At 69.9% G+C, this 57671-nt stretch carries 52 protein-coding genes and 1 pseudogene (2 of these 53 cut by a window edge); 21 read left to right on the top strand and 32 right to left on the bottom strand.

Going from position 1 to position 57671, the window contains the following annotated elements; all coding sequences use genetic code 11:
* On the bottom strand, window positions 1-928 hold the 5' portion of the coding sequence (locus tag QF027_RS25785) for an NAD-dependent malic enzyme (RefSeq protein ID WP_307077336.1). It extends 767 nt beyond the left edge of the window; the window shows 928 of its 1695 coding nt (coding positions 1-928); its start codon is at window positions 926-928; its stop codon lies beyond the left edge, outside the window.
* A gap of 267 nt (window positions 929-1195) precedes the next feature.
* Here QF027_RS25785 and QF027_RS25780 point away from each other — a divergent pair, with 267 nt between their 5' ends.
* From QF027_RS25780 to QF027_RS25765, 4 genes are all read left to right on the top strand, one after another.
* Window positions 1196-2038 carry an SDR family oxidoreductase gene (locus QF027_RS25780; protein ID WP_307077334.1) on the top strand — a complete coding sequence of 281 codons (843 nt, stop codon included), beginning with the start codon at window positions 1196-1198 and terminating at the stop codon, window positions 2036-2038.
* Window positions 2039-2081: 43 nt separating this feature from the next.
* Window positions 2082-3191: a class I mannose-6-phosphate isomerase gene (locus QF027_RS25775; RefSeq protein ID WP_307077332.1), complete on the top strand. Its 1110-nt coding sequence runs from the start codon at window positions 2082-2084 to the stop codon at window positions 3189-3191.
* A gap of 70 nt (window positions 3192-3261) precedes the next feature.
* A complete protein-coding gene (locus QF027_RS25770) occupies window positions 3262-4134 on the top strand; it encodes an alpha/beta fold hydrolase (protein WP_307077330.1) in 873 nt (290 codons plus the stop codon).
* Complete coding sequence (locus QF027_RS25765) at window positions 4131-4997, top strand: sugar phosphate isomerase/epimerase family protein (protein WP_307077328.1); 867 nt, start codon at window positions 4131-4133, stop codon at window positions 4995-4997. Before QF027_RS25770 ends, QF027_RS25765 begins: the two co-directional genes overlap by 4 nt.
* A gap of 264 nt (window positions 4998-5261) precedes the next feature.
* Here QF027_RS25765 and QF027_RS25760 read toward each other — a convergent pair.
* A pseudogene (locus tag QF027_RS25760) lies at window positions 5262-5834 on the bottom strand (hypothetical protein); the annotation flags it as partial.
* 313 nt (window positions 5835-6147) lie between these two features.
* On the opposite strand from QF027_RS25760, the gene QF027_RS25755 reads away from it, so the two are divergent.
* The 3 genes from QF027_RS25755 to QF027_RS25745 are packed head-to-tail and all read left to right on the top strand — an operon-like array spanning window position 6148 to window position 7958.
* Entirely contained in the window at window positions 6148-6852 is a 705-nt protein-coding gene (locus tag QF027_RS25755; RefSeq protein ID WP_307077326.1) for a hypothetical protein, read from the top strand.
* A gap of 54 nt (window positions 6853-6906) precedes the next feature.
* A complete protein-coding gene (locus QF027_RS25750) occupies window positions 6907-7272 on the top strand; it encodes a phage holin family protein (RefSeq protein WP_306978628.1) in 366 nt (121 codons plus the stop codon).
* The gene (locus QF027_RS25745; protein ID WP_307077325.1) at window positions 7248-7958 is read left to right on the top strand and encodes a DUF3618 domain-containing protein; all 711 of its coding nucleotides are present in this window, start codon (window positions 7248-7250) and stop codon (window positions 7956-7958) included. Before QF027_RS25750 ends, QF027_RS25745 begins: the two co-directional genes overlap by 25 nt.
* A gap of 60 nt (window positions 7959-8018) precedes the next feature.
* Here QF027_RS25745 and QF027_RS25740 read toward each other — a convergent pair whose 3' ends face one another.
* The 3 genes from QF027_RS25740 to QF027_RS25730 form a co-directional block, all read right to left on the bottom strand.
* A complete protein-coding gene (locus QF027_RS25740) occupies window positions 8019-8711 on the bottom strand; it encodes a TetR/AcrR family transcriptional regulator (protein ID WP_307077323.1) in 693 nt (230 codons plus the stop codon).
* A 40-nt stretch (window positions 8712-8751) separates the two neighbouring features.
* On the bottom strand, window positions 8752-9513 hold the full coding sequence (locus QF027_RS25735) for an SDR family oxidoreductase (RefSeq protein ID WP_306978631.1): 762 nt from the start codon (window positions 9511-9513) through the stop codon (window positions 8752-8754).
* A 71-nt stretch (window positions 9514-9584) separates the two neighbouring features.
* Window positions 9585-9707, bottom strand: a complete 123-nt coding sequence (locus tag QF027_RS25730; RefSeq protein ID WP_307077321.1) for a hypothetical protein — start codon at window positions 9705-9707, stop codon at window positions 9585-9587.
* A 147-nt stretch (window positions 9708-9854) separates the two neighbouring features.
* On the opposite strand from QF027_RS25730, the gene QF027_RS25725 reads away from it, so the two are divergent.
* A complete protein-coding gene (locus QF027_RS25725) occupies window positions 9855-10700 on the top strand; it encodes a helix-turn-helix domain-containing protein (RefSeq protein WP_306978632.1) in 846 nt (281 codons plus the stop codon).
* Window positions 10701-10726: 26 nt separating this feature from the next.
* Here QF027_RS25725 and QF027_RS49665 read toward each other — a convergent pair whose 3' ends face one another.
* The 5 genes from QF027_RS49665 to QF027_RS25705 form a co-directional block, all read right to left on the bottom strand.
* On the bottom strand, window positions 10727-10888 hold the full coding sequence (locus QF027_RS49665) for a cyclophilin-like fold protein (RefSeq protein WP_373432507.1): 162 nt from the start codon (window positions 10886-10888) through the stop codon (window positions 10727-10729).
* A 44-nt stretch (window positions 10889-10932) separates the two neighbouring features.
* Window positions 10933-12369 (bottom strand): carboxylesterase family protein, encoded by a 1437-nt coding sequence (locus QF027_RS25720; protein WP_307077319.1) that lies wholly within the window; start codon window positions 12367-12369, stop codon window positions 10933-10935.
* 639 nt (window positions 12370-13008) lie between these two features.
* Window positions 13009-14076 (bottom strand): HTTM domain-containing protein, encoded by a 1068-nt coding sequence (locus QF027_RS25715; RefSeq protein ID WP_307077317.1) that lies wholly within the window; start codon window positions 14074-14076, stop codon window positions 13009-13011.
* Window positions 14066-14776 (bottom strand): DUF5819 family protein, encoded by a 711-nt coding sequence (locus QF027_RS25710; RefSeq protein WP_307077315.1) that lies wholly within the window; start codon window positions 14774-14776, stop codon window positions 14066-14068. Before QF027_RS25710 ends, QF027_RS25715 begins: the two co-directional genes overlap by 11 nt.
* A gap of 86 nt (window positions 14777-14862) precedes the next feature.
* A complete protein-coding gene (locus tag QF027_RS25705; RefSeq protein WP_307077313.1) occupies window positions 14863-16191 on the bottom strand; it encodes an ice-binding family protein in 1329 nt (442 codons plus the stop codon).
* 957 nt (window positions 16192-17148) lie between these two features.
* Between QF027_RS25705 and QF027_RS25700 the strand changes: the two genes are divergently transcribed.
* Window positions 17149-17985 (top strand): class II glutamine amidotransferase, encoded by an 837-nt coding sequence (locus QF027_RS25700; RefSeq protein ID WP_306978638.1) that lies wholly within the window; start codon window positions 17149-17151, stop codon window positions 17983-17985.
* A 12-nt stretch (window positions 17986-17997) separates the two neighbouring features.
* Here the strand turns inward: QF027_RS25700 and QF027_RS25695 are convergent, their stop codons facing one another.
* Complete coding sequence (locus tag QF027_RS25695) at window positions 17998-18381, bottom strand: amphi-Trp domain-containing protein (RefSeq protein WP_307077311.1); 384 nt, start codon at window positions 18379-18381, stop codon at window positions 17998-18000.
* 506 nt (window positions 18382-18887) lie between these two features.
* Between QF027_RS25695 and QF027_RS25690 the strand changes: the two genes are divergently transcribed.
* Both QF027_RS25690 and QF027_RS25685 read left to right on the top strand, forming a co-directional pair.
* Entirely contained in the window at window positions 18888-19358 is a 471-nt protein-coding gene (locus tag QF027_RS25690) for an SHOCT domain-containing protein (RefSeq protein ID WP_307077309.1), read from the top strand.
* A 30-nt stretch (window positions 19359-19388) separates the two neighbouring features.
* Window positions 19389-19880, top strand: coding sequence for a DUF7144 family membrane protein (locus QF027_RS25685; RefSeq protein ID WP_307077307.1), 492 nt, complete (start codon window positions 19389-19391; stop codon window positions 19878-19880).
* An 11-nt stretch (window positions 19881-19891) separates the two neighbouring features.
* Here QF027_RS25685 and QF027_RS25680 read toward each other — a convergent pair whose 3' ends face one another.
* Window positions 19892-21229 carry a hypothetical protein gene (locus QF027_RS25680; protein WP_307077305.1) on the bottom strand — a complete coding sequence of 446 codons (1338 nt, stop codon included), beginning with the start codon at window positions 21227-21229 and terminating at the stop codon, window positions 19892-19894.
* Window positions 21230-21594: 365 nt separating this feature from the next.
* Between QF027_RS25680 and QF027_RS25675 the strand changes: the two genes are divergently transcribed.
* Window positions 21595-24255 carry an RICIN domain-containing protein gene (locus QF027_RS25675; protein WP_307077304.1) on the top strand — a complete coding sequence of 887 codons (2661 nt, stop codon included), beginning with the start codon at window positions 21595-21597 and terminating at the stop codon, window positions 24253-24255.
* A 147-nt stretch (window positions 24256-24402) separates the two neighbouring features.
* Here QF027_RS25675 and QF027_RS25670 read toward each other — a convergent pair whose 3' ends face one another.
* The 20 genes from QF027_RS25670 to QF027_RS25575 form a co-directional block, all read right to left on the bottom strand.
* A complete protein-coding gene (locus tag QF027_RS25670; RefSeq protein ID WP_307077302.1) occupies window positions 24403-25029 on the bottom strand; it encodes a hypothetical protein in 627 nt (208 codons plus the stop codon).
* Window positions 25026-25745: a hypothetical protein gene (locus QF027_RS25665; RefSeq protein WP_307077300.1), complete on the bottom strand. Its 720-nt coding sequence runs from the start codon at window positions 25743-25745 to the stop codon at window positions 25026-25028. The genes QF027_RS25670 and QF027_RS25665 overlap by 4 nt, the downstream gene beginning before the upstream one ends.
* A complete protein-coding gene (locus tag QF027_RS25660) occupies window positions 25742-27028 on the bottom strand; it encodes a WXG100 family type VII secretion target (protein ID WP_307077299.1) in 1287 nt (428 codons plus the stop codon). The genes QF027_RS25665 and QF027_RS25660 overlap by 4 nt, the downstream gene beginning before the upstream one ends.
* Before the next feature lie 3 nt (window positions 27029-27031).
* Window positions 27032-27355 carry a hypothetical protein gene (locus QF027_RS25655; RefSeq protein WP_306978647.1) on the bottom strand — a complete coding sequence of 108 codons (324 nt, stop codon included), beginning with the start codon at window positions 27353-27355 and terminating at the stop codon, window positions 27032-27034.
* Between the two features lie 364 nt (window positions 27356-27719).
* Window positions 27720-27896 (bottom strand): hypothetical protein, encoded by a 177-nt coding sequence (locus QF027_RS25650; protein WP_306978648.1) that lies wholly within the window; start codon window positions 27894-27896, stop codon window positions 27720-27722.
* Window positions 27897-28005: 109 nt separating this feature from the next.
* The gene (locus QF027_RS25645; RefSeq protein WP_306986607.1) at window positions 28006-28581 is read right to left on the bottom strand and encodes an IS607 family transposase; all 576 of its coding nucleotides are present in this window, start codon (window positions 28579-28581) and stop codon (window positions 28006-28008) included.
* 81 nt (window positions 28582-28662) lie between these two features.
* Window positions 28663-29445 (bottom strand): 4'-phosphopantetheinyl transferase family protein, encoded by a 783-nt coding sequence (locus QF027_RS25640; protein WP_307077296.1) that lies wholly within the window; start codon window positions 29443-29445, stop codon window positions 28663-28665.
* On the bottom strand, window positions 29438-30598 hold the full coding sequence (locus QF027_RS25635) for an acyl-CoA dehydrogenase family protein (RefSeq protein WP_307077294.1): 1161 nt from the start codon (window positions 30596-30598) through the stop codon (window positions 29438-29440). The genes QF027_RS25640 and QF027_RS25635 overlap by 8 nt, the downstream gene beginning before the upstream one ends.
* A complete protein-coding gene (locus QF027_RS25630) occupies window positions 30595-31254 on the bottom strand; it encodes a hypothetical protein (protein WP_307077292.1) in 660 nt (219 codons plus the stop codon). Before QF027_RS25630 ends, QF027_RS25635 begins: the two co-directional genes overlap by 4 nt.
* Window positions 31251-32153, bottom strand: a complete 903-nt coding sequence (locus QF027_RS25625; RefSeq protein WP_307077290.1) for a hypothetical protein — start codon at window positions 32151-32153, stop codon at window positions 31251-31253. The genes QF027_RS25630 and QF027_RS25625 overlap by 4 nt, the downstream gene beginning before the upstream one ends.
* A gap of 6 nt (window positions 32154-32159) precedes the next feature.
* Window positions 32160-32468, bottom strand: coding sequence for an acyl carrier protein (locus tag QF027_RS25620; protein ID WP_307077288.1), 309 nt, complete (start codon window positions 32466-32468; stop codon window positions 32160-32162).
* Window positions 32469-32502: 34 nt separating this feature from the next.
* Window positions 32503-33798 carry a type III PLP-dependent enzyme gene (locus tag QF027_RS25615; RefSeq protein WP_307077286.1) on the bottom strand — a complete coding sequence of 432 codons (1296 nt, stop codon included), beginning with the start codon at window positions 33796-33798 and terminating at the stop codon, window positions 32503-32505.
* On the bottom strand, window positions 33795-35192 hold the full coding sequence (locus tag QF027_RS25610) for a preATP grasp domain-containing protein (protein ID WP_307077283.1): 1398 nt from the start codon (window positions 35190-35192) through the stop codon (window positions 33795-33797). The genes QF027_RS25615 and QF027_RS25610 overlap by 4 nt, the downstream gene beginning before the upstream one ends.
* A 17-nt stretch (window positions 35193-35209) precedes the next feature.
* Entirely contained in the window at window positions 35210-36142 is a 933-nt protein-coding gene (locus tag QF027_RS25605) for a 3-oxoacyl-[acyl-carrier-protein] synthase III C-terminal domain-containing protein (RefSeq protein ID WP_307077281.1), read from the bottom strand.
* Window positions 36139-36444, bottom strand: a complete 306-nt coding sequence (locus QF027_RS25600) for an acyl carrier protein (RefSeq protein ID WP_307077279.1) — start codon at window positions 36442-36444, stop codon at window positions 36139-36141. Before QF027_RS25600 ends, QF027_RS25605 begins: the two co-directional genes overlap by 4 nt.
* Window positions 36445-36491: 47 nt before the next feature.
* Window positions 36492-38246 carry an acyl-CoA dehydrogenase gene (locus QF027_RS25595; RefSeq protein WP_307077277.1) on the bottom strand — a complete coding sequence of 585 codons (1755 nt, stop codon included), beginning with the start codon at window positions 38244-38246 and terminating at the stop codon, window positions 36492-36494.
* Window positions 38243-39958 (bottom strand): acyl-CoA dehydrogenase family protein, encoded by a 1716-nt coding sequence (locus QF027_RS25590; RefSeq protein ID WP_307077275.1) that lies wholly within the window; start codon window positions 39956-39958, stop codon window positions 38243-38245. The genes QF027_RS25595 and QF027_RS25590 overlap by 4 nt, the downstream gene beginning before the upstream one ends.
* Before the next feature lie 286 nt (window positions 39959-40244).
* On the bottom strand, window positions 40245-42032 hold the full coding sequence (locus QF027_RS25585; RefSeq protein WP_307077273.1) for a fatty acyl-AMP ligase: 1788 nt from the start codon (window positions 42030-42032) through the stop codon (window positions 40245-40247).
* 129 nt (window positions 42033-42161) lie between these two features.
* Entirely contained in the window at window positions 42162-43454 is a 1293-nt protein-coding gene (locus QF027_RS25580) for an alpha/beta hydrolase (RefSeq protein WP_307077271.1), read from the bottom strand.
* A gap of 106 nt (window positions 43455-43560) precedes the next feature.
* Complete coding sequence (locus tag QF027_RS25575; RefSeq protein ID WP_307077269.1) at window positions 43561-44601, bottom strand: LacI family DNA-binding transcriptional regulator; 1041 nt, start codon at window positions 44599-44601, stop codon at window positions 43561-43563.
* A gap of 483 nt (window positions 44602-45084) precedes the next feature.
* Here QF027_RS25575 and QF027_RS25570 point away from each other — a divergent pair, with 483 nt between their 5' ends.
* From QF027_RS25570 to QF027_RS25530, 9 genes are all read left to right on the top strand, one after another.
* Window positions 45085-46440 carry an ABC transporter substrate-binding protein gene (locus tag QF027_RS25570; RefSeq protein ID WP_306978663.1) on the top strand — a complete coding sequence of 452 codons (1356 nt, stop codon included), beginning with the start codon at window positions 45085-45087 and terminating at the stop codon, window positions 46438-46440.
* 94 nt (window positions 46441-46534) lie between these two features.
* Window positions 46535-47530 carry a carbohydrate ABC transporter permease gene (locus QF027_RS25565; RefSeq protein WP_306978664.1) on the top strand — a complete coding sequence of 332 codons (996 nt, stop codon included), beginning with the start codon at window positions 46535-46537 and terminating at the stop codon, window positions 47528-47530.
* Window positions 47527-48429, top strand: coding sequence for a carbohydrate ABC transporter permease (locus QF027_RS25560; protein WP_306978665.1), 903 nt, complete (start codon window positions 47527-47529; stop codon window positions 48427-48429). The genes QF027_RS25565 and QF027_RS25560 overlap by 4 nt, the downstream gene beginning before the upstream one ends.
* A 51-nt stretch (window positions 48430-48480) precedes the next feature.
* Window positions 48481-49986 (top strand): arabinosylfuranosidase ArfA, encoded by a 1506-nt coding sequence (arfA, locus tag QF027_RS25555; protein WP_307077267.1) that lies wholly within the window; start codon window positions 48481-48483, stop codon window positions 49984-49986.
* Window positions 49987-50090: 104 nt separating this feature from the next.
* Window positions 50091-52136, top strand: coding sequence for an RICIN domain-containing protein (locus QF027_RS25550; RefSeq protein WP_307077265.1), 2046 nt, complete (start codon window positions 50091-50093; stop codon window positions 52134-52136).
* 93 nt (window positions 52137-52229) lie between these two features.
* Entirely contained in the window at window positions 52230-53891 is a 1662-nt protein-coding gene (gene araB, locus QF027_RS25545) for a ribulokinase (RefSeq protein WP_306978668.1), read from the top strand.
* A 13-nt stretch (window positions 53892-53904) separates the two neighbouring features.
* The gene (araA, locus tag QF027_RS25540) at window positions 53905-55422 is read left to right on the top strand and encodes an L-arabinose isomerase (protein WP_307077263.1); all 1518 of its coding nucleotides are present in this window, start codon (window positions 53905-53907) and stop codon (window positions 55420-55422) included.
* Window positions 55423-55447: 25 nt separating this feature from the next.
* Window positions 55448-56176, top strand: coding sequence for an L-ribulose-5-phosphate 4-epimerase AraD (gene araD / locus QF027_RS25535; RefSeq protein ID WP_306978670.1), 729 nt, complete (start codon window positions 55448-55450; stop codon window positions 56174-56176).
* 202 nt (window positions 56177-56378) lie between these two features.
* Window positions 56379-57671, top strand: partial view of an FAD-dependent oxidoreductase gene (locus QF027_RS25530; RefSeq protein ID WP_307077261.1) — the 5' portion only. The gene runs 369 nt beyond the window's last position; the window shows 1293 of its 1662 coding nt (coding positions 1-1293); its start codon is at window positions 56379-56381; the stop codon falls past the right edge of the window.

Raw genomic sequence — 57671 nt, 5'->3', positions numbered from 1 at the left:
TCCGCTGGTCTCGCATGGGCGTGCCGGTGACCCGTACCGCGTTCATGACGCAGGCCAGTGTGATCGCGCCGGTGCCCTGCATGTCGTCGTTGAACGTGCAGATCTTCTCGCCGTACCGCTGGAGGATGCGGCGGCCGTTGCCCGGGCCGAAGTCCTCCCAGTGCAGCAGCGCGTGCGGGAACAGCTCGCCCACCGCCTCCACGAAGGCGGCGACGAACGAGTCGTACGCCTCGCCGCGCACCCTGTTGTGCCGGTTGCCTGCGTACAGCGGGTCGTTGAGCAGCTCCTGGTTCCCGGTGCCGACGTCGAGCATCACCGGAACGGCCCGCCCCGGGTGGATGCCCGCGGCGGCGGTGTAGACCGCCAGCTTGCCGACCGAGAGCTGCATGCCGCCGACGCCCCAGTCGCCGATGCCGAGGAGCTGCTCCGCATCGGTGGCCACCAGCAGGTCGACGTCGTCGGGGCCGAGGCCGAGCGCCTCGAACGCGGGGCGGATGTCCTGGGGGCGGTCGATGGAGAGGTAGACGCCGCGCGGGCGCCGGTATTCGTGGCTGTAGCGCTTGACCGCCTCGCCCACGGTGGGGTCGTACACGATCGGCAGCAGCTCGGTGAGGTGGTCGGTGAGCAACCGGAAGTAGAGGACCTCATTGCGGTCGTGGAGCTGCTCCAGGTACACGTTCTTCGCCAAGTCGTCCGGCTGCGAGCGCAGTTGCTCCCAGGCGCGGCGCGCCTGGAGCTCCAGCGAAAGCACGGCGGTCGGCAGCATCCCGACCAGGCCGTGGCGTTCCCGCTCCTCCTGGGTGAAGGCGATGCCCTTGTTGCTCAGCGGGTCCGCGAGCAGCGCGCGGCCGCTCGGTCCCTCACGGTCGGTGCGGCCTTTTCCCTCTCCCTTGTCGACGTGTTGTGCGCGGTTGCGGGGCGGGGTCATCGGGTCTCCTCATGTCGGGTGCGTGCCGTCGGGGCTTGTTTGTCCCCGCGCAGCCGGGTAACCCGCTCGCCGGGACAGGGGCACCGCCGCCCGTCCCTTTTTGCCGCTCCTTTGACGTGGCCGTCCCCTCAGGTCCGACGGCACCACCACCTCCGTCCCAGGGGGTTCGCTTCCCCGCTCGCTCGGGGTGCTCCGGCCAGGAGCGGGCAGGCACGAGCCCTGCCACACGACCGGACAACGCAAGGAAAGAGAACGAGGTAGGTCCCCATGAACAAGCCCGCACAGCAGCAACAGCCTCCGGGTACCGAAGCGGACCTGCGGCCCAAGGCCGACCACGGTGAGCACAGTTACCGCGGATCAGGCCGACTGGCAGGGAAGAAAGCCCTGATCACCGGTGGCGACAGCGGCATCGGCAAGGCCGTCGCGATCGCCTACGCCCGCGAGGGCGCCGATGTCCTCCTCTCGCACCTGAACGAGGAGGAGGACGACGCCCGCGACACGGCGCGCTGGGTGGAGGAGGCCGGCCGCGAGGCGGTCCTGGTGCCGGGCGACCTGTCCGATCCGGCCCACTGCCGGGAGGTGGTGGCCCGGGCCGTCGAGGCGTTCGGCCGCATCGACGTCCTGGTCAGCAACGCGGCGTTCCAGATGTTCCGTGACTCGATCGAGGAGATCCCCGACGAGGAGTGGGACCACACGCTGGCGACCAACCTCAGCGCCATGTTCCACCTCTGCAAGGCGGCGGTGCCGCACATGAAGTCGGGTGCGTCGATCATCGCGTCCACCTCGGTGAACTCCGACTCGCCGCCGCCTGGCCTGCTGGCGTACAACGCGACGAAGGCGGGCATCGCGAACATGGTCGGCTCCCTGTCCCAGTCGCTCGCCGAGCGGGGCATCCGGGTCAACAGCGTCGCCCCCGGCCCCATCTGGACGCCGCTGATCCCCGCCACGATGCCGCCCGAGCAGGTCGAGGACTTCGGCGGCCAGACACCGCTGGGACGGGCCGGGCAGCCGGCCGAACTCGCCCCGGTGTACGTCATGCTCGCCTCGGACGAGGCCGCGTACGTCTCGGGCGCGCGCATCGCCGTCACCGGCGGCCAGCCCATCCTCTGACGTTCACGTTCCCTGACAAGGCATCAGGAGCCAGGAGGGTTTTGTGGACTGGTACCCCTTGCGGCTGACCACCCCGGTCAAGCAGCACGTCTTCGGCGGCCGGGCCCTCAGCGAACGGCTGGGCCGCACCGGCCTGCCCGACGGCCCGGTCGCCGAGACCTGGGAGGTCAGCGATGTGGACGGCGAGGGAGCGCGGGTCACGGACGGCTCGCTGGCCGGACAGACGCTGCGCCGGCTGGTCGAGGATCATCCCGACGAACTCGTGGGGCGCGGGTGGCGCGGTCCGTGGTTCCCCGTGCTGACCAAGTTCATCGACGGCACGGGTGCCCTCCCGGTCCATCTGCACGCCGACGACGACACCGCACGCCGGCTGGAGGGCGAGCCCCACGGCAAGACCGAGGCGTGGCACATCCTCGACGCGGCCCCGGGAGCCACCGCCCTGGTGGGGACGAAGGCCGGTGTGGACCGGGAGACGCTGCACCGGGCCCTGCTCGCACAGGACTTCGACGCGGTCATGCGCCGGCTTCCGGTGCGGGCCGGGCAGACCGTCTACGTACCCGGCGGCACCCTGCACAGTTTCGGCCCCGGCACCCTGGTCTACGAGATCGAGCAGACCTCCGACATCCAGCAGCACGCCATGCGCCGGCACATGGAGGACGGCTCGGAACTGGACGACGGGGAGTGGCACACCAACCTCGGGCGGCTCCTCGACGAGTGGCGCCCCGGTCCACGCCCCGAGTTCCACTCCGGCCTGAGCGTCCGGGTCGACGACGCGGTGGAGCGCACCGTGCTGTGCGCCGGGCCGTACTTCGCCCTGGAGCAGTGGCGGGCGGGCACCGCGGCCCCCCTGGTGCACGACTTCTCCACCGCGCTGGTGGTCAGCAACGCCGGCGCCCCGGTCACCGTGGAGTCCGGTGGCCGCTCCGAGCGGCTCGGGCGCGCCCGCAGCCTGCTGCTGCCGGCCGCGCTGGGCCGCGTACGGATCCAGGGGCCCGCCGACGTCCTCCTCGGCTACCTGCCCGACCTGGAGCAGGACGTCCGCACGCCGCTGCTCGCGGCCGGGCACGGGGCCGCCGCCGTGGCCGCGCTCTGCGAGGGTCTGGCCCCGGGGCCGCCCGGGCCAGGCGCCGGGCGGCACGGGGACGGGCGCTGAGGGAACACCCCGGCACGCCACCGCTGACGCGGACACCGCATGGCGGAACACACCGCGTCGAAGGAGATCCATGGGCGACATCACCACCAGCGACGGCGTCACGATCCACTACGAGGAACAGGGCTCCGGCCCCCCTCTCGTCCTGATCCACGGCTGGGGCTTCAGTGGCCGCTTCTTCACCCGCAACGTGGACGCACTCGCCGAACACGCCCGCGTCGTCACCGTCGATCTGCGCGGTCACGGCGACTCCGGCAAACCCCGCCACGGCTACCGGGTGCCGAGGCTGGCCAAGGACCTGTTCGACCTCCTCGAAGCACTCGACCTGCGCGAGGTCACCGTCCTGGGCTGGTCACTGGGCTGCCCGGTCATCTGGAGCTATCTGGAACTGTTCGGCAGCCACCGCGTGGCCCGCGCGGTGTACGTCGAGCAGGCGCCCCGCCAGTACTACGCACCGGACTGGAAGCACGCCCACGCCACCTGTTACGACGAACCCTCCCTGGCCGCCCTGCGGACACAGCTCACCTGCGACACCCCGGCCTTCGACGAGGACCAGATCCGCACCGTCTTCGCCACCGAACCCACCCCGCCGGAAAGGGAGTTGCTCCTGGCCGAGATGGCCAAGTCGCCCCCGTACGCGCGCAACGCCCTGATGGCCGACCACACCCGCCACGACTGGCGCGACCTGTTGCCCACGATCCGGCTGCCCAGCCTGGTCCTGGTGGCACGTCAGGACCAGGTGTTCCCCTGGCAGGGCCCCGCCTGGGTCGGCGAGGCGCTCCCGGACGCCCGGACGGTCTTCTTCGAGCACAGCGGCCACGCGCTCTTCTTCGACGAGCCGGAGAAGTTCCACAGGACGGTCACCGGCTTCCTGACCGACAGCGGGAACGACGGCGCGAACGACAGCAGGAACGACGACAGCAACGACACGGACGTACTCGTATGAACAGCCCCACGCCTCCGTTCCCCTTCCCCTACGGCGTCAACCAGTTCACCACCATGCCCTGGTCCTTCGAGGAGGACCTGAAGCACTACGCCGACCTCGGTGTCGAAGCGATCGAGCTGTGCGAGGCCAAGCTCGACCACGACCGTGACCGCGCCAAGGCGCAACTCGCCTCGGTCGCCGGGGCGGGACTGCCGATCAGCTCGGTCCAGCCCCTCGTACGGACCGTGTTCCCCAGCGAGACCCAGCCCGAGCCCGCCGACCGGCGCGACCGTCTGGACCGCTTTCGCCGCAGCCTGGAGCTGATCGCACCGTTCGCCCCGGGCGCGGTCTTCGTCACCAACACCGGGCCGGCGCCCGACGGGAACCTGCACGAGGCGATCCGCCAGGTCGTCACCCATCACCGCGAACTGGCGGACATCGCCGCCGACCACGGTGCACGGATCGCGCTGGAGCCCCTCAACCCCGTCCTGCTCAACGCGGAGACCGCCATCTGGACCTACCGGCAGGCGCTCGACATCGTCCAGGAGGTCGACCGGGAGAACGTGGGCGTCTGCCTCGACCTGTGGAACCTGTGGCAGGACCCGGACCTCGTCCCCCGCCTCGCGGACGCTCCCGACCGCCTGTTCCTGCTCCAGGTCAGCGACTGGCGCACACCCCGCTCGCGGATGGACCGACGTGGCGTCGGCACCGGCGACATCCCGGTCGGCCAACTGCTGCACGCCGCCTACGACGTCGGCTACCGCGGCCCTTGCGTCCTGGAGATCTTCTCCGACAACGTGCCGGACTCGCTCTACGAGACGGACCTGGAGGATCTTCTGCGTACCAACCGGACGGCCCTCGAGTCGGCCTGGCGAACCGGCTGAGCGCGGGCGGGAGAGGGCCTGCGCGATGGCGATGTTGCGCCAGGAAGACGCGCGGGATCGCCAGGGCGACGTCGAACGTGTTCATGAGCACATAGGAGCTGTGCCGCACCTCATGGTCGGCCGTGGTCACGCCGACGACAGACAGGGCGAGCGCGGTAAGGGAGACGCCCAGCCGGCCGACACCGACGCCGATGTGCAGCGTCAGCCACACCTTGCGCGACATCCGGCCGAGCTGCCGGAAACGCGGCTTCAGCCCGACCGTGATCACCGTCGACAGCAGCATGCCGAGCCACGGCATCTGGTGGGCGAGCAGGAACAAAAACCGCGCGGGCGAAGAGCAGGTGGAAGACGATCAGGAGCCGCCGGGCACGGGCGGCGCTCGCGTGCCAGATTCGTGCCGGCCCGTTGATCGTCGGGATCCATGGTCTTCGGTTCTGGCACGGCCGCAGCTTCCTGCGCTTGCGCCGCCTTCTCAGAAGACTGCCCGGCCCGGACCGTGTCCTTCAGCGTGGCACCGGAGGGCGGGACAGTGTGTGCCCAGTGTGCCGGAGATCGTAGAACCGGAGGCCCTCGGGCATGCCGACGATCTCACCCACCTCTCGCCACTTCCGCCCGAAGGTGCTACGCCGGAGGGAGCACCCTTCTCACCGACGAAGAGCGACCCATCGGAGCCCGGCTCGGCGTAGCTCTCCAGGTGCCAGCGGAGCTCGCGGCGGAGGAAGGCGGGAAGAATCACCGTCCGGTGCCGGCCTCGGACTTGGTGTCTCCTTGGACGCGTCGCCGGTTCATCCGCTCCGGCTCGGCGAGACGGACCCGAACGCGCAGGTTGTCGGCATCTCGCGGTACGGCCGTCGTCCGCGTCACCTTGACGTCGAGCACGCCGGTGCAGGTGTCGTTGACGACGTTGCCCATGAGCATGTCGACGGACTGTGCGCTACTCGGCCGGCGGGGACCAGGGGCATCAGGCCGACCCCGTCGTGGAGGCGGTCGGGACGACCTCCCACTCGCTCTCGAGGAACGGTTCGACAGGACCACGTAGTGGGCCTTTTCGCGGTAATTTTCGCGTATATGTGTGAATGCCCCCAAAACAGTCACTCGCCAATAAACCCAACTTGCCGACGCTTGAGCGTGTGTCGAGGAGGAGTGGCTGATGAGTGAGGCGATACAAGGCAACGCGGCGAGGTTGCAGCAGACCGGCGAGACGGCCAGAGCGGAGATGTCGGTCACGGCCGGTCAGGCGAAGCAGGCCGCGGGCGAGGTCGCGGGTACCGCCGCCGATCAGGCCAAGGCCGTGGCGGGGGAGGCGCGGCAGCAGGCCGGCCTGGTCGTCCAGGACCTGCGGAGTCGCGCGAGAGACGAGGTCGAGGACCAGACCAGGCGGGTGGCCGGGGCGCTGCGCCACTGGGCGGACGACTTGGCGGGACTGGCGGAGAACGCCCAGAGCGACTCCCCCGCCCGTAGCCTCGCGGCCCAGGCGGCCGACGGCGGGCACCGGGCGGCCGAATACGTGGAGAAGCAGGGAGTCGAGGGCGTTCTCTCCGATGTGCAGGGCTTCGCCCGCCGTCGCCCCGGAGCGTTCCTGGGTGGCGCGCTACTGGCAGGGCTGGCCGTCGGGCGACTGGTGAAGGTGGCGGCCAAGGCGAACCAGTCTTCTGGAAACGGACAGCAGAGGTCCCCCGGAACCTCGCAGCAGGCGCCGCTGAACGAGCAGGGATCCGCGGCACTCCCGGCCGGTCCTCCGCCGGGCACCGCGCAGGAGCCGCCGCCGGTGGTGCCGCCCGCTCCGCCACAGGTCCCGCCGTCCGTCGGTATGCCCCCGGGCGGTGCTCCGGGTCGTCCGTATCCGGAGGTGTGAGAGATGTCCTCGATCCCGTCCCACTCGGCGGAGTCGCACGGTGGGGACAGCTCGGTGGGTGAACTGCTGTCCGCCGTGACCTCGGACGTCCAGACCCTGTTCCGCCAGGAGGTCGAACTGGCCAAGCACGAGGTCAAGCAGGAGGCGACCAAGGCGGGCAAGGCCGCCGGCATGTACGGCGGCGCCGGATTCGCCGGCTACATGGTGCTCCTGTTCCTGTCATTGGCCGCGGTGTTGGGCCTGGCCAACGTGATGGACGGGGGCTGGGCCGCCCTGATCGTCACCGCGGTGTGGGCCGTGATCGCAGCCGTGCTGTACCAGCGGGGCCGCACACGGATGCGCGCCGTGGCGCCGAAGCCTGAGCAGACTGTCGAAACGATGAAGGAGAATGCGCAATGGGCACGTCATCCGACCAGGTGAGAGCCGAGATCGACGCCACTCGGGACCGGCTGTCCGCGGACGTGGACCGGCTCGCGGACCGTGCCAGCCCTCGACGTGTGGTCCGTCGCCGCACCCGAAGGATGCGGGGCGCTGTCTCGGGCATACGGGAACGGGTCATGGGGTCCGCCTCGGACACCGCCCACGGGGTCAGAAGCAGTGCTCGGTCGGCGGCTGGTTCGGTGCAGGAGAGCACTCAGCAGGCAGCTGGCTCGCTGCAGGAGAGCACCCAGCAGGCGGCCGACACGGCGCGTGAGGCGGCCGGCCAGGCCGGGGAAGCGGTACGGCAGGCGCCCAACCAGGCGATGCGTCAGACCCAGGGCAATCCGCTGGCCGCCGGTCTGATCGCCTTCGGCTTCGGCATGCTGGTTTCCTCGATGCTGCCCGCGTCCCAGGCTGAGCAGGAGAAGGCCACCGACCTGATGCAACGCGGAGGCGAGGCGCTGGAGCCGGCGAAGCAGGCCGCCCTCGACTCCGCGCAAGACCTGATGGAGGGCGCCAAGGAGGCTACGCAGAGCGCGGCGCAGGAGGTGAAGGACACCGCCGCGGAAGGTGCCCGCACCACTCAGGACGAGGCCCGCGACCAGGCCACCCGGGTGACCGACCAGGCACGCGACTCGGGCAGGCAGGTCGCCGACGAGGCTCGGCAACAGCCTGGACCCGCCTGAGCTCCGTGCCTCGGTGGGGCGACGTCGGGGCCCTGGCAGCGTGAACCGGTAGTACGGGGTTCAGGATCCGGCGCGATAGCGGGTGAGCATGAGGGCGACGGCTTCGTCCACGATCGTGGTGTCGGTGGGGTCGGGCGGGACGAAGTCGGTCCGCACGAGTTGAGGCCACAGGAGCTGGCCGCAGATCATGCCGAGGAACTGTTCGGCCACTGCGGATGCCGGCTGTGTCTGTCCGTCGGCCGAACGGAAGTCGAGTGTGCCGGCCTGTACTTCGGCGTCCAGGTAGTCGCGGAGCCGGTCGAAGAAGGGTCCGCGGTCGATGGCGAAGCCGGTGCCGACGATGTCGGCGAGTTCCGGCATCTGGGGAAGTTCGGTGATGATGAGGCGGCACAGGGCCGCCGTGCCGGGCCGGGAGACCAGGCAGGCGTAGTCGCGGCCGATGTGGTCCAGCCCGTACCGGGGATCACCGGGCGGGGGCGGTTCGGCGTACTGCACGTCCAGCTGCCACTGCTCGGAGGCGACGGCCGCGAACAGCGCGGCCTTGGAGGGGTACCGCTTGAAGAGGGTGCCGGTGGAGACGCGGGCCTCCCTGGCGATCTGGGCCAGGGAGGTCTTGTCGTATCCCCGCTCGAGGAAGAGGTCGCGGGCGGCGCGGATGATGCGCGCGCGGTTCTCCGCTTTGATCTGCGCGTGATACCCGGCCTGGCACGTATCGCCGCCGGTTTGCGCTCGGTCACGGTCCGCCACCGACATATCCACGCCCCTCGTCCGTCTCCCAGCCGCGTCCTCGCTGTCAGAGGACGGTCTGGCCGCCGTCCAGGATAAGGTCCAGGCCCACAGCGAAGGCGGAGACATCGGAGGCCAGGTACACGACGGCTTCCGCGACCTCCTCGGGCATACCCATGCGACCCAGCGGGATGCCGGAGCTGATCGCCTCCACAACCGCCGTCTGGTGCGCGGGGTCCTCGATCCCGAGCTTGGAGGCTGAGTACAGCGGGGTGTCCACCGGGCCGGGACTGACCGCGTTGAACCGGATGCCGTGCGATCTGAGCAGGTCCGCGTTCCACGACCGCATCAGGGAGCCGACAGCCGCCTTCGTCGCGGCGTAGGCGTTCGACTGGCCATAGCCGCCGTGCGCACTGTTGGACGCGTTGAGGATGACCGAGGACGGGTTGGCCAGCACGGGCACCAGGGCCTGCGTGAGAAAGAAGACGCTCTTGACGTTGATGTCGAAGAGCCGGTCGAAACTGTCCTCCGTGTGGTCCTCGAACGGCCGCCAGTCCGAGACGCCGGCGTTCAGGAACACCACGTCCAGCTCCCCGAAGTGCTCACGCACCCGCTCCGCCAGGCCGCGCTGCGCATCGAGATCGCGGGCATCGGCCTGCACCACCGGCACCTTGTCCCCGAGGATCTGTCGCGCCCTGTCGATGCTGGCCGGGGTGACGCCGGTGACCAGCACGTCGGCCCCCTCCGCGACAAAACGCCGCGCGGTCTCCAGACCGATCCCACTTGTGCCGCCGGTGATGAGGGCGCGCTTGCCCGCCAGACGATTCATGGTGATTGTTCCTTGCCGAGTCGAAGGTAAGTCAATGGACTCACCTCGTGAAGGTAACTCCCGCGCCACCCTTAAGGCAAGTCGATCCACTTACCATCGGGGGCCTGGAGCGGTTCGGCCACGCCGGAGAAGGTGGCCGGCATCGGCTCGAAGGCCATGTCGCTGCCGTCGGCGAGGAGCCGGCTGACGGGCACACCTCGGCACCGCCGACCAGAAGGGCGGTAGGCTGCGGACACGTGATGGTCGACAAGCGACACTCCGGGCCGATCAGGCAGGCCGGACCAGCTGCGGTTCCGCTCTACGGTTTCCAGCCCCCGGTCGGTACTCCGTACGGCCTCGAGGTGAGTACCGTCGAGGACTTCTTCGCCGAGCACGACGACTGGCCGTGGAACCCGCCCCGTCCGGGCCGCGCCACCTTCCACTACCTCATCGCGGTCACCGAGGGTGAGCTACGGCACGACGTCGACCACGTCACGTGGACCGTCGCCCCCGGTCAGTGGCTGTGGGTGCGTCCCGGGCACGTGCAGTGCTGGCATCCGCCCGGCGCGGCCCGCGGCCCGTTCATCCTGTTCGAACCGGACGTACTGCGGCCCGACCTCGCCCGTCTCCTGGCCCCGCTCACCGCGCATGAAGCCCCTGCCGTGCTCAGCCCGCACCCCGAAGACACCGCCTGGCTCCGGCAGACGGCACTCCAGCTCCTGGACGAACACCGCGCACTGGGGCGCCGCCCCCTCGACACCCACCACGCCCTGCGGCGCAGCCTGCTCGAATCGCTGCTGCTGCGCCTGGCCAACTCCCCGGGCATCGCCCCCATCGGCACGGCCACGGCCGGCACCGACCGCGCCGACAGGTACGGACGCTTCCTGGACGCCTTGGAGCTGCACTTTCGCGAACTGCACCAAGCCGCGGACTACGCCGAGTTGCTCGGCTGCTCCGTCCGCACCCTCAGCCGTGCCGCCCGGGACGCCACCGGCAAGGGAGTACGTGAACTCATCGACGAGCGGCGCCTCCTCGAAGCCCGGCGCCTGCTGGGAGGCGCCCGGTGGGATGCCCGGGCTGTGGCCGCCCACCTCGGGTTCACCGACCCCGCGAACTTCGGCCGCTTCTTCCGCGACCGCACCGGTCTCACCCCGGCCGCCTTCGCGGCCGACGAGGCCACGACCGCCACCCCTCCTCTCCTTGGTTGACGATCTCGGTGGTTTCCGGCCGGGTATCAGTCGACGGCCTCGATGGTGACGTCGACCGTGCCGTCGTACTTCTTGAAGGCATCGGCCCCCGAGTCGATTTCGCCGTGGATGACGATGCCGGGGACGGGGATGGACTGGCCGTCGTGGTCATAGAAGATGGCGATGTCGGGACCGGGAACCCAGGTGATCAGCCCGTGGTGGCCCTGCGCTGTTCCCTGTCGTCCGACGGCCGTCAGGGGCGGGCGATGTTCTCGAACAGGTCGAGTACCGCCTGGTAGTGGGCGCTGGGCTCGAAGGGAGGGTTGCCGACACTTCCCGAGGTGGGCCGGTCCGTGACGGCGGGCCGCAGGCGGGTCTGCTCGCCGGTGACGAAGTCGAGCACGATGTCGCGGATACGCGTGTCACGGTCGGCCTGTTCGGGACTGCGGCCCGGCTGTTCCTGGCCGACCAGGGCGTACATCTCGGTGCCGTGCACGGCGGGCGCGCCCTCGGCGGGCCCGATCGCGAGAAGATGGGCGTTGCCGCCTGCGGCGGCGTGGGCCAGAGCGCCGCGGGCTGCGGGGAGCGTGAAAATGTAGTCCGCCAGGAGCGCGGCGCGGACCTCGGCAGGGGTGCGGCCGCCCTGGTCGTAGCTGTCGACGATCTTCTTGGCGCGGGAGCGGGGAATGCGCCACCTGGCGACTTCGTCGGTGACGCGGTCGACGGTGTGCGGGTCGAACCGGTCGAGGTCGTTCGCCACCCACCACCCCATCTCGTCGCCGGCCGTGCTCAGGAGTACGTCGATGTCCCGGTGCGAGCCCGAGGCCAGGACGTCCAGGGGGTGGGCGCGCAGCACCCCGCCGGGCTGTTCGGCGTCCAGGACGACGCCGAGGCTCTGGTTGTCCATCCCGCCACGGACTCCGAGATCCGTCGGGCAGACCTTGTGCAGGGCGGCCACCAGGGAGGCCGCGTCGAGATCGATCAGCTTGTCGGGGTTGGCCGCGACACCGAGTTCGGTGACGAACCGCTCCGCGAGCTCCTCGGCCCACCAGGCCGGGACGAGACGCGAGGGCGCGCCGGAGAACCCGGCCAGTCGCCGGTACAGGCCGTCCGCGGAGGCGGCCCCGAGCAGCCCGAGGGCCAAGTAGGCGCCGGCGCTGTGGCCGAAGACGGTGACGTCGTCGGGGTCGCCGCCGAAGGAGGCGATGTTCTGCTTGACCCAGGCAAGCGCGGCGATGACGTCCTGGAGACCCAGGTTGCTGACCTCGGCGAGCCGTCCGCCGTACTGCGAGAGCGAGAGCGCGCCCAGTGCGCCGAGCCGGTAGTTGACCGACACGCTCACCACGCGTCCCGTCGCGGCGAGACCGGCGGCGTTCGAGGTGGTCTGCGTGTTCGCGCCGTACTCGAATCCGCCGCCGTGGATGTACACGGCCACCGGAAGTGCCTTCCCGGCCGGCTGCTCGGGAGCCCACACGTTCAGGTTCAGGCAGTCCTCGCCCATCCCGCTGTCCGCTTCGAGCCAGTCGCCGCTGCCGGGCTGAACAGAGACGACACCCTTGCGGTCATAGGGGCGGTCCGGATCGAAATCCGCGACCACGGGGCGGCGGTACCGCTCGGCGGTGGCGAACGGGATTCCCCACCAGGACCGCACCCCTGGTGCAGTCGGAGCCTTGGGCGCGGTCGCGGTCATGGCGTGAGATTCCTTCCGGGGCGGTTCGGGTGTTTCGCGCGGCGGGTCGGCGGCTGATCGCTCGCGGGACGCTCCCCCCATCATTTCCTGTGACCCCACACATCACCTGACAGACAGCGGTCACCTGATGGTCTCCAGGCGACACATGTCTGCTCCTCCACTTCTTCTCGTGACCCGTCGCCACCGGGCAGGCGAGGGCGACCTGAGGCCTCCACGTCTGCCAGTCCCGGTGTACGAGCTCCGCCAGGAGAGCACCGGGATCGGCCTGGTCGGCCAGGTAGAGATACCGGAGGACGCGGATCACCAGAGAGCGGAACCGCTCCGGCTCGCTGCTCGGGACATCGGCCTCACGCAGATGGCCGAGCAGCGTCCGCACCCCAGGCCCCGCGTTACCGCAGGCCAACGCGGTACTCGGCGAGCAAGCGCCATCACGTACCAGACTGAGAGCGCGAGTTCGATCGTCATCACCCGCTCTTCATGAAGCCCCAGGCCAGCGGTCTGGGGCGAGGGCACGAGTGCCACGCACCCACGACTCACGCTGCGCTTTGCTCGTTGCCGCGGCGAGAGCCGTCCAAGGACCGCCCGGGAATGCCGACCGGCCCTGAGTGCCTGTGCGGCACACACTCGACCACCAGGCCTTCAGTTGCTCGACGGTACGGACTGCGACGGCACGAGTGCCGGCCCTCCGCCCGGCGGAACCCCCGTGCTCCAGGCGTCTGGCCGCCTGCAAGTGCGCCGCCACAGTCGTCCCAGTGATCGGTAGAAGCGGTCCGGCAGGAACACGGCATCCGCGATGATCATCGCGCCGGAGAAGAGGGGCAGTCCCATGAGGACGGCGATGCCCAGGTGCATGCCCAGCAGCATGGTCAGGACCGGGTACTTGAGCCGTCCGAACAGGACGAACGGGAACGCGACCTGCAGCAGCACCGTCAGGTAGCAGGCGATGCTGATCATTACGTCGTGCTCGTCCACCATGAGTGAGAGCTCGGGCCAGGGGCGGAACAGGTCAAGGTTCAGGACGTAGTGGAGGGCGGTGCCGTTGCCCCACGAGCCGCCCTGCACCTTGTACAGACCCGCGGATCCGTAGAGGAAGCAGACCTGGGCCGCGATGACGAACATGCCGCAGTTGTGGAGTACCGCCGTCAACGTCCGACGAAATCGACAGAGTTCCTCTGCGCCCAGAGCCATCGGTGTGCGCGGCGTTGTGCCCGCGGAGGCCCGAAGGGAGGTTCTGCGCGCATCCAGCGACCAGCGTCTGCCGCACGCGGTGAAGACGAGGTACAGGGCCATGAGGAGGATCAGGTTGTCTCCTCCGTCGGTCATGAAGATCGCTCTGGCGTGGAACGAGCCCACCACGACAGCGAACAGCACGGACACCGCTCTGGTCCGCCAGCCCAGCATGAACAGCGCGGACGTGACGAGGGCCAACGCGTAACAGACCTCGAAGTACGCTCGGCTGTCCGAGAGGGTGAGGATGCTGGCCCACCCCGTCTGGTCGAACAGCTGCCTGGCCAGTTCCGGCGTCCACGGTGACCCGGGACCCCAGATCTCGTCGCGGTGCGGAAACTCGCGCAGCAGGAAGACGAGGTAGAGAAGGCCGTATCCGATGCGCAGGACCGCCGCGGCGTGGAGGGAGACCGGCCTCTCGGTGAGAACGGCGAGAAACTCACCGATCCGGTGCGGTGCGCGCGTCTGCTCAGTTTCCATGGGAGGTCACCTTCCACCAGGGCAGATACCGCGTTTCGGCAGGCTTCGGCACGGCGGCGGCCGAGCCTGGGCCACCGACCGCGGCAGGCAGGGCGATGGGCACCGTGATCACCCGCAGCTGCACGGACTCGAAGGTTCCGCCCCCGTGGCCGGTGATGCGATCCGCCGCGATGTTGGTCAGGTACCGCTGGATCATCAGCGCCCGCTGCGAGCGAGGCTGATCGTCACCACCGTGGGTGTCGAGGTACGAACTCCAAGCCCGCCGCAGCGTGTTCTGTGCCGTGTGGCTCGGGAAGGGGTTGTGCTCCACCGCCGAGTTGTCGACGGCGGTCAGGTCGAACCAGCCGCTCACCCGCACACTGCCGTCCGGGGCGGTGTGCATGGTCCTCGCCGAAATCTGCCGGTTGACCGACTCGGGATCCGGCGCGAAGAGCCGCCAGTTCTGCTCGAACAGCGGGAACACCCAGGCATTGACCTGCCGACTGTATTGCCGGGAGAGCGGGTTCGGTGGCGCCACGTGCAAAAACACGAGGAGAACATGGACCAGGGCCGTCGCCAGACACAGGAACACGACAGCACTCGTTCCCGCCTTCTGGAGGATGTGGGAAGGCTTCTCATCCAGTTCTTGGCACTCAGGGAATTCCCGACCCCCGCCCCTCTGCTCTGTTGTCGGCTCAGCGCTGATCCTGGCTTCTCTCATCACTTCTCCTGAGAATTCGCCAACGGCGCGCGACGGAATCGAAAATGATCCGCCGCGCGCCGCTCTTTCTGCTCGCTCAGACAGAGTCAGGCAGACTTCTTGTCGTTGCCTTCATGATCACTGTCATAGCCCTCGTCCTTGCCGGGCTTCCCACCCTGGTGGTGGTCATCCGGCTTCCCACCCTGGTGGTGGTCATCCGGGTTGCCACCCTGGTGGTGGTCATCCGGGTTGCCACTCTGGTGGTGGTCATCGGGCTTACCGCCGGGGCCTTGGTCATCGGGCTTCCCGCCGTGGTCATGGTCATCGGGCTTCCCGCCGTGGTCATGGCCGTTGCCATCGATCGGACCACCGACCGAGCCGCCCGGGGGGGTGCTCGGAGTGCCGCCCGATGTGGTGCCCGCGACGGAACCGTCCAGGACACCACCAATGATTCCGCCCGACGGCAGGACGCCGCCGATGACACCACCCTGGTCGCCACCGGTTCCGCCACCCGTCGGCACGCCACCGGTTCCACCACCCGTCGGCACGCCACCGATAACGCCACCCGTCGGCACGCCACCGATAACGCCACCCGTCGGCACGCCACCGATGACGGCGCCCGTGGTAGCGCCCGTGATGCCGCCTGACGTGGGACCGCCGGTGGTGCCACCGGTGCCGCCGGCCGGACAGCCACTGCGGTTGATCGTATTGCTTTGCAGCGTCACCGCACCGCTGCCGGCCAACGCCCGGCCGCGAATGGTCGCTCCCGTGGTGACGGTGATCGATGTGTCGGCCAGGATGGTGCCCACGAAGGCGGAGTTGGTACCGAGGGTGGCCGAGCTGCCGATCTGCCAGTACACGTTGCACGGCGAGGCACCGTTGACAAGAGACACTTTGCTGCCGGAAGCCGTCGTCAGAGTCGAACCGACCTGGAACACCCATACGGCACTGGAGTCGCCGTGCGCGTCGAGAGTCAGCGTGCCGGTGATACCCGCGGAGCTGGGTGCCTTGTAGACGCCCGGGTTCAGCCTCTTACCACCGAGCTCCACGGGGGCGGGAGCGCTGGGGTACGTAACGTCCGCCGACTGGCCGGCGGCATAGTTGTATGCCTGGATCAGGTCGAGCTTGGCTTGGAGCGCCACAGCGTCCGCGGAGTGCTTCTCCCCGTACACGAGGCCGGGCGGGAATCCGGTGATGGCCGTTTTCGGACTCACCCCGAGATCACCGTAGATCCGCGAGGGGCCGGTGTTGGTGACTGCCGCACCGGCCAGTACCGCGAAGCTTCCCGCCGTGCCCAAGGGAACGGGTCTGGCAAGGGCGTTTGCGCGTGTCGGCGTCAGAGCGAGGACGGCGGCGGCGATCACTACGGCCATCACCGCCGCGAACCACACCGCCATGGGGCGCCGTAGCGGCGCATCAGGAATGTTCAGCGTCATCGAGGGGCCAACTCCTTGTACGGATGAAGTCTTGGCAGATCCCGGTCGCACAGAATCGCCTGTTTCCGGCGTTGGCATATTACTGAGGAGCGTGCCGGTCGATGATTTATGTGAGTGAGTTATCCGGAATCACTGAATGAACCTCGGAATACATAGGAATACTTAATGGGCTGGATGGCTCTGAAAAAATCTGAACTATCGCCAGAGACGGCCATCCGGCACGATCGACGGAACGGGAGACCACCGCCAGAAGATCCGCCGTGCCGCACTGTCCGCAGTATTATTGGCTGTGGGTCGGTTCACTCTCACGTGAACCACCCGGAAGGGCGACTCCGGCGTGTTACGCCGGAGTCGTTGCAGACTGCGCGTCAGGCGCGCGGGTCGGAATGAGAAGGCATCCAGGCAATGGATATCGAGTGGCGCGATCGCCGGGTCATCGATCCGACGGGCCACAACAGCGACGTGCTCAACGCGGTCTACGTGGACACATTGGTCTTCGTCCCCCTCGACGACACCACCCGGGCTTGCAGGGCCCCCTCGCTGGGCCCACGCGATGCGGCGATCGAAGTGAGTCGGCGCCGGCGGATCACGTCGCGGAGCCGTCCGTAAAGGCAGGGCCGGGCATCCGTGTGCAGCCGCGACGGCACTGCTCGGGCCAACCGGGAGTCGAGAAGGACTCATCACCTCCGCCATCGGCCGGCGGGCGACCTTCGCTTCCAGGCCCTGGTGATCGCGTTGATCATCATCCTGAGCCGCCGGATCGAGGACCCCCTCCTGCCAACGGATCCCACGAGCCCGTTCGACACCGCCGGAGCGATGGACCGGCCGGTCCGTGTCCGCATGGCGATGCCCGGCGAGGGGGGCGAAAATGGGATGGGTGGGGTGCAGCAGCCAGATGACCGGCGGACTCATCGGCGGACTCATCGAAGGTGCCGCCAGGAACACAGGTGATCGCTCATGTGCCGATGGCTCGCTTACTCGGGAACACCCCTGCTGCTCGACACCATTCTCTACAGACCGACCCACTCCCTGATCGATCAGAGCCTCCACTCCCGACTGGGAGTCGAGACGACGAACGGCGACGGTTTCGGCGTCGGGTGGTACGCGCAGGAAGACATCAACACCCCAGCCCTGCTCAAGGACATCGGCCCCGCCTGGAACAACCGCAACCTGAGGGAGATCGCGGATCATGTCCGCTCTCCGTTGTTCTTCGCCCACATTCGGGCGTCGACCGGTACGGCCGTGCAGCAGACGAATTGCCACCCGTTCCGGCACGGCCGCTGGATGTGGATGCACAACGGTGCCATCACAGGTTTCCACCTCATGCGTCGCGAGCTGTCCCTGCTCGTCGACCCCGGGCTGTACTCCGACATCGAGGGCACCACGGACTCGGAGATGATGTTCTACCTGGCGGTCACCTTCGGCCTGGATGAGGATCCGCCGGGCGCCGTGGCCCGGATGGTGGGACTGGTGGAACGCAGCGGCCGTGCCCACGGTGTGGAGTTCCCGGTCCAGATGACCATCGCCGTGACGGACGGCGAACGCCTGTGGGCCTTCCGCTACTCGAGCCAGGGCGCTTCCCGGTCGTTGTTCTACAGCACCCGCGTGGACACGCTGAGAGAGCTGCACCCCGACCTGGCGTTCCTGCGGGAAGTGTCCGACGAGACCCGTCTCATCGTGTCCGAGCCCCTCGGTGATCTGCCGGGTGCCTGGAACGAGGTGCCGGAGAGCAGCTACGGCGTCGTACATGCCGGAGCCGACGAGTTGCACCGCTTCGTCCCGGAACCGGCGTGACGCGTCAGCGGATCACGGGCCCTTCGTGCCTTTGCTTCTGCTGGTGCTCGTACCGCTGCGCTCCGACTTTGCGGGCGTGCGCCTGCGCGTGGTGGCTTTCTCCGTGCCTGCTTTCTCCGTGCCTGCTTTATCCGTGCCTGTGTCCGTCCGCGACGGCGCTGTCCGGGTCGGTGCAGTCGGCCACTTGAACTCGATCTCCAGCTCGATCTCCCCCTCACCGATTTCGACCTCCATCTCGCTGCGAAGGTCGTCGGGTATCCGCAGGCTCAGCGTTCCCGGGCCGAGTTCCAGTTCGGCATCCCCGCCTTCCCTCAGCGCGGCCGCGAGTGCCGTGAGCTGGTCAGCCGCCTCAAGGCGGGACAGGGAGCGCTTCTGTTCGAACTTGAGGTCCTTCATGGATGTCTCCGATCCGGATACGGCACGCTCGGCCGGTCGGGCCACCTCCCATCTCGTCCTCTTGGGTTCGCTGCGCATGTCGGGGTGCCCGACAGGCGCGTTCCCGGTGAGCAGTTCGCTGCATAAGGGCTGGTGAACGGCCAGTGGCCCGGTGTGACGCGCGTCGTGGCGGAGAGGCTGGGATGCTGGTGGAGGAAGCGCCGCCCGTGACCTGACCCCGGCAGACAGGGGTGGTGAGCGACCGGGCAGTGCTCGGATCGCTCATCTCGTGTCTCTTCGTGGCGTCCGGCCGCGAGGGTCTGACACCGCGTCCGCCACTCCGGCGCGCGCACCCGGACCGTGCGGTCACCTCCGCGACGGGCACGGGGCAGCCGCCGCCCCCGCCGTACGCGGGCCGAACCCCCGCAAGGTCACCCGCGTCGGGTGAGGCCAACCGGCCCCGGCCGTGCCCACGCTGAGACTGCACGCAACGGCAGCCGGGCGAGCGCCCGGGACGGAGGAGAGACATGAGCACGCAGACGTACCTCGCATACGACTATCCCCTGCTGAGCGTCTTCTGGAGCATGCTCTTGTTCTTCCTGTGGATCATGTGGTTCGTCCTGCTCTTCCGCGTCGTCGTCGACATCTTCCGTGACGACGACATGAGCGGCTGGGCGAAGGCCGGCTGGCTGGCGTTCACCATCCTGCTGCCCTTCCTGGGCGTCTTCGTCTACGTGATCGCACGCGGCAAGAACATGGGCCGCCGGGAAATGTCCCAGGCCCGAGCACAGCAGGAAGCCCTCGACGCCCGCATCAGGGAGGCCGCGGGCACCCAAGGCCGGCCCAGCAGCATCGACGAGCTCGCCAAGCTGTCCGACCTCCGCGCCCGCGGCGACGTCACGGACGAGGAGTTCCGCAGGGCCAAGGAACTGGTCCTGGCCGGCCACGGCCCGGCGGAGCACGCCGGCTCCACCACGCACACCACCAACGGTCGCTGAGCGTACGTACACCACGAATCGAGGCACAAGATGACTGAGACACACACTCAGCAGGCACACACCGCGAAGCAGGAATGGGCAACGGGCCTGACCGCCTTCGGTGCCGTGATGCTCTTCCTCGTCGGTCTGCTCGACATCTTCCGGGGCATCATGGCCATCGCCGAGGACGACATCTTCGTCACGACGCGCAACTACGCGTTCGAGTTCGACCTGACCGGCTGGGGCTGGATCCACCTCGCGCTGGGCGCGGTCGCCGTGCTCGTCAGCATCGGGCTGCTCCGGACCTCGACGTGGGCGCGCATCCTCGGCGTGGCCATCGCCGGGCTCGTCATCATCGCCAACTTCCTCTCCCTGCCGTACTACCCGGTGTGGTCGGTCGTGATGATCGCGATCTCGGGCTTCATCATCTGGGCCCTGTGCGTGGTCCAGCGCGACAACCTCTTCGCCGCGTCCGACCAGCGTCCGATGTCCGAGGAGCGTCAGTCGCACCGGATGTCGTCTCCGCCGCACGGGCCCGCATGAGCCCAGCGGTCTCAGGAAGCCGCGGTGGTCCGGGACCCGGTGGCGGCCGGGGCGGAGCCGGTGTCCAGGAACTCACGGATCGCGAAGCCCACCAGCACGACGACCGTGGTCCACACCACGACCATCGTGGTCGGGTAGGTCCAGGTGAACAGGACGATCGCGGCGACCACCAGGATCGCGCCCCCGATCCAGCGCTTGAAGCGGTGCACGAACCGCCCGACCGCCCCCAGCCGAAGCCCTCCGGAGACCGCCACGTCGCGCAGGGCGCCGATACTCCCGCGGCAGCCGATGCGGACGAGGACGGCGATCCGGGACGGGCCACTGAGGAAAGCGCCGACGGCGACGATGAGGGCGACGGCACCGAGCGCCCGTACACCGGCGCGCAGGAACTTGATCAGCGCGTCGTACACCGCTCCGGCGGCGGCCGGGGACGCGCCGGAGGGCAGATGGTCGAGGTAGACGTCCCGGAAGACGGTGAGGGTGATGCCGAGGACCAGCATGGCCACGAACACCGCCGACCCGGCCCCGATCAGCGCGTGCCGGCGGTTGAACGCGGTGTACACCCCCGCCGCGGCCACCAGCAGGGCGATGAGGGGCAGCCAGCTGCCCATGATCTCCAGGACCCGCATATAGGTCCTGATCTTGCCGATGTCCTTCGACTGGACCACCACGAAGTCCGTGTGGACGTCCGGGATCTTCGCGGCGACTCCGAGACCTGCGCCGACCAAGCGCTCCTTGACCTGGGCCACGATCGGTGCCACGTCGATGGCCACCTCGTCGTTCTTCAGCGAGACCGCGCCGCCGCTCTCGCCCGTCAGGGCCTTGTCGACGGACGAGTGCACCCTGCGGTTGGCCTCCACCCAGACCGTCTCGAAGGCACTGCTGCTGACCACCCGCTCCACGATGCCGCTGACCAGCTGCTTCAGACCGCTCGTGATCGGCCCGTCCAGGTCGCCGACCAGCTGGGCCGCCTTCGGCGGCACGCCCTTCTCCGACACGGCGTCCTGCAACTGTTTGACCAACGCGTCCACGTCGATCTGTGCCAGCACCACGTCGGTGACCCGGTTGGTGACGGCCTTCTGCACATCCTGATCGGAGGCCAGCGGTCCCACCGTGGCGACGTAGCGGTCGGTGTCCCGCACAATGCTGTTCGCCCAGACCGCGATGACGGACAGCAGCGACAGCAGGGCCGCGAAGAGGATCAGCAGGACGGAGCCCGTGGACCGGACATAGTGATGCCGTGCCGCCCGCGGGTGCGCCGCACTCTCCAGGGCGCCCACGCGGTGCCGCAGTTCATCCAGTTCGCTGCGTTCCCCGTTTGAGAGCGGCTCGTCGCCTGTGTGGGCCATGGACACCAGAAGATCCATGCGACGCAGAACGCGCGACCCGTGTGCGCCCTACGAGTGAACCGCGCACGCCGTGCGGCCGCCCCGGAGCGGACGGCTCGGCAGGAGGCGCCGACTGCGGCGCCGGCTCCCGGTACCCCTGCTGGGCCGCAACCGAGTTGAGCCGTCGTCGTGCGCAACCGGGTTCCCGATCGAGCTCAGGACCGCGTGCCCACGCCCGGCTCGGCGTCCTTACGAGGTGGCCGGTAAAAAGTTTCCGGCTCAAAGCAACCCTTTGTGTCGCCTGTGACCACAAGGAGTCGGATCCGGCCGTTACGGATCTTGGATCCGCCTTCTCTGGTGACCGGTACGCAAGGAGAGCACGTCCCATGAACAACCCCCCGAACGGCGGGCGCCGCGGGCGTCACCGCCGTCGCTGGACCGCGACCGGTCTTCTGCTCGGTGTGCCCGCCATCGTCGTGCCGTACTTCCTGTTCACGCAGGAGGACTCGCAGGCCGCGACGGTCGACGGCGACGCCTATTACCGGCTGGCCTCCGTGCGCAGCGGCAAGGTGCTGGACGTCAACAGCTTCTCCACCGCCGACGGCACCCGTATCCAGCAGTGGACCGACCAGAACACCGCCAACCAGCAGTGGAGGCTGAGGCCCACCGGGGACGGCTACTACGAGCTGGTGAACCGCAACAGCGGCAAGGTGCTGGGCATAGCGGGCGACTCGACCGCCGGGAAGGCGGCCGCCGAGCAGCAGACCGACAGCTCCTCCACCTCCCAGCAGTGGCGGATCGACGAGGTGAGCGGTTCCGACGCCGTCACCTTCACCTCCCGCAGAAGCGGCCTGGTCCTGGACGTCTCCGGAGGCTCCACGGCCCAGGGTGCGGCGGTCGTGCAGTATCCCGAGAGACACAGCACCAACCAGCAGTGGAAGCTGGTGAAAACGGCCCAGCCCCAGGCGGCGGGGGCCGGCGGTGCGCGAACCACGGCCGCGACCGGGCCGTACGTGTGGAACAACGCCCAGGTGGTGGGCGGCGGTTACGTCACCGGTCTGGTGTTCAACCCGGTCGAGAAGGGTCTGCTGTACGCGCGCACCGACATGGGCGGCGCCTACCGCTGGGACACCGCGGCCGAGCAGTGGATCCCGCTGACCGACCGGTTCGGTGAGAAGGACTGGAACCTGCTGGGCATCGATTCGCTGGCCACCGACCCCGTCGCCCCCGACCGGCTCTACGTCGCGGCGGGCACCTACACCAACAGTTGGGCGGGCAACGGTGCGATCCTGCGCTCCACGGACCGGGGCCGCACCTTCCAGCGCACCGATCTGCCCTTCAAGCTGGGCTCCAACGAGGACGGCCGCGGGGCGGGCGAACGGCTCGCGATCGACCCGGGGAACCACGGCACCCTGCTGCTGGGCACCCGCAAGAACGGCCTGTGGCGCAGCACCGACAGCGGCGTGACATGGGGTCAGGTCGCCTCGTTCCCCGTCAAGGACGGGGCGGGCAGCGGCGCGGGCATCTCCTTCGTGACGTACGGCCCGGCCGGAAGCAGGACGGTCTACGTCGGCGTCGCCGACAAGTCCCACCCGCTCTACCGCTCCACCGACGGGGGCAGCACCTGGCAGGCCGTCTCCGGGCAGCCCACTGGCCAGTTGCCGCAGCACGGCGTGCTCTCCGGTGACGGCTCGCTGTTCCTGACGTACACCGACGCCCTCGGGCCCAACGGCGTGACCGCGGGCTCGGTGTGGAAGTACACGCCGGCCGGCGGGGGCGGGACGTGGAAGAACGTCTCCCCGTCCACGGGCAGCTACGGATTCTCCGGTCTGGCCGTCGACCCGCAGAAGCCGTCCACGGTGATGGTCACCACCCTCGACCGCTGGTGGCCCGAGGACGAGCTCTACCGGAGCACCGACGGCGGTACGACCTGGAAGGCGCTGGCCGCCAAGTCGGTGCGGGATGCCTCCGCCGCTCCTTACGTCGGTACCGGCATCGGGCACTGGATGACCGCCCTGACCATCGATCCCTTCGACTCCGGGCACGTGCTGTACGGCACCGGCAGCGGCATCTGGGGCAGCAAGGACGTCACCGCCACCGACAGCGGCGGCACCAGTCACTGGACGGTGGGGGCCCGAGGACTGGAGGAGACCGCGCTTTCGGACGTGATCGCCCCACCCGGTGGCGCCACCGCCATCACCGCCATGGGTGACCTGGGCGGTTTCCGGTACGGCAGCTCCCTGACCAAGGTGCCCGCCGGGCGGCTCGACAGCCCGAAGATGACCACCAGCACCGACATCGATTTCGCCCAGTCCAACCCCTCGGTGATGGTCCGCGTCGGCCGTGGCGGCGCACAGGACGGCGCCTACTCCACCGACGGCGGCAGCAGCTGGAGCGGCTTCAGGTCGGAGCCGGTGGGCAGCGCCGACAGCGGCCGGGTCGCGCTCTCGGCGGACGGCTCCGTCATCGTCTGGACCGAGGCCGGTCAGGCCCCGTACCGCTCGACCGACAAGGGGGCGAGCTGGTCGAAGGCCGGCGGCCTGGGCAGCGGCGCCGTGGTTGTCGCCGACCGCTCATCGGCCAGGACCTTCTACTCACTGGCCGACGGCAAGCTCTACGCCAGCACCGACGGCGGCGCGACCTTCACCGCCCGCGCCACCGGCCTGCCCGTCGGCCGGCTCACGGCCGTCCCCGGCATCGCCGGGGACCTGTGGATCTCCGGCGGCGACAAGGGGCTGCTGCACTCCACCGACGGCGGCCGGACCTTCACCGCGCTCACCACGGTGCGGTCCGCCTCCGCTCTCGGCTTCGGCAAGGCCGCGCCGGGCGCCTCCTACCAGGCCCTGTACCTGATCGGTACGGTCAAGGACGTCACCGGAGTCTTCCGCTCCACCGACAAGGGCGCCACCTGGCTCCGCATCAACGACGACGCCCACCAGTGGGGCAGCATCGGCGCTGTCGGCGTCGTCACCGGCGACCCCGACACCTTCGGGCGCGTCTACGTCGGCACCAACGGACGCGGCCTCCAGTACGGCGACGCGTCCTGACCCAACGCCCGGGCGGGGCCGCGGCCACAACGACCCGCTGCCCCGCCATGCTGGACCCCACTTCGTCCTGCCCGAGCTTCTGACGCCGGGCAGGACGCCGTCGCTTTCCGAGCTGCGCTCCGAGTGGACTGCGCTCCGAGTGGACTACTAACGACGAGCGGGACGCTTGATGCCTGCGCGCCCCGCCTTCTCGGTTCGCTCAGGTCCGGCGCTGTCGCGGTCCTCGTCCCTCGCGGCCCAGTCCCTGGGCTGGAGGAAGAGCAGCTCACCGCTGCCCGGCACGATGACCGCGCCGCCGAAGGGCTCGTCGCCCGCGAACCAGACACCGTCCGTGATGCCGGCAGGCCACCGACCACGCCCCAACGCGTGCTTCGCACGCAGGGTGAAGGGGGTGCCACCCTGATCTCCGAAGCGCAGGAAGAGCGTGTGGGTCGACTCCATGCCGTACTTCTCGACCGGGGTGCGGAATTCGAGCGGATAGGTCCGGAACACCTTCGAGCACTTCCGGGTCAAACTCAGACGGTCGGCAAGAAGGAACAGCGTCCAGACCGTGCCGAACATTCCGACAATGGCCACCGGCAGCAAATAGTCGAGGTGGAGCACGAACAGCTGGACCCACAGCAGCAGGAACACCGGGAAGAACTTGAGGAATTTCTTCAGTGCGACACCGTAGTGGTAGCGCACCGCGCCCCCGAAGTCCGTTCCGTCGGTCGCGTACGGCGCGGGCGGGGTGTCCGACACCAGATCATCTCTCCGCCGATCTCGCTCCGTCATCCGAACGGGCTCCTTTCTTCTGCCCCTTGGCCGGAATCCGAGAACGGCCCGGGCGCGTTGTCCACTTCGGCCGGGTCCGGTGCCGCCGGGTCGTCGAACGTCACCGTACGCGCGACGCCGAGCAGCACGCCGCGGTAGTCGTCGGCGAGCTCCACCGCCGGGCTGACCAGCTGCACGGTGATGATCGACGAGGTGCGAAGAACCGGGATGGCCACCGTGCCCTGCCAGACGGTCCCCTGAGCGGGCTCGTCCTGCCCCTCGGGGGGAGCGGTCGGCGCGAGCGTGGTCCGCTCCGTCTCCAGCACGTATCCGGTGCCCGTCGGCAGTTCTACGGGCACGATGCCGTTTTCCGAACCGGTCCCCGTCCCGCTGTCCCCCAGCATCTGGAGAAGGACGGCTTCAGGGTGTGCTCCCGAAGTCGGGACAGTGGAGACCGTGAGGACGGACAGCGTGGGCTCGCCGCGCTCGTCCGGGTGCATGCCGAGCGCGCACCCCATCACCGCCTGGCTCCGCAGCATCGTCAGGACGATGGCGTACAGCCGGAACACCTGGTCGGCGCGGTCCCGGACGTCATCGGGAAGTGCCTCGATCTGCCGGGCCACCTCCTGGATGCCGTCGGGTGACGGCTGAAGGTCCAGCTGGAGGTATCCGTAGGGCAGCCCGTACCAGAATTCGGGCTTCGGCTCGGCATCCACCGTGTCGAGCAATCCGTTCACAGGTGGACACCCCTCATCATTTCGGCGACGTCCGTCATGATGTCGGTCACGCCGCCCTTCAGACCTGTCGAGGCAGCCACACCCTTCGTGATCTCGGACGCGTCATGTCCGGGACCGTTCTTCGGGAACACGCCCAGGCTTTCCAGGGACGACGCCATGTTCGCCGCCACGTTGACGCCGTTGATGCCGTACTGGAGCGCTCCGGTCGCGGGTTCGGTCGCCACGTCGAGAGCCTTGAAGTTGAACGCGGGCACGATTTCCCTGCCGAACGCACCCAGCTTCGAGCCCACCGACAGGGCCTCGCCGCCCTCTCGTGCGACCGCCGCCGCGAGACCCGCCTCGCTGCCGGCCCTGGCGAGGGCGCCGACGCCGGGCACCATGCCGAGGCTGTCACCGGCCATGGCGGCCCAGGCGAACGCCCCTTCCTTGAAGCCGTACTCGCCCATCAGCGAGTCTCTGAAGTCCTCGCTCGCAAGGTTCTTGGCCATGGAGACCGCGCTCGCCGCGACCGCGATACCGGCGAAGACCGGGGCCAGCGGTGTGGGGAGCAGGGCCAGCAGTCCTGCGATGGCTCCGATGGTTCCGGCGTGCTCCACGAGGAATTCGCCGACTGCCTTGAGACCCTCACCGATGGCACTGAGGGCCTTGCTGAACCACCCCGGTTCCTTGGGGGCCAGCTTGTCGTCGGCCTCGTCGAGGCTGCGGGCGACGGCCTCGGCCGCGTCGGCGTGGGTGCCCTCCAGCTCCTTCGCCTTCGCGATGACGTCGTTGTAGGCGGTGTTGGCGTTGTTGAGGTGGGTGGTGGCCGCGTTCAGTTCGCGCTCGGCGGTCCGCAGGCGCTCCGTCGCGGCATCCGCCTCCGCCTGGCTGGGGTATTCCTTGCCGGCGAGCTTGAGGTCCGGGTTCCCCTTGGCCTGGTCGTAGCGGGTCCGGGCCTTTTCGACATCACCCTTGTTCTCGCGCGCGGCATCGTCGTACTTCTTGGCCAGGTCGCGGTGGGAGGTCAGATCGCCTTCCCATGTGCCCAGCGCCGCAGCGGCTTTGTCGAGCGAATGACCGGCGTTCATCATGGCGGTCTTGAGGTCGCCGTCCAGCGTGTCCCGGAACGCGCTCGCCGCGTCTCCCTGCCAGCTGGAGCTCGCCCCGAGCAGATATTCGATCTGCCGGTGGCAGTTGTTGAGTGTGTCGGCCGCGGACTTCACCTTGCGGTAGAGGGAGGTGACCTGCTCGGGAATTCCGGGTACCGGGTTCCAACCGAGGCTCGGATACGGATTGTTGCCCACAGACTACTTCCCCCCGGTATTCGCGGCGTGAGTCTCCTCCATCTTTTTGAGGGCCTTCGAGAGGTTCTCCTCAAACTGCCGGTAGCTCAACGCGGTTTTCTCCACGCCCTCGTCAACCGCTTTGATCATGTCCTTCAGCTGGCCCGTTCCGTACTTCCATCTGTTCTGGAAGGTCTCACACGCCTCGTCCAGCCGCGGAGTTCCGATCTGCTCGGCACTGACAGCGGAGAGCGCGGTGCGCGCTTCCTCCAGATCCGTGACGGACTGCTTCAACACCCGGCCAAAAGAGTCCAATTGACTCAGGTCGACCTTAAATTCCTCCGCCATGCGGCGACCCCCTTCTTCGACTGCGAGCCGGGCCCATGCCGCCGGCGCGCGTCATCAGACTAAAATACTGGCAAAGTCCGCGACGATGACACCGAGTCGAACAAGGCACACCTGCTTCTTCAGGTCCTTACAACTCGTCCACGGAGCGGGAGGGGGTGATGGTGGGGAACGGATCACACCGGTATCAGCTGCCCTGCAGAACCCTGGGCGCGCTACGCGGGCCGCCGTGTCCGCTCGCCGTAATGCACGCAGCATGACTCCTCGTCCGAGGCGTAGCGTTGACCGCCTGAACCCGCACCGATGAGAGGGCGCAAGCGTCCTGCGAGCAACCGCGCGGTCCTGCCAGGGACTGAGAGCCCGGTGTCTATACCTTGCTCGCGACCACCATGTAGTTCTCGGCCTCAAGATCGAACGTGCTCACTTCCGTCCGGAGTCCGACCCGGTGCAGCTCGACTTCGAGTTCCTCGTACCGGTAGGGCCAGCAGGACAGCAGTTCCGAGCGGACAAGAGTCCTTCGAAGCGAGCGAGCCCAGGTGCGCACCCACCAAGCGCAGAACCTTCTCATCCTCGGGCGTGAGCCCCTGAGCCGGCCACGTACCGCCACACCGGACGGGCCCAGAGCCACGAAAGGCGCGGCGATCGGGCGGAGGTCAGCCATGTTCGGCGGCTTCCAGTGCCTTGCGGGCGCGGTTCTTCGCCGACCTGCGCCCATACAGGCGGGCGCAGAACGAGGTCAGCACCTCGACCATGTCCCGCACCAGGTCGTCTTCGACCTCGCCGTCGTCCAGGACCAGCAGGCGACGGCCCGTCGCGGCCAAGGCGGCCTCGACAAGCTCGACGTTCATCCGGCCGAGCCGGTCCTTGTGCTCCACCGCCACGGTGGTCACGTTCGGGTCGGCCAGCAGACGCCGGGCCTTGGCACGGCAGCCGTTCATCCCGGAAGCGATCTCCGCCTCAACGCGAACGACTCGGTGACCGGCCTTCGCTGCCCATGCCGACAGCCGTGCGACCTGGCGTTCCAGATCGGTCTTCTGATCGTGCGAGGACACGCGGGCATACAGGCCCAGACCGCCGATGGCCTCGGGCGTGGTGTTCGCGTCGATGTTCACCAGGATCGTGCGTGGCCCGACCCGCTGAGCCGGTACCGGCAACGTTCCCTCACGGAACCAGCGATACGCAGTCTGCGGATGCACGCCCTGCGTCTTCGCCCATTCCGTCAGATTCACACTCTGCCAACGACACTCACTCATACATGGTTACGCTCACTTGCCCGACTTCGAGGACCAGCAGGTGAAGACCCCTCAGTTTCACGGGATGTATCGCCGAGGCGCCGCCACCTGTAGTTCGGTATGTCTGACCGAGATTCTGGGGGCCGCCGCCCCCGCGACGGCCAGCGCCGCCAGACAGCCGGCCGGTACCGGCAGATCGCACACCGACCAGGCGTCCGGGATCTGCCCGGACGGATCGCGGACGACGTAGATGTCGACGTCGGTGTCGGTGTCGGTGTCGGTGAGCACCGTCAGGCCCAGGCCCTGTGCGAGGCGCGCTCCGGCGGCCTTGACCACGGCCTCCTTGCGGGTCCACAGCCGCAGGAAGCGTTCGGCGCGTTCCGCGGGCCCGGCGGCCGCGGCCACGAAACGGGCGTCGGATGCGGGGAAGAAACGCTCGGCGAACCGCTCGACCGGCAGGCCCGGCCGCAGCCGGTCCACATCGACCCCGACCTCTCGGTGCAGGGTCACCGCCACCAGAGCGAGTTCGCCGGAGTGGGAGAGGTTGAACCGCAGTTCGGAGCTGCCCGCGAGCCGTGGTTTGCCATGACGTCCCCGCTCCAGGCGCAGTTCCTCGGGTGGAACATCGAGACAGCCGGCCAGAATCAGCCGCAGCGCTCCATGCGCGATGATGAAACGCCTGCGGTCGTTCTCGAAGCGACAGCGGTCGGCGCGCTCGGCCTCACCCGCCGACAGGATCCGGGACAGCGTCGCCACCGTGGCCGGCGGCCCGTTCAGCGGCACCGTCCAGACATTCACCTCGGGGGCGTCGATGTCGTCGCGCCGCCCCGGTCCCGTCGGCACCAGGCCGCCGTCAGTCACGGCGGAGATGCCCCTGGACCAGGCCGGTGAACAGGTTGAGCTTCTGGATGTTGCCGGTCCCCTCCATGAACTCCACACCACGGGCGTCCCGGGCGAGCTTGTCCAGCAGGGGATGGTCCAGTCGAGCGCCGGGGCCGAAGCAGCCGAGCGCTTCGAGTGTCGCCTCCTCGGCGAGGCGCGAGGCGCGTGCCTTCGCCGCCGACGCCAGGGAGCCGGCGGCCGGATCGTTGTCGTCCACGGCGATCGCCGACCGCCAGATGAGCTGCCGGAGCTCCGTCAGGCGCAGGCCGAGCCGGTCGAGCCGGTGACGTTCGGCCGTGTTCAGGGTGCGCCGGTTGGCCAGGACGTACTCGTACGCGGCCCGCGCGATGCCCAGACCGAACGCGGCGACGCCGGGGCGCAGGCGGTTCAGTCCCTGCACCGCGCTCCACATGCCCCGCTGGGTGGCCCGCAGATGCCTGCCGAGGACCTGGCCGGCGGGCACGCGTACGTCGTCGAGGGTGACGGCGGTGATGCGCAGGCCGCGCAGGCCGATGGTCTCCAGGGGCTCGGCGGTGAACCCGGCGGCCGAGGTCTCGGTGAGGACCGCGGTCACGCCGAGCGGCCCCGGACGGGTGCGGGCGAAGACGATGCCCAGGTCGGCGCGGGCCGCGTTGCCGATGTAGCGCTTGGCTCCCCGGAGCACGAAGTGGTCGTCGCCGTCCGGGGTCAGGGTGGTGTTCATCGCCCCCGCGTCCGAGCCGCGGTCCGGCTCGGTCAGCGCGAAGAAGGTCCAGGTGGGCTTCTCCATGATCCGGCTGTAGAACCACTTCTTCTGCTGCTCGTCACCCATGGCGTCGACCAGCACACCCGACATCACCGGCCCGGGCGCCGCGAGCAGCATGCCGGCGTCACCGACCGCCACCTCCTCGGCGAAGACGACCCGCTCCAGGGTCCCGGTGCCGTAGAAGGGACGCCCGTCGATGACCACCGGGTCGGGATTGAACTCGGGCGGCACCGTCATCCTCGTCAGGTACGACACGATGGCCACGTCCAGATGGCGGTGGATCGCGTCCGGGTCCTGGTCGAGTTCCAGGGCGAGGGGCTTGAGCTCCTGCGCCCACGCGCGGGCCTGGCGCTGGATCGCCCGTGTCCTGTCGTCCAGCTCGATCATGCCGCTCCCCCGTGCTCCCCTGCGCGGGCCGACCCGAAGTGGACGTCGGCGATCAGCTCGGACACCCGGGCGACCTGGCCCGGCCCGTCCGCCAGGAAGCTCACGGCGCCGAGCAACCGCAGCAGCATCCGGTCGGTCTCGGTGATCTGGGCGTTCAGGCCGGCCAGGACGTCGTCGTCGAGGTCGCCCGGCGTGGCTCCGGCGAGCATGGTCTCGATCTCCAGCTGCTCGATCACCGCCTCCGCGACGCCGCCCTTGACCATCTGCTGGTGGAGCAGCTTCGCGTCGCCGACGGTACGGCCGCCGAGATGGGCGAGCACCGCGTCGAGCAGCCGCTCGGAGAGGCCGAAGCGCAGGCAGGTCAGCCCCAGCGCCCATGCCGCCCGTTCCTGCCGAGGAGTCATGGACACGCCTGGTTCGGCCCGGCTCCGCAACGCGACGACGGTGCCCTCCTCCACCGTCAAGGTCGTCACGACGTCCCCGGCGTCGGCACCGGCGACGCCGACGGGCACCACCATGTGCCCGCCCGGACCGCGGGGCGGCCCGCCGTCGCCGACGGTCTCGCACAGCAGGGTCAACGCCCGGACGAGGCCGTCCTGTCGGGCGGTCCGCCGGTACCGGATCCATGCGTCGGCGGCGGCCGTACGGCCGGTCATGTCCCCTCCTCGAGATCCAGGGTGCTCATGCACAGGTACCGCAGCGTGCTGTCGTAGTCGGCGACGACCAGGCGGCGGGGCCCGGCTCCCTCGCACTCGGGGAGCACGTCGGCCAGGGCCGACCAGGGGCCGGTGCACGGACGGCCCGGCGGCGCGGGACGCACGTCGATGCCCGGCCCGAACCGTTCGGCGTCCAGGCCCTGGCCGGTGACGAGGGTGACGGGCCGGCCGGCGCCTTCCCCGTCGGGCTCGTTCAGCACCGCCTCGAGCGTCGAGCGGACCTCGTCCGGCGCGACACCGGCGAGTTGCCGCGTCACCGGCTCGCCCGCGCGGCCCTCGGGGCCGAAGAGCAGCGCCACCGCGCAGTCCTGAAGGGGCACGTCCCGCGCCCCCGTGGTGTCGTACAGGAAGGTCCGCTGATCGAGGAGGACGACCAGGGCGCGCCGGAAGGCGTCGGCGGCGGCGTACTCCGAGACCAGACGCAGGGCCGTGAACCCGGCGGCGGTCCCCTGGTCGGAGAGGTTGAAGGCCAGCGGGTCGCCGGGCAGTACGTCGGCCAGATGGCAGGACGGGGAGCGGCGCGGATCGGCGTCCGGGACGGTGTGGGCCACGAGCACCAGATCCAGGGGCTCCTGAAGCGGGGGCAGGTCCGCGAGCAGGTCCTGGGTCATCTCGAGGAAGGTGTTGCGCTCGCCCCGCTCCAGGAGCTCCGGGCGGAACTCCACCGGGTACGGGCGTACGAGGTCGGCCTGCATCTGGGCCAGGCTCGGCTCCACCGGATCGGGCAGGAAGGGCCTGCCGCCGGAGAAGGTCCTGCTGATCAGCCGCGACAGGCGCAGCGGTGCCCGCCGGGCGGGCGCCGGTGTGTCGACCGGTCCGGGAGACGTGGTGAGGTACATCGGCGGTCAGGCCCCGGCCTGCTGGTCGGCCTGTTCGGCGGCCTGCTCCTGGACGAACGTGGCCAGCGTCCCCACGGTCTTGAAGTGGTGCTGCTCGAGGATGTCGGTGTCGAACTCCATCTCGAGTTCCTCCTCTATCGTCATCAGCAGCTCCAGCACGGTCGTGGAGTCCAGGCCGAGTTCGTCGAACAACCGGCTGTCCTCACGGATCGTGTCGGGGTCGACCTTCATCGACTTGGCGAGCGAGCCGGTGATCGTGGCGACGGCCCGGCCGTACAGGTCGGCGGTGTCGGCGTCCGGTGTGGTGTGCTGCATCGTTCACCTCTCGTGTGTCGTGTGGTGCTGGGGGTCAGTGGGGGACGTCGGCCGCGTCGTGCGCCGTCGGGTCGTAGAGTCGCTGCCGCCGCAGGAGGTCCTCGGGACGGTCCCGTTCCCGGACCAGATGGCACCGCCCCTCGTGGACCAGCACCTCGGCCGGGTAGCCATGGCCGAGGAACAGCCCCGGCGAGGCGGTCGGGCCGTAGGCCCCGGAGCGGTGCACGCCGATTAGGTCGCCGGGCCGCACCGGCGGCAGCGGGACCTTCTTGCCGATCGTGTCGCCCGGGGTGCAGAGCGGCCCGGTGACGTTCCATTCCTCGGTCGGGAGTTCGTCGAGCCGGTTGAGCACCGCCATCGGGAAGTTGCGCTTGACGAACGAGCCGATGCCCACGGCCGCCATGTGGTGGTGGGTGCCGCCGTCGGCGACCGCGAAGCGCTCCCCCATCGAGGTCTTGGTGTAGCGGACGCCCATGACGTAGGTGCCGGCCTCGGCGGTGAGGTAGCGGCCCAGCTCCATGATCAGCCTGGTGCCGGGGTGCCGGGCCGTGAAGTCCTCGATGACGGGGTTGAGGCCGTCGGTCAGCACCTGGGCGTCCAGGTCGCTCTCGCCGTCGAAATAGGAGACGCCCAGGCCGCCACCCACGTCGACCATCCGCAAGTCGAGGCTCAGCGCGGCCGACAGCCGCTCGGCCAGGTCGAGGATGCGGGTGGTGTTCTCGACGATGACGGTCTCATGGAGAATCCGGGTGCCCATGTACACCTGCACCCCCATCAGGTCGACGTCGGGGAACCGTTTCACCAGGTCGGTCTGTCCGAACAACTCCCCCTCGTCGATGCCGAACTGGCGCGGCCTGCCGCCCATCGCCAGCCCGGAGCGCTTGACCGCGAAGCGCGGGTTGACGCGCAGCGCGACCGGCGCCCGCACGCCCCGCTCCCGGGCCAGCTCGTCGACGAGGGCCACCTCGGGAATCGACTCGCATACGACGGCGTAGATCCCGGTGTCCAGGCAGGCGGCCAGCTCCTGGCGGCTCTTGCCCGGGCCGAGGAAGATCACCTGCTGCGGTGGCACGCCGGCCCGGAGCGCGGTCGTCAGTTCCACCAGTGACGAGACCTCGGCCCGCGCGCCGAACGAGTGCAGCAGCGCGCAGATCGAGATGTTCGGGTTGGCCTTGAGCGAGTAGAAGATCTCCATGGCCGGGTGCAGCCGGTCGCGCAGCCCGTGGAACCGGTCCCGCAGCACGGTCCCGTCGTAGACGAACAACGGGGTGCCGTACCGCCGGGCCAGCTCGGACACCCGCACGCCCTGCACCTGGAACTCACGTGTCATCCTCGTTCCTCTCCCCTTGTGCCCTGCGCGAGAGCGGCCAGCCTGCGGCCGACCTCGTCGTCCAGTGCCGCCGTCCGGTCCGCCGAGTCGGCGACGACGACCCCGTGGAGACGCCCGGCGAACTCCGTCCCCGGGGCCCGTTCGCCGGGCGGCGCGGCCGCGTTGACGGTGGCGTGGTTGTTGATCAGCAGCCCGGAGCCCCGGGCGGGGTCGAACAACAGGTCCGCCAGGGCGCGGCGGAGCGACCCGAACGGCAGCGGCGCGCCGAGCCGCAGGGGATACCTGCGCACCAGCGCCGTGCTCCCGGACCCGATGAAGGCCTCCTGGATCGAGGCCTGGTACGTGGACATGTTGTGGCGCGCGTTGATCTCGACGATCGGGTAGAGACCACCGTCGGGATCGACCATCGCGTCGACGCCGACGACCCCGAAGTAGCCGTCGTCGGCCAGCCGCCCGCCCAGCAGCCCGGAGACCTCCGTCAGTTCGGCCGTCTGCCGCTCGGTGAGCCGCGCCGGGATCCGGTGGCCCAGGTGCACGCCGCCCTCGGTCAGGGCCTCCTTGACGAAGTCGACGTGCACGCGGCCGTCCCGGCCGACGGTGAACTGGTAGTTGAGGTCGGCGCGCTTGGCCACCCACTCCTCCACCACCAGGCCGACCCGGTCGTCGCCGGCCTTCCGGGCCCGGCTGCGGACCATGCGGTGCAGCCGGTCCAGGCGGCGTTCGTCCGCGACCACCTCGATGCCCTTGCCGGAGACCCCGAAGGCGTCCTTGAACACGACCCGGCGGCCGTCGGCGAGCAGCGCGCGGGCGGCCTCGACCGCCGCGTCGAGCTCGGCCAGGCTCGCGCAGGTCCAGCCGCGGGTCTGCCGGATGCCCAGCTCGCCGGCCAGCCGCCGGCTGTAGATCTTGCTGTTGACCGCCTTGCAGATCGCCGCCGGCGGGGCGGCCAGCGGGATCCCGGCCCGGTCGGCCAGCCGCTCCTCCAGCTCGCTGACCCCGTGCGCGCAGACGACGCCACCGCGCGCACCGAGTCTGCCCAGCTCGCGCAGCACCGGCCGGTCCTCCAGCGCGTCCTGGGTGACGGTGCTGCCCGGGTCCTGGCGCTCCACCACGAGCATCCCCGGCAGGTCGAAGCCGAGTTCCTCCAGATGGCCCAGGTAGTCGGGGTCGGGTTCGCCCTTCAGCACGACGTGGTCGCCCTTGCCCGCGAGCAGCAGGGCGAACTCGTCCATCCGGTTGACGATGACGCTGCCGGAGCCGAACGTCAGCCTCGGCAGCCCGGGTTCGCCGCGGGCCCACTGGTCCTCGACCTCGAAGTTGCCGAGGAACACCAGCTCCGCGTCACAGGTCCCGGTCAGGGCCGCCTTCAGGCGGCCGGTGAAATGCCCGGTCATCTCGCCCGTGCCCCCTTTCAGTGCTCGAAGACCATGGCCGCGAAGGTCGAGCCGAGACCGACCGTGGCGAGCAGATAGCGGTCCCCCGGGCGCAGCCGGCCGAGGTCGAGGGCCGTGCGGTAGTTGATGAAGGGGTCCGCGCAGAAGCAGTGTCCGGTGACCGGCACGTTGTCCAGGAAGATGCGCTCCAGCGGGAGCCCGAGATGTCTGGCGAGCCGCGCCCACGACAGCCGGTTGACGTTGTGCGGGAAGACCACGGCGATGTCGTCCAGTCCCAGGCCCGCCTTCGCGACGGCCGCCAGCATGACCTCGGCCAGCGCCTCGGTGTAGATCTGCTGGTATTCACCGGCCAGTTCGTCGTCGAGCGACAGGCACTCGTAGAAGCGGCCGTGGGTGCGGGCGGCGTAGCTCAGCATCCGGTCCCTGTCGTCGCGGATGCCGACGAGCACCGCGGCCGCGCCCTCGCTGTTGGCGGCCGTACCCGGCACCGTCTGTGCGGCCAGGGTGAAGGTCTTCTCGCCGGTGAGGACCAAGGCGAGCGCGTCCGGATCACCGTCGCTCGCCAGCAGCTTGCCGACCAGGTCCACCGCCAGCAGCCCCGAGGCGCAGGCGTGGTGGGTCACCGCGAACGCCGTGGCGTGTCCGAGCCCGAGCGCGTCACGCACCTCGTGCACGGGGTTGACCGGGTGGGGGACGACCACCGGCATGGTCCGCGCCTGGACCACGTACCGCACCCGCTCCTCCCTGCCGCGCAGTCCGTCGAGCTTGCCCGCGGCGGCCAGCAGCAGATCGGTGAGCGTGCCGCGGGGCTCGCGGCAGACCTCTGCCAGGCCGTAGAAGCGCCGGTACACCTTCATCTCCGCGGCACTGAGGCCCAGTTCGTCGCTCAGCTCGCCGATGGGTATGCGTGCCGACGGCAGGTGGGCCGCCACCTCCTCCAGCGACGTCATCGGCTCTCCCCCGACGGGGACGCCTGGGCGAGCGTCTCCTCCAGATGCCGCGCCAGGGCGTCGATCGTCGGGTGGTCCCAGGCCACCGTCGGCTCCAGAGCCAGGCCGAGGTGGTCCTCGATGTCGCCGCAGAGGATCAGCGCGTAGACCGAGTCGAGCCCGTACGTCGTCAGCGTGGCGGTGGGGTCGATGGCGGCGGCGTCGAGTTGGGCGTAGTGGCCGACCCGCGCGCGCAGCCAACTCCGCAGTTCGGTGTCCGGCGGGGGCGTCGGGGCCGATGGGGCCGGTTCGGGGCTGTTCATCCCATTCTCCTTGTCCTCAATGGCGGCGGCGTCATCAATGGGCGGCGCTATCCGGGCAGACGCCGGTTCGACAGGCCCAGCCCGCGGCGGTCGCGGTGCCGGGCGAGGACCTCCGCCGACAGTCGTTCGGTGATGTGCGGGGGCCGCTGCCCGGGGTCGCGGCCCACCCGTTCGGCGATCCGGCCCAGCGCCGCGACGGCCCAGAGAGGATCGCTGAGGAACGCGTCGCGCCGCCCCTGGTTGTGGAGCCAGACGTTCACGCAGGCGATCGCCGCGAGCACCGCGGCGTACCGCGCCGCCAGCCGCAGCGCCTCGGGCCGGGCGGCGACGGAGAGGTCGGCGGGGGTCAGGGCTGCGCATTCGCGTCGTAGGTCGGCCTGCTCGGCCGCGATGACGGAGACCAAGTGGCGCAGCTCGCCGTCCAGTTCGGGGGAGCCGAGGGCAGCCGAGAGCGAGGCGCTGAGGCTGTCACGCCCGCCCGAGCCGACCGACAGCCGCTCGAAGGGCAGCGGTGGCAGGTCCGCGCCGAGGCGGAACACCCCGGCGGGCGGCTGGGTGTCGTCCAGCCACCCCTTGCGGGCCAGCCGGGGCAGCTGAGGCAGCACCGTGCTGAGGCAGGCCACGCGTGCGGTGTGGCCGAAGCCCGCGGGCGCCAGGTCGCGCAGGTGCTTCTGGAAGATCCCGTAGCCGCCGTCGCGGAGGTAGAACTGAGCGCCCAGCACCCGCGACAGCGCCTCCATGGCGTCCATCAGGAGGGTGGCCACGAAGTACTTGGCGGCCGAGGCGTACAGGCTGGTCTCGCCGGGGAGCAGATGTACCGCGCGCGCGGTCACGGTGGCCAGGCAGTCGCAGATCAGCAGGTCGGTGAAGGCGTCGGCGAGGATCGAGCGGATGTACGGCATCTCGGCCAGCGACCGCCCGTACAGGACGCGCTCCTCCGTGAACCGGGCGGTGACCTCCAGGCCGGTCTCCAGGATGCCCGCGGTCATCGCCGGCAATGCGGTGCGGGTGACCTGGAAGGAGCGCAGCGCCATCTCCACGCCGAGCCCGGGTGCCCCCAGCACCGCGTCCGCCGGGATCGGGCAGTCCCGGAACTCCAGCCCGCCGAGCTGGACCCCGCGCATCCCCGCGCTGTGGAAGCGCGGCAGATGCACCGGCGCGCCCGCGGGCAGGTCCGCCTTCTCCACGAACAGTTGCGAGTGGCTGCGGCTGCCCGGAGCGGGCGAGGTGCGCGCGAAGAGCACCATGGCCTCGGCGCGCCGGGCATTGGCGATCACTTCCTTGCGCCCGTTGAGCCGTAGCCGCCCGTCGTCGCCCGGCAGCGCCGAGAACTCGGCCCGCGCGAAGTCGTTGCCGTGTGCCAGCTCGTGGTAGCCGGAGACGGCCCGGCCACCCGCCAGCAGCACGTCGGCCATCCGGCGGCGCTGCCGCTCGTCGCCCGCGGTCCAGACGTTGACCGCGGGGATGAGGCTGCCGGCTCCGTATCCGAGTCCCAGGCAGGGGTCGTGCCGGAAGACGACCCGCATCACCTCGATGAGGTGGTCGAGCCGGGTCAGCCGCCCGCCCAGTTCGGGCGGGACGAATGCGGCGTTCAACCCGTAGTCGTCCAGCAGCCGTTCGCCCGCGGCGAGCATCTCGCCCGCCTCGTCGGCCGCCAGCACCGCGGCGTGGCCGGTCGGATTGCCCGGATCCCAGGGGTCGCCGAACCGGCGTTCGAGGTCGGCGACGGAGGCGGCCGCAGGATCGTCTTCCGGCCGCGCGATGCCCGAGCGGGCGTCGCGCGACCCGGTCCTGTCGATCACGAGGTGACCACCGAGGTCGGAGGGGCGCTGGGACGGCCGGCCGTACGTGCGTCGAGGAGCCGGTCGAACACCTCGCCGTCGGTCGGCCGTCCCGGCGGGCGCAGCGACCGCAGCACGTAGGTGAGGACGGCCTCCAGCCACAGCGGGTCCTCGCCGGGCGTGCGGTTGTGCAGCCACACCCTCAGGGCGGCCGCACCCGCGAAGCAGTCCTCGTAGCGGCGCGCAAGCGCGAAGGCCTCCGGCTGCGCGTACTGGGAGGCGGGCGGGCTCTGCGCCAGCTCGCGGTGGAGCCGGTCGCAGCTGTCGGTGAGTTCCTCGGCGAGTTCGGCCACGCGAGCGGGCGCCCGACCCGCGGACGCCGGCGCACGCAGTTCGCCGCTCGCGGTGTGCAGGCTCTGCGTGAGACTGCACCCGCCGCGCGCCAGCAGGCTCAGCCGATCGAGCCGGGCCGGGGGCGGCGGGGCCGACAGGTCGGCGGTACGGCGTACGGCGTCTTCGTCGGCGGTGCCCTCCTGATGGCCGCGGACCAGCAGCGGAAAGTGGTTGATCAGGACGTGCTGGTTGACGAAGGTGCTCCCGTCGAAGATGCCGACCACCCGGTGGTCGCGTTCCAGCTTCTGGAACGCGCCGTGCTCGTGGACCTCGGTGAGGAAGGCGCGGGCGCCCAGCAGCTCGCCGCAGGCGGCGATCAGCTCGTCGGCGCGGGTCGGGACGTACGACTTGGCCACCGCGGAGATGACGGTCATCTCCTGCGGCAGGGTGTGCACGCTGCGCGCCGCCAGCACGCTCACGATCTCGGCGGCGTGAAGCGCGGCGTACGCCTCTCCGAGCACGCGGCGTACGTGCGGCAGGTCGATCAGCCGACGGCCGTAGAGCTCGCGTCGCGCGGCGAACTCCTCGGCCAGCCGCACCGCCTGGTCGGCGGCGCCCAGCGACAGGGCCGTGCAGGCGGTCCGGGTGAGCTGCAACGCCTTGAGCACGATCTCCAGACCGGCGCCCTGCTCGCCGATCAGCGCGTCGGCCGGGAACGGGCAGTCCTCCAGCGTGATCCCGCTGATGTCGGCGCCCCGGATGCCGTGCGTGGGCACCTTGGGCAGGGGCCGCCAGCGGTCCGCCGGGAGGCGCCGTTTGTCGGCCAGCAGCAGGCTGAAGCCGCGCGGCCCGCCCTCCGGCCGGGTGCGCACGAGAAGGCAGAGCAGCGTGCCTCGGGTGGCATTGTTGATCAGCCATTTCTCGCCGTTCACGCGGAATCCGCCGGGCTCCGGCGTGGCGGCCGTCTCGCCGGCGAGCAGGTCACTGCCGTGGCCGCGCTCGGTCAGTCCCCATGACACCGGTGCCCCGGCGATGATGTCGGCGCCGAGCTCGCGCGCCTGCTCCGCGCGGCCCGCCAGCCACATGCAGACGCCCCCGAGAAACGTTTTGCCGTGCCCGATCGCGACCGTCAGGTCGCGGCGCGCCACCGCCCGCAGCGCCGCGACGAGCTCGTCGTAGCGGGTCAGCGCCCCGCCGAACTCGGCCGGCACGTACAGGCGCGGCAGCCCCATCCGGTCGAGCTCCCGACAGATGTCGACGGGGAACGACTCACCCCGGTCCAGCTCGGCGCTGCGGGCGTAGGAGAGGAGCGCCGCGGGGTCGGCGGGATCGCCGAGTGCCCGGTCGAAGCCGCCGAGGTCGACCCGGCCGGTGTCGATCAGCAGGTCGGTGGCGTTCACGAGACGTCACCGCCCCCGTCGAAGCCGGCGAGGCGAACACGGCCCATGTCGATCAACAGGTCGGTCACCGTCATGAGGCATCGCCACCCGCGACGAAGCCGGCGAGGCGAACACGGCCCGCGGCGATCAGCCGCTCGATGACCGTCACGAGGCGCCACCGCCCCCATCGGAACCGCCGAGGCCGACCCTGCCGGTGTCGATCAGCCGCTCGGTGACTTTCACCAGACGTCACCGCCCACGTCGGAACCGCCGAGGCGAACCTGGCGGGTAGCGATCAACAGGTCGGTCACCGCCACGAGGCATCACCGCCCGCCGCGTCGTCCAGCCGGGCGCGGACGCCCGGCGACAGTTCAGCGTGGAGGATCGGAAGCTCGCCGCCGAGGAACCGTCGGCGCAGCAGCCGCCGCTGGATCTTGCCGCTGGTGGTCCGCGCCACCGTGCCGGGAGGCACGAGTACGACGTTGTGGGCGGGCACCCCGACGTCGCGGGTGAGGCGGTCGCGGACACGCGCGGCGACGTGGGCCAGCTCGTCCGGCGGGATCCGGTCGGCCCGGCACTCGCGGACCACCACGACCTCCTCCTCGGGCACCGGGACGGAGAAGGCCGCCCCGACCCCGCGTTCCAGGGCCGGGTGGGCTTCCCGCGTCGCCGCCTCCAGGTCCTGCGGGTAGAGGTTGCGGCCGCGGACGATGATCAGCTCCTTGCTGCGGCCCGTGACGTACAGCTCGCCCTCGTGCAGGATCCCCAGATCCCCGGTGCGAAGGAAGCCGCTCTCCCCGTCGGGTGTGACGGCGTCGAAGACGCGCCGGGTCTCGGCGGGCCGTCCCCAGTAGCCCCGGGCGACGTTCGGTCCGCGCACCCAGATCTCGCCGACCCGGCCGTCCGGCAGCGTCATGCCCGCCTCGGCGTCGATGATCCGGATGTCGAGGTGCTCGGCGGGGCCGCTGCTGACGATGCGGTGCGCGGGTGTGCCGGGGGCCGGGGACAGCAGCTCACCGCGCTCGAACGCGGCGGCGTCCACCTCGGTGATCACGGCGCGGCGGGCAGGCCGGTCGCCGGAGACGACCAGGGTCGTCTCGGCCATGCCGTAGCCGGGGAGCATCGCCTCGGGACGCAGCCCGGCGGCGGCGAACCGCCGGGTGAACGCCTCGACGGTGGCTGCCTGGACGGGCTCGGCGCCGTTCACCGCGCACCGCCAGCGCGAGAGGTCCAGCCGGGCCAACTGCTCGTCGGTGATCCGCTGGAGGCACAGGTCGTAGGCGAAGTTCGGAGCGGGAGAGAAGTCGATGCCGTGCCGGTCGATCAGCGTCAGCCACGTGTGCGGGCGCTTGAGGAAGGCCGTCGGCGGCATCAGCACGCTGCGACCGCCCAGGACGAGCGGTGTGAGCAGCAGCCCGATCAGGCCGAAGTCGTGGTAGAGCGGCAGCCAGCCGCCCACCGGCCGGTCGGCGCTCATGTCGGCGATCGCCGCGAGGATCCGGGCGTTGGCCAGCAGGTTGGCGTGGTCGACCATGACGCCCTTCGGGTCGTCGGTGGACCCTGAGGTGTACTGGAGGAAGGCCAGCGCATGCGGGTCGGCCAGGGGCGGCCGCCACCGGTGCGCCGCGGGCAGCTCGTCCGCGGCTTCGGCGCAGTGGGGCGCGAGCACGCTCACGCCCGCGAGGTCCTGTTCCTTGGTCCAGGACACGAGCACTTCCAGGTCCGTGCCGTCGGCCAGGGCCCCGGCCGCTCCCGCGTCCCGGGCGATCGCGGCGAGCCGGTCGGCCTGCCGCCCCGGACGGCCGTCGGGCGGCGGCGCGGGCACCGGGACCAGGCCCGCGTACATGCAGCCCAGGAGGGATCGTGCGAACCCCGGCCCGGAGGGATGCAGGATGAGCAGCCGGTCACCGGCGGAGAACCGATCCTGCAACAGCGCGGCGACCTGGCGGGCGGACCGGTCGAGTTCCCCGTACGTCATGGTCTCGTCGGCCTCGGCGCGGAGCGGATCCGCACTGAAGATCAGGGCGGTCCGGTCACCGTGCTGCGCCGCCCTCGCACACATGAGTTCGACGAAGCTTCTGTGCTCGTGCTCCATCGCCCCACCCTAAACGGCACTCTGGCGCCGCCGGATGAGTAATTGGCAAGAGTTGTAGGTGAGTTGAGGCTCGGACCACTTCGCCGGACGCCGGATCCACTACGCCGTCCCGTCGGGCCGACGGAGCCTTCACCTGCGGGTCGTGGCGGTGGGCGTGGGCTCCGGGCCGTCGGCGCGCAGAGGGTCGGGACCGGGCCTCGGGGGGTCGGCGACCACTGGCCCCTTCGTGTGGTGACGGGGCACGACGTCCTGAGGGAACGTCAGCTGCTGGTTCATCCACTTCAGGGCGGGGGGCATCTCCTGAACCCAGGTCGGGAAGTTGTGGCTGCCGTGCTCGGGCAGGATCGACGCGACACGCATGGGTGCCTTCACTGCCCTGATGAAGGCCTGCGTCTGCGGATAACCGCGCTCGCCGTGCTTGCTCTCGGCCACCAGGACGGAGACCTGGGGGACGGGCAGGTGCTTGAGCCGCCACATCAAGTCGTGACCGTTCATCCGCTCGGTGCGGTCCGGTCCGCTCCCGAAGAGACTGCCGGTCGTCGGGTCGTCCTTGACCCTGTAGTCGGGCGACAGCGCGGCGGCCGTCGTATACACGTGCGGATCGCGCATCGTCAGCTGGAGGGCGCAGCTGCCACCGGAGGAGTAACCCATGACACCCCAGGCACTGGCGTCGTGGCCCACCCGGTAGGCGGACTTCAGGGCGTCGGGGAGATCCTTGGCCAGGAAGGTCTCGGTCTGCGGGCCGCCCGGTACGTTCACGCACTCGGTGTCGCGCGGCGGGGCGATCGTCGGCCGGATCATCACCATGACGGTCGGCTGCATCCGACCGCTCTTCTGCAGTTCACCGGCGGTCTGTGACACCCGCAGATGCTGTGCGAGGTTGAAGATGCTGCCCGGGTAGCCGCTGAGCGCGACGATCACCGGGAAGCGCTGGCGCTGGTACGCCTTCTGGAAGTACTGCGGCGGCAGGTAGACGAACGCCGGGTCGACCACGCCCGTGCGGCGGCCGATGACCTTCACGGACTCCACTCGCCCGTTCACCGCGGCGGGGCCGGTGGGCAGTCCGCTGACCCGGCTCAGCTGCTCGTCGTCGGCGGGCTGCACCAGTGCCCCTTTCACGGCGACGTCGTTCACCGTGCCCGTGCCGCCGTCGTCGTCCCCCGCCTGTGTCACTCCGACGGGGGCCGTCTCGACACGGCCGAAGAGCTCGCCCCACGATCCGAAGAACTGGTAGGAGGAGTTCAACCAGCACGCGAACGCCGCGATCATCACCACCTGGGTCGTCCCGACGGCCAGCAGGCGTCCGAGCACCTGCCACAGTCCCTGCCGGGCGAACCGTGGCCACGACCAGACCAGCAGTCCCACACACACGGCGGCGAGGGCCGCCATCACATACACGGTCGTCTCGCTGGTCAGACCCATCCGGTTGATCCCCGATTTCCCTACCTGTGCGGTTTCCTTCACACAGCAGGAGGGGTGTGGAATCCTCCGCGTTCCCCAATTAGTGCAAATGGGGTGATGAAACCGCTCACTCGGCCGCGCCCGTCGCCTGCCGCCCCATGGTGCTCGCCCGGGGGACGAGCCGGTGCGGGGCCCGGATCTCCATGCCGGGGACAGGAGTCGAGCTGCCGATCCGCTTGAGCAGCCGCTCCACGGCCGTCTCGGCGATCATCTTCTTGTCCGGCGAGACCGTCGTGACGGGTGGGTTCGAGTAGCGGGCGTCCTCGATGTCGTCGTAGCCGACGACGGCGACGTCCTCGGGGACGCGCAGCCCGCGAGCGGCCAGCGTGTGCAGGGCGCCCAGGGCCACCAGGTCGCTGTAGCAGAAGACCGCGTCGGGCGGTTCCGCCAGATCGAGCAGGTGGGCCATGGCGCTCGCGCCGTCGGAGCGGTTGAAGCGCGGAGTGGAGATGACGAGTTCCTCGCGGACCGGTATGCCGGCCCGCTCGTGGGCCAACCGGTAGCCCTGGGTGCGCAGTTGGGCGGCCTCACCGGTGCGGTAGGGCTGGTCGCCGATCGCGGCGACGCGGCGCCGGCCGAGGCCGAGCAGATGCTCCGTGGCCTCCCGGGAGGCGGTGACGTCGTCGATGCCGATGTGGTCGAACCCGCCGTCGCTGACCCGCTCTCCGAGCACGACCAGCGGGAGGTCCGCGTCGCGCTCGCCCAGGTCGGACTGGGCCAGCCCCAGCGGGCTGAAGATGACGCCGTCGAACAGCAGCTGCTGGGAGCGGCGGCTGAGGAACAGCTTCTCGTGCTCCGCGTCGCCGTCGGTCTGGTCGATCAGGACGTTGTACCCCTGCACCCGGGCCGCCCGGATGATGCCCTGCGCCAGCTCGGCGAAGTAGGGCGTGTCCAGATACGGCACCACCACCGCGATCTGCCCCGACCGGCCGGAGGCGAGATTGCGGGCCAGGACGTTCGGCTGGTAGCCGAGCTCGTCGACCGCCTTCTGCACCCGGGCCCGCATGGCCTCGGAGACCGGTGCGTAGCCGTTGACCACGTTGGACACGGTCCGGCTGGAGACGCCGGCGAGCGCCGCGACGTCGCGGAGTGTGACGCCTCTACCCATATGTCACCTTCGTCCCGGATGACGGTTTCAGCGCTGAAAAGTTTCTTCCCGGTTACCTCTTGCAGCGCGGCAAGTTCTCGGTTAACACTTTTGCAGCGCTGCAGAGCGTAGCAGAAGGGGGCCTGATCCAGTCGGGTCGGGAACCCAGGGACCGTGACGTCACCGCGTCGCGGACCGGACAGTAGGAGCCGCAGTGGGAACAGCCACCACGCACGGGCCGGGAGCCGCACCGGCCACGACAGGGCTTCACTCTTTACTCGTGGTGGTCTGACAGCGCCCCTGCGCTGATCACCGAGCTCACTCTCACCTTCACCGACGTCATGTAGCGCCCACCCTTCCGCGCCCGTTGACGTTCGTCCCCTCACCGAGCCGCAGTGCCCGCATGCCCTCGGCCCGTCCCCGCCGTACCCCCCGTCGGTCCGGCGTACCTCCGCCCTGCCTCCCTCGCCCCTGCCCTCAGGCACCACACCCAGGAGATTGCTCATGTCCTCCACCAGAAGGCCCAAGTCCCGTTCGCTGCGGCGGACCGCGGTCGCGGCGACCTCCGCCGCCCTCGCCGGCGTGCTCCTCGCGGCCTGCGGGTCGGGCGGCGGCAGCGGGAGCGGCACCACGGGCAGCGGCCCGGTGCACATCAAGGTGTGGGCCTGGTACCCGCAGTTCAAGCAGGTCGTGGCCGAGTTCAACAAGACCCACAAGGACGTCCAGGTCGACTGGGTGCAGGCGGGCGTCGGCCAGGACGAGTACACCAAGCTGAAGACCGCGCTCAAGGCGGGCCAGGGCGCCCCCGACGTCGTCATGCTGGAGTTCCAGGAGCTGCCCACCATCCAGCTCACCAAGGGCCTGCTCGACATGGGCAAGTACGGCGCGAACGCGGACAAGGGCAACTACGTCGACTGGGCCTGGAAGCAGTCCTCCGACGGCGACCACGTCTACGCGATCCCGGTCGACGGCGGCCCGATGGCGATGATGTACCGCGCCGACCTCTTCAAGAAGTACGACCTGAAGGTGCCGACCACCTGGGCGGAGTACAAGGAGGAGGCCGCCAAGCTGCACAAGGCCGACCCCAACGCGTACATGACCGACTTCGGCAGCGACGAGACGGCCGCCGGCTGGCGCCAGGGCCTGACGTGGCAGGCCGGCTCCCGCCCCTACACCTACTCGGCGAGCAAGCTGCCGGACATCGGGGTCAAGCTCAACGACGACAACGCCAAGAAGGTGTACGAATACTGGGGCGACCTGGTCAAGAACAAGCTGGTCGACACCCAGTCGTACGCCACCACGGACTTCTACAACGGCCTCAGCACCGGCAAGTACGCCACCTACATCGCGGCCGGCTGGGGTCCGGGCTACCTCTCCAGCGTCGCCAAGAAGACCGCGGGCAAGTGGCGCGTGGCCCCGCTGCCGCAGTGGACGGCGGGCGGCAACGCCCAGGGCGACTGGGGCGGTTCCAGTTTCGCGGTGACCTCGCAGACCCAGCACCCCAAGGAGGCCACCGAGGTCGCCCGGGAGCTCTTCGGCACCTCCGAGGCCGCCTGGAAGATCGGCATCGACCAGGCCTACCTCTTCCCGCTGGTCAAGCCGATCCTCAACGGGGCGTACTTCGGGGACAAGAAGTACGACTTCTTCGGCGGCCAGCAGATCAACAAGGTCTTCGTGCCCGCCGCGAACGGCATCGGGACCTTCGACTGGAGCCCGTTCCAGGACTTCGCCTACAACACCGACACCGGTGAGGTGGGCAAGGCCCTTCAGGGCCAGACCGCCTGGTCCTCCGTGAACGACAACGTCCAGGACCAGGTGAGCTCCTACGCGTCCAAGCAGGGATTCAAGGTCAGCAAGTAACCGGCCCGAGTCCCCGACTCCCACTGCCCCCGTCGGCGCCCGCGCGTCGCACCGCCCGCCGGCGGGGGCTCCGTAAGACGCGCAAGGAGATGTGATGAGCCTGCTCCGACAGCAGGGACCCGCGACGGCCGCGCCCCCGAGTACCGTCCGCACAAAGGGACTTCGCTCCCCCGTGACCGGTGCGGGCACGGGCCGCCGGAACGGACGGCAGTCCGCCCACACCCGCCACCAGGCCATGGGCCTGCTGCTGATCACCCCGTTCGGCCTGCTCTTCGCGGCCTTCCTGGTGGCACCACTGGCGTACGCCTTCTGGCTGAGCCTGAGGACCTCCACCCTGGTCGGCGGTGACCACTTCAGCTGGTTCGCCAACTACCAGCAGACCTTCACCGACCCGCACTTCCTGGCCGGTGTGCGGCGCGTGGCGGTCTTCGGGCTGGTGCAGATCCCGGTCATGCTGGGGCTCGCGCTGCTCGGCGCCCTCATCATCGACGAGGTCTCCAGCCGCCTCGCCAAGGTCTTCCGGATGACGCTGTTCATGCCGTACGCCGTCCCCGCGGTGATCGGCGCCCTGATGTGGGGCTTCCTCTACAGCCCCACCTTCGGCCCGGTGAACTCCCTCAGCCACGCCCTGGGCACGGGCAAGGTCGACCTGCTCGGCCACAGCCTGATGCTGACCTCGCTCGGCAACATCGTGACCTGGCAGTGGACCGGCTACAACATGATCGTCCTGTACGCGGCCTTGCAGGGGCTGCCCCGCGAGGTCTACGAGGCGGCCAAGCTCGACGGCGCCGGCCAGATCCAGACGGCCCTGCGCATCAAGATCCCGATGATCTCCTCGGCCATGGTGCTCACGCTGATGTTCACCATCATCGGCACCCTTCAGTTCTTCACCGAGCCGCGGGTGCTGGAGCCGACGGCGTCCTCGGTGATCACCCCGGACTACACGCCCAACCTCTACGCCTACAACCTCGCCTTCCAGTACTCGGAGTTCAACTACTCCGCCGCCATCTCCTTCTCCCTCGGAGCGGTGGTCTTCATCGGCTCCTACCTCTTCCTGTTCGCCGCGCGCAAAAGGAGCGGACTGAAGTGACCACCGCCGCTGCCCCCGTCCCCGCCGTCGCCGTCCCGGCGCCCCGCCGTACGTCCTCCACGAGAGGGCGCGTCACCGTCAACGCGGTGATGGTGGCGATGATCCTGTACTTCCTGATGCCGTTCTGGTGGCTGGTCGTCGCCGCCACCAAGGACAACGACGCGCTGTTCTCCACCGCGGCCCTGTGGTTCCACTCGCCGGGTGCCTTCTTCGGCAACCTGCGGCAGCTGTTCACCTACAACGACGGCGAGTACCTGCGCTGGATGGGCAACACCGCCGTCTACGCGGGCGTCAGCGGTGTCGGCGCCACCGCCGTGGCCACCTTCGCGGGGTACGCGTTCGCCAAGTACCGCTTCCCCGGCCGCAACCTGCTCTTCTCCAGCCTGCTGGGCGCCATCATGGTCCCGGCGACCGCGCTGGCCATCCCCACCTATCTGCTGCTGAGCAAGGTGGCGCTGACCAACACGATGTGGGCGGTCATCCTGCCCTCGCTCCTCAACCCGTTCGGCGTGTACCTGGTGCGGGTGTACGTGCAGGAGTCGCTGCCGGACGAACTCCTCGAGGCGGCCCGGGTCGACGGGGCCGGTGAGCTGCGGGTGCTGTTCAACGTGGCGCTGCCGACGCTGAAGCCCGCGCTCGTGACCGTGCTGCTGTTCTCCATGGTCGGCACCTGGAACAACTTCTTCCTGCCGCTGGTGATGCTCAACAACGACAAGCTGTTCCCGCTGACCGTCGGCCTGCAGTCCTGGTACCAGGGCGCGCTGGTCCAGTCCGGCGCCAACACGCTGTTCACGCTCGTCATCGCGGGTTCTCTCGTGGCGGTCCTCCCCCTGATCGTCGCCTTCCTCCTCCTCCAGCGGTACTGGCGCGGCGGTCTGACCGTCGGAAGCCTCAAGTAAGTCCAGCCGCCCAGTCCCCTCCCGTTCTGCGCACCTCCCGGAGCGACCTTCATGCTGCACGCCTCCCTGACCGTCGACCCCGCCTTCCGCGTCGCCGACGTCAATCCCCGTACCTTCGGCTCGTTCGTCGAGCACATGGGCCGCTGCGTCTACACCGGCATCTACGAGCCCGGCCACTCGTCCGCCGACGAGGACGGCCTGCGCCGTGACGTCCTGGACCTGGTGCGCGAGCTGGGTGTGACCGCCGTGCGCTATCCCGGCGGCAACTTCGTCTCCGGCTTCCGCTGGGAGGACAGCGTCGGCCCGGTCGCCGACCGCCCCACCCGCCTGGACCTCGCCTGGCACAGCACCGAGACCAACGCCTTCGGCCTGCACGAGTTCCAGCGCTGGGCCGAGAAGGCCGGCGTCGAGCCGATGATGGCCGTCAACCTCGGCACCCGCGGCGTCGCCGAGGCCCTGGACCTGCTGGAGTACTGCAACCACCCGGGCGGGACCGCCTGGTCCGACCAGCGGATCAAGAACGGCGCCCGTGACCCGTTCGGCATCCGCATGTGGTGCCTGGGCAACGAGATGGACGGCCCCTGGCAGACCGGCCACAAGACCGCCCAGGAGTACGGCCGGATCGCCGCCGAGACCGCCCGGGCCATGCGCATGGTCGATCCCGGCCTCGAGCTGGTGGCCTGCGGCAGTTCGAGCTCCTCGATGCCGACCTTCGGCGCCTGGGAGGCCACCGTCCTGGAAGAGGCCTACGACCAGGTCGACTACATCTCCTGCCACGCCTACTACGAGGAACTCGACGGCGACCTCGGCAGCTTCCTGGCCTCCGGGGTCGACATGGACCACTTCGTCGAGTCGGTGGTCGCCACCGCCGACCACATCCGGGCGAAGCTGGGTCGGAAGAAGCGGATCAACCTCTCCTTCGACGAGTGGAACGTCTGGTACAACACCCGTTTCGAGGCGCGGGACAAGCCCACCGACTGGGCCGTGGCGCCACGGGTGATCGAGGACGAGTACAACGTCGCCGACGCCGTCGTGGTCGGAGGCCTGCTCATCAGCCTGCTGCGCAACAGCGACCGGGTCACCGCCGCCTGCCTCGCCCAGCTCGTCAACGTCATCGCCCCCATCCGCAGCGAACCCGGCGGCCCGAGCTGGCGGCAGACCACCTTCCACCCCTTCGCCCAGGCGGCCCGGCACGCCCGCGGCACGGTCCTGCGGGTCGAGCCGGTCGCGCCGACGTATGAGACGAAACGTTTCGGCGATGTCTCCGTCGTGGATGCCGTGGCCACCCACGACGGCGACGAGCTCACCGTCTTCGCCATCAACCGGCACCAGAGCGACAACGTCGAACTCGCCCTGGACCTCAGGGCTTTCGCCGGGTACACCCCGGTGGAGCACGCGGTGCTGAGCGACCCCGACGTGCGCGCCACCAACACCCAGGACGACCCCGACCGGGTCCGCCCCTACGCCGCCGACACCGGTTCGGTCACCGACGGCCGCCTCACCGTGAGCCTGCCGCCCGTCTCCTGGAACGTCGTCCGGCTGCGCCGCGCCGGCTGACCACTCCCCCTCAGACACCCGCCGCTCCCGTCTCCCCCCGTTTTCCCCGGGAGCGGCGGGCCCCGCACCATCCCCTCTTCCCGGACATCCCTTGGGAGCCGCCCATGTCCACCACCAGGGAAGGCGCCGGACACCGCGCCATACCCCGCACCCAGGCGATCACGCTGCTGCTGGCCCTGCTCGCAGCCGCCGTCGCCCTCGTCCTGCCCTCCTCCGGCCAGGCGCACGCGATCTCCCGCGCCTCGCAGACGATGTACACCCCGCCGTCGAACGCCCCGTCGCCCGGCTCGCTCTACCCGCGCGCGATCCGCCTGCAGAACAGCGGTTCGTCCAACGGCACGCTGCTCGCCACGTTCGAGCAGTACAGCTCGGGCACCCCTGTCTTCCCGATCTACCGCAGCACGGACAACGGCAACAGCTGGAGCCAGATCTCCAGCATCAGCGACACCCACAACGGCTTCGGCAACCGCTACCAGCCGTTCCTGTACGAACTGCCCACCGCCATAGGCAACTTCCCGGCAGGCACGATCCTCGCCGCCGGCAACTCCATCCCCAGCGACCTGTCCTCGACCGAGCTGGACCTGTACGCGAGCACCGACCACGGCGTCAGCTGGTCGTACGTCAGCACCATCGCGCAGGGCGGCGAGGCCGACCCCACCAACGGCAAGACCCCGGTGTGGGAGCCGTTCCTGATGGTGTCCGGCTCGAAGCTGATCGTGTACTACTCCGACCAGCGTGACCCGAACTACGGCCAGAAGATCGTCCACCAGGTCTCCACGGACGGCCTGACCTGGGGCTCCGTGGTGAACGACGTCGCCACATCGACGTACGGCGATCGTCCGGGCATGCCGGTGATCGCCAAGCTGCCCAACGGCAACTACGTGATGACGTACGAGTTCTGGGGCGCCCCCGAGGGCGGCTTCGCCGTCTACTACAAGATCTCCGCCAACCCGGAGGCGTTCGGCTCCGCCACCGGTATCGCCCTCAAGGCGACCGACGGCACCCAGCCCAAGAGCTCCCCGTACATCACCTGGCTGCCGACCGGCGGCGCCAACGGCACCTTGGTGGTGAGCGCCAACAGCAGCGACGACCTGTTCCTGAACACGCAGAACGGCGCCGCGAACACCTGGACGCGCATCGCCTCCACCGTGCCCGGCGGCTACAGCCGCGGCCTGCTCCCGCTGGCCGACGGCCACAGCCTGCTGGTCCTCAGCGGCGGCCACCTGACCAGCACCGGCCTGAACCCGATCAGCTACGGCACGATCGACCTGGGCGGCGGCATCTCGGACGGCGCGACCTACACCGCGTCCAACGCCAACAGCCACCTGATGCTGACCATCGCGGGCGGCTCCACCACCAACGGCGTCAACGCCACCCAGCAGAACGCCGACAACGCCGGCGACCAGAAGTGGAAGTTCGTCCAGCAGACGTCCGGCTACTTCAAGATCTTCAACGTGGCGAGCGGCAAGGTGCTGGGCGTGGAGAACCAGTCCACCGCCAACGGCGCCAAGGTCGTGCAGTGGGACGACAACGGCACCCTCGACCACGAGTGGGCCGTCGCCCCGGACCCGGCGGGCGGCTTCACCGTCGTCAACCGCAACAGCGGCAAGCTCCTGGAGATCCCCAGCGCCTCCACCACCGTGGGCACGATCGCCGGGCAGTGGGGTCCGACCGGCTGCGCCTGCCAGCGCTGGAACCTCACCCAGACCGCCCTGCCGAACCTGGCCACCGGCCAGTACCGCCTGGTCAACAAGAACAGCGGCAAGCTCCTGGAGATCCCCGGCGCCTCCACCACCGTGGGCAAGCAGGCCGGCCAGTGGGTGAACACCGCCAACAACTGCCAGCTGTGGACGTTCCAGTCCCAGAGCGGCGGGGCGTGGACCGTGAAGAACGCCAACAGCGGTCTGTTCCTCGACACCAACGGTTCGACCTCGGCCGGCGCGGCCGTCGTCCAGAACGCGTCGTCCACCGCGAGCTCCCAGAAGTGGACGCTCACGGACGCGGGAGGCGGCTACTACAAGCTCGTCAACGCCGGCAGCGGCCTGGTGGCGGACGTCGCCTCGGCCTCCACCGCCAACGGCGCGCTGATCGTGCAGTCGGCGGACAACGGCGCCGATGACGAACTGTGGCAGGTCGTGCGGATTAACTGACCCGTGGGGGGGTCCGGCCGAGGCCGGACCCCTTATCCTCTGCTCTAGATCCCGAACGGTGATCGAGATATCGAACAAGAGAGGTGGGGCGCCATGCCCGAGGAACCCTGCGTCGTGGGTGTCGACTTCGGCACCCTGTCCGGCCGTGCCGTCGTCGTCCGCGTCCGTGACGGTGAGGAGCTCGCGTCGGCGGAGCACGCCTATCCGCACGCGGTCCTGGACCGCGAGCTGCCGGACGGCACCCGGCTGCCCCCCGACTGGGCCCTTCAGGTGCCGTCGGACTACATCGACGTGCTGCGCACCGCCGTACCCGAGGCCCTCGCCCGCGCTGGGGTGGCGCCCGAGCAGGTCATCGGCATCGGCACCGACTTCACCGCCTGCACGGTCCTGCCAGCGCTCGCCGACGGCACGCCCCTGTGCGAGCTGCCCGAGTACACCGCCCGCCCGCACGCCTACGTCAAGCTGTGGCGCCACCACGCGGCGCAGGGCCAGGCCGACCGCATCAACGCACTGGCCGCCGAGACGAAGGAGCCGTGGCTGCCGCGGTACGGCGGGAAGATCTCCTCGGAGTGGGAGTTCGCGAAGGCGCTCCAGGTCCTGGAGGAGGACCCGGAGATCTACCAGCGCATGGAGCGATGGGTGGAGGTGGCGGACTGGATCGTGTGGCGGCTGTGCGGGACGTACGTCCGCAACGCCTGCACCGCCGGCTACAAGGGCCAGTACCAGGACGGGGGCTATCCGTCGCCCGCCCATCTGGGGGCCCTGCACCCGGACTTCGCCGGTTTCGTCACCGACAAGCTGGACCAGCCCATCGGACAACTCGGCGACCAGGCCGGGACGCTGACCGCCGAGGCCGCCGCCTGGACGGGACTGCCCGAGGGCATCACGGTCTGCGTCGGCAACGTCGACGCGCATGTCACCGCCCCGGCGGCGGCGGCCGTGGAGCCCGGTCAGATGGTCGCCATCATGGGCACCTCCACCTGCCATGTGATGAGCTCCGACCAGCTCGGCACCGTGCCCGGCATGTGCGGTGTCGTCGACGGCGGCATCCTGCCGGGACTGTGGGGTTACGAGGCCGGGCAGAGCGGTGTCGGGGACATCTTCGGCTGGTTCGTACGGACCGGATTCCCCGCCGAGTACGCCGAGAAGGCCGCGGCGGCCGGGCAGAGCGCGCACGAGTACCTGACCGAGCTGGCCGCCCGGCAGAAGGTCGGCGAGCACGGACTCGTGGCCCTGGACTGGCACAGCGGCAACCGCTCGGTGCTGGTCGACCACGACCTCAGCGGCCTGCTGATCGGCCAGACGCTGTCCACCCGCCCGGAAGACGTCTACCGCGCCCTGCTGGAGGCCACCGCCTTCGGCACCCGCACCATCATCGACGCCTTCGAGTCCGCCGCCGTACCGGTACGAGAACTGATCATCGCGGGCGGCCTGACGAAGAACGCCCTGCTCATGCAGATCTACGCCGACGTCACCGGCCGCCCGCTGGGCGTCATCGGCTCCGCCCAGGGCCCGGCGCTCGGCGCCGCGATGCACGCCGCGGTCGCCGCCGGGGCGTACCCCGACATCCGCGCCGCCGCCCACGCCATGGGCAAGGTCCACCGCGGTCTCTATCAGCCGGACCCACAGCGGGCCGCGGCCTACGAGCGCCTGTACGCGGAGTACCGCGTGCTGCACGACTACTTCGGCCGCGGCACCAACGACGTCATGCGCCGCCTGCGCCGCATCCGCACCGAAGTCTCCGCGTCCTCCTGAAAGGAAAACCCTCATGGACACCAACACCACCGCCCACTCCGACCAGGAGATCTGGTTCCTGACCGGCAGCCAGGGCCTGTACGGCGACGAGACGCTGCAGCAGGTCGCCCAGCAGTCCAGGAACATCGCCGAGATCCTCGGCGGCCCCGGCAAGATCCCGGCCCGCATCGTGTGGAAGCCCGTCCTCACGGACGCCGACTCGATCCGCCGGATGTGCCTGGAGGCCACCGCCTCCGACACCTGCGTCGGCGTGATCGTGTGGATGCACACCTTCTCCCCGGCCAAGATGTGGATCGCCGGACTCAGCGCCCTGGACGTGCCGCTGCTGCACCTGCACACCCAGTACAACCTGTCGCTGCCCTGGTCGAGCATCGACATGGACTTCATGAACCTCAACCAGGCCGCCCACGGCGACCGCGAGTTCGGCCACATCGAGTCCCGCGTCGGCATCGACCGCAAGATCGTCGCCGGTCACGCCACCGACCCCCGCGTCATCCGCCGCATCGCCGCCTGGACCCGCGCCGCCCTGGGCCGCCACGCCTCGCGCACCCTCCGTCTGGCCCGCTTCGGCGACAACATGCGCGATGTCGCGGTCACCGAGGGCGACAAGGTCGAGGCCCAGCTGCGGTTCGGGTTCTCGGTGAACACCTACGGGGTCAACGACCTGGTGGCCGTGGTCGACGCCGTCGAGGACAAGCAGGCGGCCGAACTCGCCGCCGAGTACGTGGAGTTGTACGACGTTGTCCCGACCCTGCGGCCCGGCGGCATCCGCCACGACTCCCTGCTGTACGCCGCGCGCCAGGAACTGGGCCTGCGCACCTTCCTCACCGAGGGCGGCTTCGCCGCGTTCACCACCAACTTCGAGGACCTGGGCGGGCTGCGCCAGCTGCCCGGCCTGGCCGTGCAGCGCCTGATGGCCGACGGCTACGGCTTCGGCGGCGAGGGCGACTGGAAGACCTCCGCCCTGCTGCGCACCATGAAGGTCATGGGCGCCGGACAGCCCGGCGGCACCAGCTTCATGGAGGACTACACCTACCACCTGGGCCCCGGCACCCCCCGCATCCTGGGCGCCCACATGCTCGAGGTCTGCCCCTCCATCGCCGCCGACCGCCCCAGCTGCGAGATCCACCCGCTGTCCATCGGCGGCCGCGAGGACCCCGTCCGCCTGGTCTTCAACGCGGCCGAGGGCCCCGCCGTCGTCGTCGGCCTGTCCGACCTCGGCGACCGCTTCCGCCTCACCGCCAACGCCGTCGACGTCGTCGCCCCGAGCCAGCCGCTGCCCCAGCTCCCGGTCGCCCGGGCCGTGTGGACGCCGCGTCCCTCGCTGGCCGAGTCCGCCGAGAGCTGGCTGCTGGCCGGCGCCCCGCACCACACCGTGCTCAGCTCCGCCGTCGACGCCGAGACGCTGGCCGACTACGCCGCCATGACCGGCGTCGAACTGCTCACCATCGACGAACACACCACCACCGAGCAGTTCGCCAAGGAGATCCGCTGGAACGCCGCCTACCACCGACTGGCCCAGGCCCTGTGACCACCGGCACCGAAGGAGACGACCGATGAGCGTGCACGTTCGCGAGGGCCTGCGCCAGGAGGTCCTGGACGCGAACCTCACCATCCCCCAGGTCGGCCTCGCGACCCTGACCTGGGGAAACGTCAGCGGCGTCGACCGCGAGGCGGGGGTCTTCGTCATCAAGCCCTCGGGGGTCCCGTACGAGTCCCTCACGATCGACGACCTGGTGACGGTCCGTCTGTCCGACGGCGCCGTGGTGGACGGCGACCTGCGCCCCTCCACCGACACCGAGACCCACCGCTGCCTCTACCGCGCCTTCCCCTCCATCGGCGGCGTCACCCACACCCACTCCACCCACGCCGTCGCCTTCGCCCAGGCCCGCCGCGACATCCCGGTCCTCGGCACCACCCACGCCGACACCTTCAACGGACCCATCCCCGTCACTCGTGACCTCACCCCCGAGGAGTGCGCGAAGGACTACGAGTACAACACCGGCGTCGTCATCGTGGATCTACTGGGGGAGGAGGACCGGAAGGCGGTAGAGGTCCCGGCGGCCCTCGTGGCGAACCACGGCCCCTTCACCTGGGGCACCTCCGCCCGCAAGTCCCTGGAACACGCGATCATCTGCGAGGCCGTCGCCGACATCGCCCTCCACACCCTGTCCCTGTCCCCGACCGCCCCGCCACCCGCACACCTGCTCGAGCGCCACTACACCCGCAAACACGGCCCCGGCGCCTACTACGGCAACCCGGAGACGGCGCTGCCGAAACGGTGACCGCGTGAGGCGCTCGCAGAGCCGCTGCATCAAGCGCCAGGAGCGCCGCTTGCGCTGAGCGCCCGAGGGGCAATCTGCCGAGTCGGCGAACCTGGCGTGTTGAGCGGGTGAAGCTTGGGCTCGCGTACGCGCCGCGGGGCATGGATGAAGCTCCCCGCCGTATCCGGACGAGTCGGCGGACACGACGCGCTGGAGGCGAGTGATGAATCAGAAACAGGTCCAGACCGGCCACACGACTCACCGGGTCCCGGTCCTCATCGTCGGCGGTTCCCTCGTCGGCCTGTCGACCTCGCTGTTCCTGGGCCGTTTGGGCGTACGGCACTCCCTGGTGGAGCGGCACGCCGGCACCTCCATCCACCCCCGCGGACGGGGCAACAACGTCCGCACGATGGAGCTGTTCCGGACGGCCGACGTGGAAGCGGGGATCCGGGACGCCGCCGCCACGCTGGCCGGCAACCACGGGATCCTTCAGACACCCACCCTGGTCGGCGACGCGGGCGAGTGGCTCTTCCGGGAGATCGACCCGGGCGGCGGACTGGCCCGCTTCAGCCCCAGCTCGTGGTGCCTGTGCAGCCAGAACGACCTGGAGCCGGTGCTGCTCGAACATGCCAGGCGGCTCGGCGGCGACCTGCGGTACGCCACCGAACTGCTGTCGTTCGAGAGCAGGTCCTCCGGCGTCACCGCGGTGGTCAAGAGCCGGGAGACCGGCGAGCACACCACCTTCCTCGCGGACTACCTCGTCGCCGCCGACGGCCCCCGCAGCCCCGTCCGCGAGCAGCTCGGCATCGGCCAGAGCGGTCCCGGCGACCTGTTCAGCAACGTCAGCATCACCTTCCGCTCCCGTCGTCTCGCCGACGTCGTGGGCGAACGTCGTTTCATCGTCTGCTATCTGACCGATCCGGCGGCCGACGGCGCGCTGCTCCCCGTGGACAACCGGGAGAACTGGGTCTTCCACGCTCCCTGGCACCCCGAACGCGGTGAAACGCTCGAGGACTTCACCGACGAGCGGTGTGTCGAACACATCCGTCGCGCGGTCGGCGTCGCCGACCTCGACGTACAGATCACCGGCAGGGCCCCCTGGCACGCCGCCCAACGGGTCGCCCGGAGCTACCGCGCGGGACGCGTCTTCCTGGCCGGCGACTCGGCCCACGAGATGTCCCCCACCGGGGCGTTCGGCTCCAACACCGGTATCCAGGACGCGCACAACCTCGCCTGGAAGCTCGCCGCGGTACTCGGCGGCTGGGCCGGGGAGGCGCTGCTGGACACGTACGACGCCGAGCGCCGCCCGGTCGCGGAGGCGACCAGCGCCCGCGCCGCCGCACGGTCGGTCGAGCACAGCCATCCCGGTTTCGCCCCGTCGCCCGGCGCGGGCGGCGGCGGTGGCCCGCAGCGCGGCATCCTCAACGTGGCCCTCGGCTACCGCTATCCGCAGGGCGCCGTCGTCGGCGCCGACCCCGCGACTCCGGTCGTCCCGGAGCGCCTCGACCTGTCCGGC

Source organism: Streptomyces canus, from assembly GCF_030816965.1.
Lineage (GTDB): Bacteria > Actinomycetota > Actinomycetes > Streptomycetales > Streptomycetaceae > Streptomyces > Streptomyces canus_E.
Note: the sequence above shows the minus strand (reverse complement) of the source record. Positions and strands in the feature narration are given on the sequence as shown.

Coding starts and splice junctions, on each gene's coding strand:
- QF027_RS25720 (WP_307077319.1), bottom strand. CDS start 12,369: ATGACCGCGACCGCGCCCAAGGCTCCGACTGCACCAGGGGTGCGGTCC.
- QF027_RS25630 (WP_307077292.1), bottom strand. CDS start 31,254: ATGACCGGCCGTACGGCCGCCGCCGACGCATGGATCCGGTACCGGCGG.
- QF027_RS25670 (WP_307077302.1), bottom strand. CDS start 25,029: ATGACGGAGCGAGATCGGCGGAGAGATGATCTGGTGTCGGACACCCCG.
- QF027_RS25755 (WP_307077326.1), top strand. CDS start 6,148: ATGAGTGAGGCGATACAAGGCAACGCGGCGAGGTTGCAGCAGACCGGC.
- QF027_RS25585 (WP_307077273.1), bottom strand. CDS start 42,032: ATGGAGCACGAGCACAGAAGCTTCGTCGAACTCATGTGTGCGAGGGCG.
- QF027_RS25600 (WP_307077279.1), bottom strand. CDS start 36,444: ATGAACAGCCCCGAACCGGCCCCATCGGCCCCGACGCCCCCGCCGGAC.
- QF027_RS25620 (WP_307077288.1), bottom strand. CDS start 32,468: ATGCAGCACACCACACCGGACGCCGACACCGCCGACCTGTACGGCCGG.
- QF027_RS25695 (WP_307077311.1), bottom strand. CDS start 18,381: ATGAAGGACCTCAAGTTCGAACAGAAGCGCTCCCTGTCCCGCCTTGAG.
- QF027_RS25680 (WP_307077305.1), bottom strand. CDS start 21,229: ATGGCCCACACAGGCGACGAGCCGCTCTCAAACGGGGAACGCAGCGAA.
- QF027_RS25735 (WP_306978631.1), bottom strand. CDS start 9,513: ATGAATCGTCTGGCGGGCAAGCGCGCCCTCATCACCGGCGGCACAAGT.
- QF027_RS25575 (WP_307077269.1), bottom strand. CDS start 44,601: ATGGGTAGAGGCGTCACACTCCGCGACGTCGCGGCGCTCGCCGGCGTC.
- QF027_RS25715 (WP_307077317.1), bottom strand. CDS start 14,076: ATGGAAACTGAGCAGACGCGCGCACCGCACCGGATCGGTGAGTTTCTC.
- araB (WP_306978668.1), top strand. CDS start 52,230: ATGCCCGAGGAACCCTGCGTCGTGGGTGTCGACTTCGGCACCCTGTCC.
- QF027_RS25765 (WP_307077328.1), top strand. CDS start 4,131: ATGAACAGCCCCACGCCTCCGTTCCCCTTCCCCTACGGCGTCAACCAG.
- QF027_RS25745 (WP_307077325.1), top strand. CDS start 7,248: ATGGGCACGTCATCCGACCAGGTGAGAGCCGAGATCGACGCCACTCGG.
- QF027_RS25770 (WP_307077330.1), top strand. CDS start 3,262: ATGGGCGACATCACCACCAGCGACGGCGTCACGATCCACTACGAGGAA.
- QF027_RS25580 (WP_307077271.1), bottom strand. CDS start 43,454: ATGGGTCTGACCAGCGAGACGACCGTGTATGTGATGGCGGCCCTCGCC.
- QF027_RS25685 (WP_307077307.1), top strand. CDS start 19,389: ATGACTGAGACACACACTCAGCAGGCACACACCGCGAAGCAGGAATGG.
- QF027_RS25690 (WP_307077309.1), top strand. CDS start 18,888: ATGAGCACGCAGACGTACCTCGCATACGACTATCCCCTGCTGAGCGTC.
- arfA (WP_307077267.1), top strand. CDS start 48,481: ATGCTGCACGCCTCCCTGACCGTCGACCCCGCCTTCCGCGTCGCCGAC.
- QF027_RS25570 (WP_306978663.1), top strand. CDS start 45,085: ATGTCCTCCACCAGAAGGCCCAAGTCCCGTTCGCTGCGGCGGACCGCG.
- QF027_RS25565 (WP_306978664.1), top strand. CDS start 46,535: ATGAGCCTGCTCCGACAGCAGGGACCCGCGACGGCCGCGCCCCCGAGT.
- QF027_RS25705 (WP_307077313.1), bottom strand. CDS start 16,191: ATGACGCTGAACATTCCTGATGCGCCGCTACGGCGCCCCATGGCGGTG.
- QF027_RS25615 (WP_307077286.1), bottom strand. CDS start 33,798: ATGACACGTGAGTTCCAGGTGCAGGGCGTGCGGGTGTCCGAGCTGGCC.
- QF027_RS25675 (WP_307077304.1), top strand. CDS start 21,595: ATGAACAACCCCCCGAACGGCGGGCGCCGCGGGCGTCACCGCCGTCGC.
- araA (WP_307077263.1), top strand. CDS start 53,905: ATGGACACCAACACCACCGCCCACTCCGACCAGGAGATCTGGTTCCTG.
- QF027_RS25655 (WP_306978647.1), bottom strand. CDS start 27,355: ATGGCGGAGGAATTTAAGGTCGACCTGAGTCAATTGGACTCTTTTGGC.
- QF027_RS25605 (WP_307077281.1), bottom strand. CDS start 36,142: ATGACGTCGCTGGAGGAGGTGGCGGCCCACCTGCCGTCGGCACGCATA.
- QF027_RS25700 (WP_306978638.1), top strand. CDS start 17,149: ATGTGCCGATGGCTCGCTTACTCGGGAACACCCCTGCTGCTCGACACC.
- QF027_RS25550 (WP_307077265.1), top strand. CDS start 50,091: ATGTCCACCACCAGGGAAGGCGCCGGACACCGCGCCATACCCCGCACC.
- QF027_RS25780 (WP_307077334.1), top strand. CDS start 1,196: ATGAACAAGCCCGCACAGCAGCAACAGCCTCCGGGTACCGAAGCGGAC.
- QF027_RS25625 (WP_307077290.1), bottom strand. CDS start 32,153: ATGTACCTCACCACGTCTCCCGGACCGGTCGACACACCGGCGCCCGCC.
- QF027_RS25740 (WP_307077323.1), bottom strand. CDS start 8,711: ATGTCGGTGGCGGACCGTGACCGAGCGCAAACCGGCGGCGATACGTGC.
- QF027_RS25710 (WP_307077315.1), bottom strand. CDS start 14,776: ATGAGAGAAGCCAGGATCAGCGCTGAGCCGACAACAGAGCAGAGGGGC.
- araD (WP_306978670.1), top strand. CDS start 55,448: ATGAGCGTGCACGTTCGCGAGGGCCTGCGCCAGGAGGTCCTGGACGCG.
- QF027_RS25635 (WP_307077294.1), bottom strand. CDS start 30,598: ATGATCGAGCTGGACGACAGGACACGGGCGATCCAGCGCCAGGCCCGC.
- QF027_RS25610 (WP_307077283.1), bottom strand. CDS start 35,192: ATGACCGGGCATTTCACCGGCCGCCTGAAGGCGGCCCTGACCGGGACC.